Raw genomic sequence first — 56,951 nt, forward strand, 5'->3', positions numbered from 1 at the left:
TTGCAGGGCGAGGCGCTGATGAACGACGCCTCTGGCCTGGTCGCCCTGAAGTTTGCCGTGGCGGTTGCCATGGGCACCATGGTCTTTACCGTCGGCGGCGCGACCCTGGAATTCTTCAAGGTGGCGATTGGCGGCATCCTCGCGGGCTTCGTAGTGAGCTGGCTGTACGGACGCTCGCTGCGCTTCCTTAGCCGCTGGGGTGGTGATGAACCGGCGACGCAGATCGTCCTGCTGTTCCTGCTGCCGTTCGCCTCTTACCTGATTGCCGAACACATCGGCGTGTCGGGCATTCTGGCGGCGGTAGCCGCGGGGATGACCATCACCCGCTCCGGCGTTATGCGCCGCGCGCCGCTGGCGATGCGCCTGCGCGCGAACAGTACCTGGGCCATGCTCGAGTTTGTGTTTAACGGCATGGTGTTCCTGCTGTTGGGTCTGCAACTGCCGGGCATTATGGAATCCTCGCTGATTGCGGCCGAAGCGGATCCAAACGTTGAAGTCTGGATGCTGTTTACCGATATCGTGCTCATCTACCTTGCGCTGATGCTGGTGCGTTTCGGCTGGCTGTGGACGATGAAAAAATTCAGCGTTCGCTTCCTGACCAAAAAGCCGATGGAGTTTGGCTCGTGGACCACGCGCGAGCTGCTGATTGCCTCTTTCGCGGGCGTTCGCGGGGCGATCACCCTTGCTGGTGTCCTCTCCATTCCTCTGCTGCTGCCGACGGGCGACGTCTTCCCGGCGCGCTACGAGCTGGTGTTCCTGGCGGCGGGCGTGATCCTCTTCTCCCTGTTTGTCGGCGTGATTATGCTGCCGATTCTGCTGCAACATATTGACGCGGGGGACTCCTCGCAACAGCACAAAGAAGAGCGGATTGCCCGTGCGGCGACGGCGGAAGTGGCGATTGTCGCCATCGAGAAGATGGAGGAGCGTCTGGCCGCCGATGCCGAAGAGAACATTGATAACCAGCTGCTGAAGGAAGTCAGTTCACGCGTGATCGGTAATTTGCGTCGCCGTGCTGACGGACGTAACGACGTGGAAAGTTCGTTGCAGGAAGAGAACCTCGAACGCCGTTTCCGCCTGGCGGCGCTGCGCTCCGAGCGTGCCGAGCTGTATCACCTGCGCGCGACGCGGCAGATCAGCAACGAGACGCTGCAAAAGCTGCTGCACGATCTGGATCTGCTGGAAGCGTTGTTGATAGAGAATCAGTAGCGCTGTAATTGCCCGGTGGCGCTGCGCTTACCGGGCCTACGTGCTCGATCGGTTCCCTCTCCCTGTGGGAGAGGGTTAGGGTGAGGGTACCCAAAACCCCTCACAGCATTGCAACCACGCCTGCGCGCTGTGCGACAGATAGATCCCTTCACGCCAGATCATCCCCAGCTGCCAGTGCAGGTCGCTCTCCAGCGGGATCCAGCGCAGCGTATTTTTATCCAGCCGCTCGCAGATCGGCTGCGGCAGAATGGCAATCCCCACGCCCGCCTGTACCATCGCCGCCAGAAAATCCCACTGGCCGCTGCGCACCGCAATGCGCGGCTTCACGTTATGCTGGTTAAACAGCGCCATCAGCTGGCGGCTTAAGGCGAAATCTTCGTTGTAAATCAGCAGCGGGTGTTCGCCGAGCAGCTCGGGTTTTACTGACTCAATCTTCAGCCAGTCGCCGGAGCGCGGCACCAGCACGCACAGCGGGTGGCTAAAGAGCGGCAGCGTCGCCAGTCCGCTTTCCTCCTCCACGGGAAGGGCCGTCATGGCCACGTCCAGTTCACCGTTCATCACCGCCTGCTGCACGGTCAGGCCGCCAAATTCAGAAATTTTTAGCTCAACGCCGGGATAGCGCTGACGAAACAGGCTTATCGGGCCGGCCATCATCATGCCGACCATCGGCGGAATACCGAGCCGCAGCAGCCCTTTTGTCAGATGGTTGATGTCCCCAAGCTCGGCTTCCAGCTGGCGGAACTCCGCCAGAATTGCCAGCCCGCGCTCGAACACCACGCGACCGGTATCGGTCAGCAGCAGCTTGCGCCCGTCGCGGATCAGCAGGGTACAGTTCAGCTCATCTTCGAGGTTTTTCAGCATCTTGCTGATGGTTGGCTGGGTAACGAATAACTTCTCCGCTGCGCGGGTAAAACTTTGCTGACGAACCACCTCGACAAAATAGCGCAGCGTTCTTATGTCCATGATTATTCCTCGAAACTATACCTTCGATGATTTTAATTCATTTCAGTCGATACCGTACGCTCACTATACTGGCGCCTCGTCTCATTTCTGAGGAAAACCCCCATGGCCGTGGCGTTAAGCCGTGTTACGCCTGCCGTTGTTCAACGACTCCAGGTACCGGTTCAGGTACTGCTTTACGCGGGACTGTTTGTTTTCGCGGAATATCTTGTCGACTGGCTGCATCTGCCTTTACCCGCCAACCTGGTGGGGATGGTGCTGTTGCTGACGCTGATCCTCTGTCGCGCGTTGCCCCTTAGCTGGGTGCGGGCCGGCGCACGCTGGCTGCTGGCGGAGATGCTGCTGTTCTTTGTGCCGGCCGTGGTGGCGGTGGTGAACTATGCCCAGCTGCTGATGGTCGACGGCTGGCGCATCTTTGCGGTTATCGCCCTGAGCACGATGATGGTGCTGGGCGCCACTGCCTGGGTGGTGGATAAAGTGTATCGCTTTGAAATCAGCAGGCAGACGCATGACTAACTTTCAGATAAGCGTGCTGTGCCTGATTGCGACAGTCGTCATCTACTTTGCCAACAAGCGCCTGTATCGCCGCTTTCGCGCGCTGCCGCTGATGCCGCTGGTCTTTACGCCGATCCTGCTGGTGCTGATGCTGGTCTTCGGCCATATCTCCTGGCAGAACTACATTGGCGAATCCCACTGGCTGCTGTGGCTGCTCGGCCCGGCGACCATCGCCTTCGCCGTACCCGTTTATGACAACCTCGCCATTATCAGACGCCACTGGATGTCGCTCAGCGCGGGCGTCGTCACCGCGACGGTGGTGGCGGTGTGCAGCTCGGTCTGGCTGGCGCGGCTGTTTACCCTGTCGGATGAAATCCAGCGCAGCCTGGCGGTGCGTTCGGTGACCACGCCGTTTGCGCTGGCAGCCGCGAAACCGCTCGGCGGGCAGCCGGATCTGGTGGCGCTGTTTGTGGTAGTGACGGGCGTGTTCGGCATGGCAGTGGGAGATGTGCTGTTTCTGCGGCTTTCCATTCGCGAAGGGATGGCGAAAGGGGCGGGGTTTGGCGCGGCGTCGCACGGGGCGGGGACGGCACGTTCGTATGAGCTGGGACAGCAGGAGGGCGTGGTCGCGAGCCTGGTGATGATGCTTTCGGGCGTCACGATGGTGCTGATCGCACCGCTGGTGGCGTGGGTGATGTTTTAAGCTCCCCGGCCAGAGCGACCGGGGAGAAAAGGCTTAGTGCGCGCGGCCCTGCTCAACGCCCAGGCCGGTTTGCGAGCGGATAAACTGGGCGCGGAATTTCTCACGCTCCAGGTTACCCTCCGGTGAATTATCGGTGGCAGAGAAGATCCAGATCCCGATAAACGCCACGGCGATGGAGAACAGCGCCGGATATTCATACGGGAAGATAGCGCTTTCGTGACCGAGGATCTGCACCCAGATGGTCGGGCCGAGGATCATCAGAATCACCGCCGTCAGCAGGCCCAGCCAGCCGCCAATCATCGCCCCACGGGTGGTCAGTTTTGACCAGTACATGGAGAGCAGAATGATCGGGAAGTTACAGCTTGCCGCAATCGAGAAGGCCAGCCCGACCATAAAGGCGATGTTCTGCTTCTCGAACAAAATCCCCAGCAAGATGGCGACGACGCCCAGCACCAGCACGGTGATTTTGGAGACCTTCAGCTCATCGCGCTCGCTTGCGCCTTTGCGGAAGACGTTGGCGTAGAGGTCATGCGAAACCGCCGACGCGCCGGCCAGCGTCAGCCCTGCAACCACCGCGAGGATGGTGGCAAAGGCCACGGCAGAGATAAAGCCGAGGAACAGGTTGCCGCCCACCGCGTCGGCCAGATGCACCGCCGCCATGTTGTTACCGCCGATAAGCGCGCCCGCCGCGTCTTTAAACGCCGGGTTTGCCCCCACCAGCATGATTGCGCCGAAGCCGATGATAAAGGTCAGAATGTAGAAGTAGCCCATAAACCCGGTGGCGTAGAACACGCTTTTACGCGCTTCACGCGCATCTGACACCGTGAAGAAACGCATCAGGATATGCGGCAGGCCAGCGGTACCGAACATCAGGCCGAGACCGAGAGAGAGCGCGGATATCGGATCTTTCACCAGCCCGCCCGGGCTCATGATCGCTTCCCCTTTCGGGTGGACCGCCATCGCTTCGGTAAACAGATTATTGAAGCTGAACCCGACGTGCTTCATCACCATAAAGGCCATAAAGCTGGCGCCGAACAGCAGCAGTACCGCTTTGATGATCTGTACCCAGGTGGTGGCCAGCATGCCGCCGAACAGGACATACATCACCATCAGCACGCCGACCAGCACCACCGCGACGTGGTAGTTCAGGCCGAACAGCAGCTCGATCAGTTTGCCCGCGCCGACCATCTGGGCGATCAGATAGAGCGCCACTACCACCAGCGAACCGCAGGCGGAGAGGGTACGAATCGGCCCCTGCTTCAGGCGATAGGAGGCGACGTCAGCAAAGGTATAGCGCCCCAGGTTACGCAGGCGCTCGGCAATCAGGAACAGAATGATTGGCCAGCCGACGAGGAACCCGAGGGAGTAGATCAGGCCATCATACCCTGAGGTATACACCAGCGCGGAGATCCCAAGGAACGAGGCGGCGGACATAAAGTCCCCCGCGATCGCCAGCCCGTTCTGGAAGCCGGTAATATTGCCGCCCGCGGTGTAGTAATCGTTACGGGAGCGTACGCGTTTCGACGCCCAGTAAGTGATGTACAGCGTCAGCACCACGAAAATCAGGAACATGATAATCGCCTGCCAGTTGGTTGGCTGGCGCTGAACCTCGCCGGTAATGGCATCTGCTGCATGGGCAGCAAAGGGAAGTGTGGCGGCTAGCGCCGTCAGGACTCGCTTCATGATGCTTTTACCTCGCGCAGAACTTCTCTGTTAAGACGATCGAATTCACCGTTGGCGCGCCAGACGTACACACCCGTCAGCACAAACGAAATGATGATAACGCCAATCCCAATCGGAATACCGCGCGTGACGCTGGTACCCTCATGCAGCGGGGTGCCCAGCCAGTGCGGCGCAAAGGCGATCAGCAGAATAAAGCCGACGTAGATAATCAGCATGATGATGGAAAGGATGAAGGCAAACCGTTGCCGTTTTTCGACGAGCTCCCTGTAGTGCGCACTATTCTCTATCTGCTGACAAATATCGTTATTCATCACAGAGTCTCCAGAAGTAAGGTTGGTTTGTTTTTATCCCCTCTCCCCTGTGGGGAGAGGGTGAGGGGAGGAAGGTGCGGTCTGATGCCCTCACCCCGGCCCTCTCCCACGGGGAGAGGGAGAAAACACTAGGAAGGCATTGCGATGGCCTGCTTCTCTTCGAGCAGTTTGTCCACCACGCCAGGATCGGCCAGCGTTGAGGTATCACCGAGGTTACTGGTGTCGCCCGCCGCGATTTTGCGCAGGATACGGCGCATAATCTTGCCGGAACGGGTTTTCGGCAGCGAGTCGGTCCAGTGCAGCACGTCCGGCGTGGCAAGCGGGCCGATCTCTTTACGCACCCAGTTGCGCACCTCGGTATACAGCTCTGGCGACGGCTCTTCGCCGTGGTTCAGGGTGACGTAGGCGTAGATCGCCTGGCCTTTGATATTGTGAGGAATGCCGACAACCGCCGCTTCGGCAATTTTCGGATGCGACACCAGCGCAGACTCAATCTCCGCCGTGCCCAGACGGTGGCCGGAGACGTTCAGCACGTCGTCCACGCGTCCGGTGATCCAGTAATAACCGTCTTCATCCCGGCGCGCGCCGTCGCCGCTGAAGTACATGTTTTTGAAGGTCGAGAAGTAGGTCTGCTCGAAGCGCTCATGGTCGCCGAACAGGGTACGCGCCTGGCCAGGCCAGGAATCGACGATCACCAGGTTGCCCTCGGTGGCCCCTTCCTGCGGGTTGCCTTCGTTATCCACCAGCGCAGGCTGCACGCCGAAGAACGGACGGGTTGCGGAACCAGCCTTCAGCTGCGTGGCGCCCGGCATCGGGGTGATCATGAAGCCGCCGGTTTCGGTCTGCCACCAGGTATCCATCACCGGGCACTTCTCGTTGCCGATCTTCTTCCAGTACCACTCCCAGGCTTCGGGGTTGATTGGCTCACCCACGGAGCCGAGGATACGCAGGGAAGAGCGGTCGGTCCCTTCGATGGCTTTATCGCCTTCTGCCATCAGCGCGCGGATCGCCGTTGGCGCGGTATAGAGAATGTTGACCTGGTGTTTGTCGACCACCTGACACATACGCGCCGGGGTCGGCCAGTTTGGTACGCCCTCAAACATCAGCGTTGTTGCGCCACAGGCCAGCGGGCCGTACAGCAGGTAGCTGTGACCGGTGACCCAGCCCACGTCGGCGGTACACCAGTAGATGTCGCCCGGATGGTAGTCGAAAACGTATTTAAAGGTGGTGGCCGCGTAAACCAGATAGCCGCCGGTGGTATGCAGTACGCCTTTTGGCTTACCGGTGGAGCCGGAGGTATAAAGGATAAACAGCGGATCTTCCGCGTTCATCTCTTCAGGCTGATGCTGGTCGCTCGCGTTTTCAATCAGATCGCTCCACCACAGGTCGCGCCCCTCGTGCCAGTCGATTTTGCCGCCCGTGCGTTTGAAGACAATGACGTTACTGATGGATTTCACGTTCGGGTTTTTCAGCGCTTCATCAACGTTTTTCTTCAGCGGAATACCGCGCCCGGCGCGCACGCCCTCGTCAGCGGTGATCACCAGCTTCGAATTCGAGTCGATAATACGTCCGGCAACCGCCTCCGGCGAGAAGCCGCCGAAGATAACGGAGTGGATCGCGCCGATGCGCGCGCAGGCCAGCATAGCCACGGCGGCTTCCGGCACCATTGGCATATAGATCGCCACTACATCGCCTTTTTTAATGCCCTGGGCCAGCAGCACGTTGGCAAAGCGGCACACGTCGCGATGCAGTTCTTTATACGAGATGTGTTTACTCTGAGAGGCATCGTCGCCTTCCCAGATGATGGCCGTTTCGTTGCCGCGTTCGGCAAGATGGCGGTCCAGACAGTTTGCCGCCAGGTTCAGCGTGCCGTCTTCATACCATTTAATGGAGACGTTGCCCGGCGCGAAAGAGGTGTTCTTTACCTTCTGATAAGGTTTGATCCAGTCGAGGATGTGGCCCTGCTCACCCCAGAACGCGTCAGGGCTGGAAACGGACTGCTGGTATTTCTGCTGGTACTGCTCCGGGCTTATCAGGCAACGGTCCGCAATGTTTGCGGGAATGTCGTGTTTGTGTATTTGGCTCATGGCTTTTTTTCTCCTTGTAAGATGTTAATAATATGTCGCAAAAACGTTAATAGTAGGGGCTTTACAAGCTTTGTTTAGTATTTGGGCGACAGATCACGCAATGTCTGAAGAGTATGAAAATTGAGCGAATGAAACTTTGAAGGGAAATAATTCATCTGAAGAGTTATTCACTTTTTTGAAGTGAAAATATTTTGTATAACAAACGGTTATTTATGCGAATTGCTATAAATTACCGTCAATGACACTTTTTGCAGTGAAATGCCTTGTTCTTTAAGGCTTGCGCAGCATGCCGTGCAAATGATACTCATACGGCGCGTTAAAAAATCCCATAAACCAACGCAACACAATTCATACCCTTTCAGTATGTCTCCATATTCATGCAGTTTTGATGGTACGGAGATTTCATTGAGGAAGTCAGTTTCTATGAAAAATTTGAAAGTCAGCCTGGCCTGGCAGATCCTGCTGGCCCTTGTGCTGGGCATCTTGCTGGGCAGTTACCTCCATTATCATAGCGACAGCCGCGAGTGGCTGATTGCGAACCTTCTCTCACCTGCGGGCGATATCTTTATTCATCTGATCAAGATGATTGTTGTGCCAATTGTGATCTCGACGCTGGTGGTCGGTATCGCGGGTGTCGGTGATGCGAAACAGTTAGGCCGCATTGGCGTTAAAACTATTCTCTATTTCGAAGTGATCACCACGGTTGCCATCGTTCTTGGCATCACCCTGGCGAATGTGTTCCAGCCTGGTGCCGGGATCGATATGTCGCAGCTGGCGACGGTGGATATTTCGAAATACCAAAGCACAACCGCCGATGTGCAGAGCCATTCGCATGGGCTGATGGGGACTATTCTCTCGCTGGTGCCGACCAATATTATCGCGTCCATGGCGAAGGGCGAGATGCTGCCGATCATCTTCTTCTCGGTACTCTTTGGTCTGGGGCTTTCTTCCCTGCCCGCGACGCACCGTGAACCGCTGGTCACCGTGTTCCGATCTGTCTCCGAAACCATGTTCAAAGTCACCCACATGGTGATGCGCTATGCGCCGGTCGGGGTATTCGCGCTGATTGCGGTGACCGTAGCGAACTTCGGCTTTGCCTCCCTGTGGCCGCTGGCGAAGCTGGTGATTCTGGTGCACTTCGCGATTCTGTTCTTCGCGCTGGTAGTGCTGGGCATTGTGGCGCGCCTGTGCGGGCTCAGCATCTGGATCCTGATCCGCATCCTGAAGGATGAGCTGATTCTGGCCTACTCCACGGCAAGCTCCGAGAGCGTGCTGCCGCGCATCATTGAAAAGATGGAAGCCTACGGCGCGCCGGCGTCCATTACCAGCTTCGTGGTGCCAACGGGCTACTCCTTTAACCTGGATGGTTCGACGCTGTATCAGAGTATTGCGGCGATCTTTATTGCGCAGCTGTACGGGATTGACCTGTCGCTGTGGCAGGAAATCGTGCTGGTGCTGACGCTGATGGTGACTTCAAAAGGCATCGCAGGCGTGCCGGGCGTCTCCTTTGTGGTGCTGCTGGCGACGCTGGGCAGCGTCGGTATTCCGCTGGAAGGCCTGGCGTTTATTGCCGGTGTCGACCGTATCCTCGACATGGCGCGTACGGCGCTGAACGTGGTGGGGAATGCCCTGGCGGTGCTGGTAATCTCCAAGTGGGAACACAAGTTCGACCGCAAAAAAGCGCTGGCGTATGAACGCGAGGTGCTGGGTCGTTTTGATAAAACGGCTGACCAGTAACATTCTAAGCCCGGTGGCGCTGCGCTTACCGGGCCTACGGGTTTTGTAGGCCGGGTAAGGCGAAGCCGCCACCCGGCACGTTATTCCCCGCTTAACGCATCAAACTCTTCACACCCGGTATCAAACCCTTCGGTACAGCTCAGGTTTAACCAGTAAAGCGCTTTCTGTTTATTCGGTGTGATAAAGCCTTTCTCACCCTGCCTGAACAGCATTCCTGCCCAGTACTCCGCATAGCCCGTCCGGGACAGAGCCGAACTCCGCCTGAACCACGACGCGGCCTGCACGTCATCCTGAGGGACTTCAACGCCGTTGGCATAGATCAGCCCCAGCAGCTGTTGCGCGTCTACCGCCGAGTCGCTATCGATGTCTTCGGTCGCCGATTGCAGCAGTGCGATGGCCTGCGGGTAGTCGGTTTTGCCCGCCTGCGTGTTCACCAGCACCCGCGCCAGCATGATCGCGCCGCGTTTGCTGCCCGCAATGTTTGCCTGCTGGGCCAGGGCTTTAGCCTGCGCATAGTCACCCTGCGAAAAGTGGATTTGCGACAGCAGCGCCATGGCGTCGACATCACCGCCTTTTGCCGCTTTTTCCGCCCACAGCGCCGCCTGCGCGCTGTCGCCGGAACTGAACCAGGTATCGGCAAGATAATACTGCGCGCGCGCATCGCCCGCTTCAGCCTGCTTTTTATACTGGCTGCCTATCTCATCGGCATGGGCAAACGCGGTTAAAAATAACAACATCAGAAAAAGGGTTTTCATGGATTCTTATCATCTGGGTACACGCCGCGCAGTATAATCGCGGCGACAGAAGAAAAAAACGGGTGCGTTAAGACCTCAGCATCCCACAAGCCGGGCGGAACACGCGTTCCGCCCGAAGAGGTTAGCCTGCGTTACAGGCTAATTTCGCCGCCACCTCCTGATGTTCACTCTTTATTGAAAACTCGCAGAGCCTGCCGCGAGTAATAAAGGTAAAGATCACTATCGTCAGGCAAATAATAAAGACGATGCCTAACGCAGTTTTTAATGGCGTCATGCCTTTTACTCCTTGTGTAAAAAAGAATAAGAGGCTACTCTCAACCTGTTGGTAGTTGAGGGAGTAGCCTCGGGTAAATGAAAATTTCCCGGGGCTTCCTACTTTCTGTCCCTCAACAATGCTCAAGACAGAAAGTCTTAAGCACCCGCCGCACATCTTATCCCTCTGAATTAAAATGCAAAGATGTAATTCTTTTTCGCACGAATTACATTATTTCTGCGAGCCGCTTTCCAGAATAACAATTGATATTTTTAATGTGTTAAGCGGAAATAAAAAGGGAGTGAATATCTCACTCCCTTTATTCATCGATTAATTAACGGCATCAACCCATTGCGCTTTCACGCAGTCGGGCTTTCAGCTTGTTATATTCGTCGATCACATACTGTTCCGCAGCGTGTTGATCCGCTATTGGCTCCACGTTTACGGCGCAGTATTTATACTCCGGCGTTTTGGTTATCGGGCTTAAGTTCTCCGTCACCAGCTCGTTACAGGCGCCAATCCACCACTGGTAGGTCATATAGACTGCCCCTTTGTTCGGACGGTCGCTGACCTGCGCGCGGGTAATGATGCGGCCCTTACGCGAGTTCACCCACACCAGCGCTTCATCTTCAATACCGAGCCGTTCGGCATCGGCGGTGTTGATCTGCGCGTAGCCCGGTTCATCCGCCAGCGCCGCCAGCGCGGCGCAGTTGCCGGTCATGGAGCGGCAGGAGTAGTGGCCCACTTCACGCACGGTGGAGAGCACCATCGGATACTCGTCGGTGAGCTTATCGATCGGCGCGACCCAGTCGCAGGTGAAGAACTGCGCCAGCCCGTTCGGGGTGTCGAACTTCTCTTTAAAGAGGTACGACGTCCCCTGATCGGATTCTGACTCATCCCGGCACGGCCACTGGATGTAGCCCAGCTCACCCATTTTTTCATAGGTTGCCCCATAAAAGTCCGGACACAGATGCCGCAACTCGTCCCAGATCTCCTGGGTGTTGTTGTAGTGCATCGGGTAGCCCATGCGGGTGGCGATTTCGCTGATGATTTGCCAGTCTGTTTTCAGATCCCACTTCGGCTCGACGGCCTTGAAGAAGCGCTGGAAGCCGCGGTCTGCCGCCGTATAGACACCTTCATGCTCGCCCCAGGAGGTCGACGGCAGAATCACATCCGCCGCTGCCGCGGTTTTGGTCATAAAGATATCCTGAACAATCACCAGCTCCAGATCCTCAAAGCCTTTGCGCACCGCAGACAGTTCGGCGTCGGTCTGGAGCGGATCTTCACCCATGATGTAGGCCGCACGTACTTCACCGTGCGCCGCGCGGTGCGGCAGCTCGCTGATGCGGTATCCGGTGTGTGCCGGCAGACTTTCCACGCCCCAGGCCTTCGCAAACTTCTCGCGGTTTTCCGGGAACTTCACGTACTGGTAGCCCGGATAGGTGTCCGGCAGCGCGCCCATATCACACGCACCCTGCACGTTATTCTGACCACGCACCGGGTTCACGCCCACATGCGCTTTACCCAGATTGCCGGTCAGCATGGCGAGGCTGGTGAGCGAGCGCACGGTTTCCACGCCCTGGTAGAACTGGGTCACGCCCATGCCCCACAGAATGGCGGCGGTTTTCGCTCCGGCGTACATCCGCGCCGCCTGGCGGATCTCCTGCGCGCTGATGCCGGTTATCGCCTCTACTGACTCCGGCGTATAGCCTTCGACAATCTTGCGATACTCTTCAAACCCTTCCGTACGGCTCGCGACAAACGCCTGGTCGTAGAGGTTCTCCTCAATAATGACATGCCCCATCGCATTCAACAGCGCGATGTTCGAGCCGTTTTTCAGCGCGATGTGCATATCCGCAATGCGCGCGGTTTCAATTTTACGCGGATCGCAGACGATGATTTTCGCCCCGTTCTGTTTGGCGCGAATAACGTGATTCGCGACGATAGGGTGAGAATCCGCCGGGTTATAGCCGAAGATGAACACCAGATCGGTGTTATCTATCTCATTGATGGCATTACTCATTGCGCCGTTACCGACCGACTGGTGCAGACCTGCAACCGATGGGCCGTGTCAGACGCGAGCGCAGCAGTCGACGTTATTGGTACCAATAACGGCGCGCGCGAATTTTTGCATCACATAGTTGGTTTCATTCCCGGTTCCGCGTGAGGAGCCGGTGGTCTGAATCGCATCCGGGCCATACTTGGCCTTGATGGCGCTGAGGCGCGTGGCGACGTAATCCAGCGCTTCATTCCAGGAGACGGCTTCCAGCTTGCCGCCGCGCTCGCGGCGGATCATAGGGGTTTTCAGGCGCGGCGTGAGGATTTGGGTATCGTTAATAAAATCCCAGCCGTAGTACCCTTTCAGGCACAGCGTGCCCTGATTGGTTTTACCCTGCGCCGCTTCCGCCCGGACGATTTTGCCGTTATCGACCACCAGGTGGATCTTGCAACCTGAGGCACAATAAGGGCAAACCGTGACGACTTTTTTCATCACTTTGCTCCAGTTAAACAGTTCTTACCTGCCCAATATGCAGCTTCTATGCCATGTTTTTACTATGGGTATTTCCTGACTTTACGACTCTTTGCGGGGCAAAACCCTGACGAAAAACAGCCAATCGTCAAAATTGACGTGTCGAAAGGGCAGGGGATGTGACATGGATTGAATTTCCGTCACGTAAAAAACAATTCGGCTGGAGCCGGCGGCAGAATGGTTCAGACTTAACATAATTCCCTGACGGAAGCATGCGATGAAACCGGCGATTCTGGTGGTTGATGATGATGTCGCAGTCTGCGAACTGCTACAGGATGTGCTCAGCGAGCACGTCTTTACCGTGCTGACGTGTCACACCGGTCAGGACGCGGTGAACCGTGTCCAGCAGTATCCCGGCATTGCGCTGGTTCTGCTGGACATGATGCTGCCGGATATCAACGGATTACAGGTTTTGCTGCAACTGCAAAAGCAGCGACCATCGCTACCGGTGGTGATGCTGACGGGGCTGGGAAGTGAATCAGATGTGGTCGTCGGGCTGGAAATGGGCGCTGATGATTACATCGGAAAACCGTTCAATCCGCGCGTGGTGGTCGCCCGCGTTAAGGCGGTACTGCGTCGAACCGGCGCGCTGGACGCGGAGCCTGCCGCGCCGCGCGTTGAAGGTATTACCTTTAACGGCTGGACGCTGGACACCACCCGCTGCGAGCTGAGCGATCCGCAGCGTAATACCGTGCCGTTAACCCAGGGCGAATACGGCCTGCTGCTGGCATTAACGCAAAACGCCCGCCGGGTACTGAGTCGTGAACAGCTGCTGGAGCTGACCCACAGCGAAAGCGCCGAGGTCTTTGACCGCACTATCGACGTGTTGATCATGCGGCTACGGCGAAAAATTGAGGTCAATCCGCACCAGCCTTTGCTGATCAAAACCATTCGCGGTCTGGGCTATGTTTTTGCCACGGACGTTTCCCATCATGAGAAAGCCGCCTGAACGTTCTCCTGAATAAACGCCTGAAGCTCGGCCAGCGTTTTCGCGCCGTTAATCGCATTGGCCGCCAGCAGGCTGGCCCGCGCGCAGGCGTGCGCCAGATAAATACTCTCGGTAAGCGACAGCGATTCATGGCAACCGTATAAAAAGCCTGCGCAAAACGCGTCGCCCGCACCGACGCTGCCGATAATCTCCTCCTGCGTCAGCTTCCACGACGGAACCCATTGCCCTTTTTCACCCGGCGCTTCACCCCATGCCCCTTCCGGACAGTGGATCACCACCCGCTGCCGCACGCCTGCCGCCAGCAGCTGTGCGGCAGCGTCGGCGATATGGACCATGTTCAGCGCACCATGACCGTCGCGGATCTCAAGCCCGCTAAACTCACCGGCTTCCAGCTCGTTAATCACCAGATAATCAAGATGACGCAGGGCAGGGAGCACCAGCGGCTGATAGCGCCGATCGCCCTTGCGGGAGACCAGATCGAGCGAGGTTTCATACCCCTGATCGCGCATCTGTACCAGTAACCGCGCGCTGCGGGTGCCAAACTCCTCGTCCGGCATGTCCAGGCTGTCGAGCAGCAGCAGATAGCCGAGATGGAAGATCTTCAGCGATCCGTCGAGGCGATCGAAGGCGGGAAGATCCAGCAGGCGGTTGGCGCCCGGCGAGTGGAAAAAGGTGCGCTGTCCGCTGGGGTCGGTCATGACCTGCGACATCGACGTTGGGGCGAACGTCGTACGCTGCACGCGCTGGCGATTGACGTGATATTGGTCGAGCATCGCCAGAATATAGTCTCCGTCGCTGTCTTCCCCAATCAGCCCCACCGCCTGTAACGGCAGGCCGACGTGCATTTTCGCCAGCGTCAGCAGAACGTTGAGCGGCGCACCGCCGGTTGAGCGCTCACTGTGGGTGATTTCCGCCAGCCAGCCGCGCTCCGGCCACTGTACGATCTGGTGGACGTGATCCACCAGCATGTTGCCTGCGGCGATAATCCCTTTGCGTTCCATTATGCCTGCCCCGCGCTGCCGAAGATGCGCATCTGCTCCGCGACCGTATCGGTAATGGCCTCTTCAATGCCCAGCAGCAGTTCGGCAAACTCATCGTACAGCGGCTGGCGGTTCGCCATGCGCTGCTCAACGGCGGCGAGCGCGGCCTGCGACATGCCGGTATAGAAGTTGATTTTATGAATGCCCAGCTCGATAGCGCGGCGGAAGTCGGCATCGCTGATGCCAGAGCCGCCGTGTAAAACCAGCGGCAGCCCCGTCTGCTGGCGAATGGCGTCCAGACGCGTGAAATCAAGCTTCGGCTCGCCCTTGTATTTCCCGTGCGCGTTGCCAATGGCGACCGCCAGCGCGTCGATACCGGTTAAATCGACAAATTCGCGCGCCAGCTGCGGGTCGGTAAAGAACGCTTCATCGGCATGCCCATACAGCGCGCCGCCTTCATCTCCGCCGACTGCGCCCAGCTCCGCCTCCACCGAGACGCCCACCGCGTGGCACATCTTCACCACTTCCCGGGTCTGGCGGATATTTTCCTCATAGCTCAGCGTCGAGCCGTCGAACATCACCGAGCTGAACCCTAAGCGCAGGGCGCGTACGACGGCCTCAAAATGCAGCCCGTGGTCGAGGTTAAGCACCACGGGAATATCGTGACGGGCGGCTTCGAACTTCACCGCTTCGACAAGCGACTCCAGAGACACGTACTTAAAATGCACTTCGGCGATGTTGATGATAAACGGCGAGCGTTCCTGCTTCGCGGCGGCAAACAGCGCGCGCAGAAAATGGGAGTCGAGAACGTTGAACGCGCCCAGGGCGTAGCGGTGTTCTCTGGCGTGTGCCAGACCGTCGGCAAGAGAAATCAATGGCATCATTCACTCCTTATATCCGTAACAGGTTGTACTCGTTGCACAGCACCAGCACCGCCGGTTCGTCTTCTTCGATGGTGTTGTAGCGATCGATGGGCTGTAAAAAGTGGTTGTCGTGTTCATCGTCATTGACCGACGACACTTCGCCCACCAGCACGTCGCCAAAGCCGCGTTCACCCCAGAAGCTATGGTACAGGCCGGGCGTCAGGCAGATGCTTTCCCCAGGCGTGAGGCGCAGCTGGCTACCGGGCGCGTGCGTCTGCCGACAGCCGTCTATCGTGACGATCATGTCGGTGTTTTCGGTCACCTCATGCGCCCCCGCATTCCATAACTCAATAATCAGGTTCCCGCCGCCCCGGTTGATGATGTCTTCCCGCTTGCGCCAGTGGAAATGCATCGGCGTCACCTGGCCGTCGCGGACGTGCATGATTTTTTCGGCATAGCACTTTTCATAAGGCACGCCGTTGGGCGAGCCGTTGCGCAGGGTGAACAGCGTCAGCCCCTCTGCGGCAAAGTGGTTGCCGCCAAACGCCGTCACGTCCCAGCCGAGCCTGAGGTCGAACACCTCCTGCCAGGCGGCCTGGTCAAGCTGCTGCCATTTTGTTGGCGGAAAACTGGCAAACGGCGGGAGATGCACGTCGTGCATGGAGAAGAACTGCCGCGTGTGGCCGAGGATTTCATTGATGTCGGAGCGTTTCATGGGGACTCCTTGCGTTTTTTGCCGCCCCCTCACCCCGGCCCTCTCCCTCAAGGGAGAGGGGGAGTAAGTTCCCTCTCCCCGTGGGAGAGGGTTAGGGTGAGGGCATCAGGCCGCACCGGGGTTACTTAACCGTCCACCCCTTATACGTGCCGACGTTCTTTTTATCGATCATCGTCACCGGGATCAGCACAGGCTCTTTCGGCGCAGGTTTGCCCTGAAGAATGTCATAGCCGATCTCCACCGCCTTCGCCGCCATCACCTGCGGATCCTGCGCCGGTGTCGCCACAAACAGGGAGTTTTCGCGCTTCAGGGCTTCTTCACCGTCCGGGCTGCCATCCACGCCAACGATAAAGAATTCATTGCGTTGCGCCTGTTTCGCCGCCAGATCGGCGCCGATCGCCGTCGGATCGTTAATTGCGAATACGCCGTCGATCTTCGGATTGGCCGCCAGCAGGGAGGTCATGACCTCCAGTCCGCCTTCGCGGCTGCCTTTGGCGTTCTGATTATCCGAGAGCACTTTGATATCCGGATGGCGCCTGAACTCGGTCTGGCAGCCTTCCACGCGGTTTTGTACCGCAGAAACCGGCGGCCCGTTGATGATCACCACGTTGCCTTTACCTTTCAGGCGGTCGGTTATGTACTTACAGGCCATCTCCCCCGCCTGGGTGTTATCGGAGGTGATGGTCGCATCAGCCCCTTCCGCCGCCACGTCAACCGCCACGACCACGATCCCCGCCTCTTTCGCACGCTTCACCGCCGGGCCGATCCCTTTGGAATCCGCGGCGTTAAGGATGATCATGTCCACCTTCGCGGCGATGAAGTTATCGATCTGCGCCACCTGCTGGCCCAGATCGTACCCGCTGGAGACCAGCGTCACCTTGACGTTATCTCCCGCCAGCTTGCGCGCTTCCAGCTCGGCGCCTTTGGTGATCTGCACGAAGAACGGGTTAGCCAGGTCGCCCACCGTCACGCCGATGGACTTCAGATCTTTTGCCTGCGCAAACGGGGTTGCGGCCAGCAGCGCGCCAGCACAGAGCGCGGTCACTAAGGGCTTTAATCTCATGCTGTATTCCTCACGTAGGGTATTGTTGTTATGCACTTTGATGGTGTCGGGTACGGTATTTGTCGATCAGCACCGCTATGATGATCACCGCCCCTTTGATCACCAGCTGCCAGAAGTAGGAGACGCCCATCAGCGTCATGCCGTTGTTGAGGGTGGCGATGATCAATGCACCGACCAGCGTGCCGGTGATCGTGCCGATCCCGCCGACGAAGCTGGTCCCGCCGAGGATCACCGCCGCAATCGCATCCAGCTCGTACCCCGTGCCGAGGTTGCCGTTGGCGCTGTAGAGGCGCGAGGCGCTCATCACGCCGCCTAACCCCGAAAGCAGGCCGCTCATGCCGTAGACAAACAGCAGCACCAGCCAGACCTTGATGCCCGTTAAGCGCGCCGCCTGCATATTGCCGCCGACCGCGTAAATGTGAACGCCGAGGGTTGTGCGGCGCAGGATGAACCAGCAGATAGCAATGACCGCCAGGGCGATCACCACCAGCCATGGAATGGGGCCAAGGTAGTTATTGCCGATCCACTCGAAGTTAATGTTGGAGTTAATGACCGTCGTGCCGTCCGCCAGCAGATACGCCGCGCCGCGCAGTGCCGTATAGGTGCCGAGGGTGACGATAAACGGCGGCAGCCCGGCGAAGGCCACCAGCGCGCCGTTGAACAGCCCCAGCACCATACCGAGCATCAGCGCCGCCGGAATGGAGAGCATCGCAAATTCAGGGATAAGCGAGACCACCATCGCCGCTACCGCCGTAGTACCCAGAATCGAGCCCACGGAGAGGTCAATCCCGCCGGTCAGGATGATGAAGGTCATCCCCGCCGCCAGCACGATGTTGATCGACGCCTGCCGGGTAATATTCAGCAGGTTGCTCTCGGTGAAAAAGTTCGGGGCGATAAAGCCAAATACCGCCACAATCAGGATTAAAATCGGCAAAATGCCGATCGTTTGCATCAGATCGCTCATCAGCATTTTTTTGGCGGAGGCGGATTTCGCCACCTGCTGCGGATGGGTTGGAGTTGTCATAATTACACCGCCTGATGATGTGTGTCGTTCACGCCGGTTGCCAGCGTCATAATGTTTTCCTGAGAGATGTCGCGTCCGTGGAGTTCACCCGCGATGCTGCCTTCCCGCATCACGTACACCCGGTCGCTCATGCCCACCACTTCCGGCAGCTCGCTGGAGATCATCAGAATCGCCACCCCTTTGCGCGCCATCTGGTTCATGATGCGGTAGATCTCGCTTTTCGCGCCGACGTCCACGCCGCGCGTAGGTTCGTCCAGAATCAGAATGCGCGGGCCAATCGCCACCCAGCGGGAGATCAGCAGCTTTTGCTGGTTGCCGCCGGAGAGCCCGCCCGCGCGCACCTGAGAATGCGGCACGCGGATATTGAGCAGGGCGATGGCGTCATCGGAAATAGACTGCGCTTTTTTGCGGTTCAGCCAGCCGAAGGTGGCGTCGCGCTCCAGCGTCGCCATGGTGATGTTCTCCTGTGCCGCCAGCTCCAGAAACAGCCCCTGCTCCTTGCGGTTCTCGGTAAGAAAACCGATGCCGTTTTCAATGGCCGCGCGCGGGGAGTGGATCACCACCGGTTCGCCGTCGACCTCGATCATGCCGCCGGTGGCTTTGCGCACGCCGAAGATCAGCTGCGCCAGCTCGGAGCGACCGGCCCCGACCAGCCCCGCCAGCCCGACGATTTCACCGGAGCGAACCTGCAAACTGCACGGCAGCACTTTTTTGCCATCTGTCAGGTGGTGCACGTTCAGACGCGGGCTGCCGAGCGGAATATCGCGCTCTTTGTTAAACAGATCGCTGAGCGGGCGGCCCACCATCATGCGCACCAACTCAGAGGCATTCAGCTTGTCGCGCGTCAGGCTGCCGACGTACTGCCCGTCGCGCAGGACGCTGACGCGATCGGAAAGCTCATACACTTCCGCCATGCGGTGGCTGATGTAGATAATCGCCATCCCTTCATCGCGCAGGCGCAAAATCAGTTCGAACAGACGGTGGGTTTCGCGCGAGGAGAGGGCGGCGGTGGGTTCATCCATCACCAGAATACGGCTGTTGCGGTGCAGCGCGCGGGCGATCTCCACCTGCTGTTGCTCGGCGATGGTCAGCTTCATGACCAGGTCGGTGGCGCTGAACTGCGCGCCCAGACGGTCAATGACCGCCTGCGCCTGGGCTGCCATCTCTTTGCGCTGGACCAGCCCGCCGCGCGACAGCTCGCTGCCGAGAAAAATGTTTTCCGCCACGGTCAGGTTAGGAGCAAGCTGCATCTCCTGATAAATCAGGGTAATGCCTGCGGCCAGCGCATCCTTCGGACCTTTGATGTGAAACGGCTGACCGTCGATGAGGATGTCGCCGCTGCTGGCGGTATAAGCGCCTGCGAGGATCTTCATCAGCGTGCTTTTTCCGGCGCCGTTTTCCCCCATCAGCGCGTGGATCTCTCCGGGGAAAACCGTCAAATCCACACCCTTGAGCGCGTGGAAATTGCCAAACGTCTTGGCAATGTGGCGCATCTCTAAAACCGGGGTTCTGCTCATGGCGGATCTCCTGTGAATGTCGATATCTGCACTTCATCACAGGTGCGTAAATGCAAAATGTCAGAAGCTGTTCATATTTGTCATAGTTATGAATAGCTAATCGCCATCACATTTTCCTTTTCCCTCTCCCTGTGGGAGAGGGCCAGGGTGAGGGCACCAAACCGCAGAGGAGCCCAAACCCATGTCTTCACGCCCCCCGTTCTTCACCAGCGCCCGCGGTCGCCTGCTGATATTTAACCTGCTGGTGGTGGCGGTAACGCTGATGGTCAGCGGCGTGGCGGTGCTCGGCTTTCGTCACGCCAGTCAAATCCAGGAGCAGGTGCAGCAGCAAACGCTGGATGATATGACCGGCAGCATGAACCTCGCGCGTGATACCGCGAATGTGGCGACGGCGGCGGTGCGGCTGTCGCAGGTAGTCGGTGCGCTGGAATACAAAGGCGAAGCTGAACGGCTGAAACAGACGCAGATGGCGCTGCGCCACTCGCTGGAGCAGCTTGCCGATGCGCCGCTGGCGCAGCAGGAGCCGGCGCTGGTGGCGCGTATTATCCGCAGGAGCAATGAGTTACAGCAGAGCGTGACGGGAATGCTGGAGCGCGGGCAAAAACGGCATCTGGAGCGTAACGCGCTGCTCAGCGCGCTGTATCAAAGCCAAAGCTACCTGCGTCATTTGCAGGATATCAACCGCCGTTACGCGAGCAATGTGCCAGACGCCCGGCAGCTTGCAGAGATGGACAGGCTGATCGTTGCCGCCATTGATACCCCTTCACCGCGCGCCACGGTGCAGCAGCTGGATGCAGTAACCGCGATGTTACCCGCGAGCGCCCTGCAACCGGTGGTCAACCTGGTGCTCCCGGATTTTAATGATGAGCTGCGCAAGCTCGCGCCACTGTCGAAGCAGCTGGAAGAGAGCGATCTGTCCATCAGCTGGTACATGTTCCACATCAAGGCGCTGGTGGCGATATTAAACCGCGACATCAATCAGTACGTTGAACAGGTGGCGCAGGCCTCCCGGCTGCGTACCGCCCAAAGCCACCAGGAGCTGCGCTCCATCAGCGTGTTTATCAGCGTCTTCGCGGTGCTGGCGCTGATCATCACCGGCTGCGCCTGCTGGTATATTTACCGCAATCTGGGCTCCAACCTGACGGCTATCTCAAGGGCAATGTCGCGTCTCGCTCACGGCGAGCAGGATGTGTCGGTGCCCGCGCTACAGCGGCGTGATGAGCTGGGGGAACTGGCGCGCGCGTTTAACGTTTTTGCCCGCAATACCGCTTCGCTGGAGCACACCACGCGGCTGCTGAAGGAGAAGACCTCGCAGATGGAGGTTGATCGCATCGAACGTCAGGGGCTGGAGGAGGCGCTGCTGCACAGCCAGAAAATGAAGGCGGTCGGGCAACTGACGGGCGGGCTGGCGCATGATTTTAATAACCTGCTGGCGGTGATTATCGGCAGTCTGGAGCTGACCGATTCAGCGTCACCGGACGCGCCGCGCATCACTCGTGCGCTCAAAGCCGCGGAACGCGGGGCCATGCTCACCCAGCGTCTGCTGGCCTTCTCGCGCAAGCAATCCCTGCAACCCCATGCGGTAGAGATGAAGCCGCTGCTGGAGAACCTGAGCGAGCTGATGCGGCACTCGCTTCCCGCCACGCTGACGCTGGATATTGAAGCGCAAACCCCGGCCTGGCCCGCATGGATTGACGTCAGCCAGCTGGAAAACGCCATTATCAACCTGGTAATGAACGCCCGTGATGCAATGGAGGGGCAAAACGGTGTGATTAAAATCCGCACCTGGAACCAGCGTGTGACCCGCAGCGACGGGCGCAGACAGGATATGGTCGCGCTGGAGGTGATTGACCACGGCTGCGGGATGTCGCAGGAGGTGAAATCGCAGGTCTTTGAACCGTTCTTCACCACCAAACAGACCGGCAGCGGCAGCGGGTTAGGGCTGTCGATGGTATACGGCTTTGTGCGCCAGTCCGGGGGGCGCGTTGAGATCGAAAGCGCGCCGGGGCAGGGAACCACCGTGCGGCTCCAGCTGCCGCGCTCGACGCTGCCCGCGTTCTCTGATGATGCCGCGCTGGCGACCACGGCCCCGGCAGAGAGTGAGCTGCTTGTGCTGGTCCTGGAAGATGAGGCGGGCATGCGGCAGACCCTGTGCGAGCAACTGCACCAGCTTGGCTACCTGACGCTTGAAGCCGAAAACGGCGAGCAGGCGCTGAACATGCTGGACGCATCGCCGGATATCGGCATGTTTATCAGCGACCTGATGTTGCCGGGCGGCCTGAGCGGCGCGGAGGTGATCGGCCATGTACGCAGCCACTATCCGCAGTTGCCGGTGCTGCTGATCAGCGGACAGGATTTGCGCCCGGCGCATAACCCGCAGCTGCCGGACGTTCAGTTACTGCGAAAACCGTTCACCCGCGCACAGCTGGCGCAGGCGCTGCGCAAGGTGATGGCAGGAACCGGCAGCGAGCCAGGGTAGCGGCCCCCTGAGCGCCGTTAAAAGACGACGACGAGGCAGGGATAAATTTCACGGACTCATGCGGCAGCGGGCGGCGCAAATGCTGCTTTATCCCGACAATCAGCGCTTCGCGCGGAAAGCCAGGCATATCCATTACGCCGCCACCGAGGATCACCGCATCCGGATCGAACAGATTTACACTGGTGGCAATGGCGCGGGCTGCATGATTCAGGAGTTGTTGTACGAAGGGGTCATCGGGTACGGCTGAAAAGATATCTCCCATCGCATACTCGCGGGGCTGCTGTTCGTACCACTGTTTCAATGCGATACCGGAACAAACTGTTTCCAGACATCCCGGGTTGCCACAACCACAGTGCCGCGTCATATCCCCCTGTGGAATATGCCCGAGCTCGCCCGCTACGCCGTGCGCGCCCGTCCATGGAGCACCGTTTAGCCAGATGGCAAATCCCATGCCGGTGCCAAGATAGGCCGCCAGAACCTCTTGCTGCTGGAGATTGTGTTGCGCCACGTCAAACGAAAGCTGAAGGTTAACGTCGCGGGAAAATTCGACCGGGCAGCCTAGCGCATCTTCAAGTTTTCCCGCCAGATCGCGGAGCTCATTCGCCTGCAAAGGCAGATTTGGCGTCGAGATAATGGTGCGTTTGTCTTTGCCGACCAGTGCCGGAAAGCCCATGACCAGACCGCGACAGTGAACCTGTAAATGACGCAGCTGAGCCGTGATCATTTCCGTCACGCCGCACACCACACCAGAGCGGATAACCTCTGCGGTGCGCTGTTTTTCACAATGCAACACCGCACCGTCGGTCGTTTGCAGGCAAAAACGGATATGAGTGGCTCCCATATCCACTCCGGCGACGACATCAGGCTGTTTTTGCATGAGGAACAACCTCGTTTCGTGCCGACAGGATCTGCCCGGCCATAAGCTGCCATGCATCCCCGATATTCTCTGCATGGTTGAACAGACCAGACGTTCCTACGATAAAGACATCTGCGCCGGCGGCCATCAGTTTTTTATAGGTGGCCTGATTGCATGAGCCATCGATCTCAATCTCATAGCTCAGCCCTTCGCGTTCGCGCCAGGCTTTCAGCTCGGCAATTTTCTCCAGCATTTCCGGAATGAACGGCTGCCCGGCAAAGCCTGGATCGACGGTCATCACGGTGATTTTGTCCGCCTTATGAATATAGTATTTCATTGCCTCAACCGGGGTTTCCGGGTTGAGGATGAGTCCCACCTTCATACCGTGACGACGGATCTCTTCAATCAGGCGGAAAGCCTGACCGTTGATGGTCTCCGGGTGCAGTGTGATGAAGTCTGCTCCGGCCTGCGCCAGCTGGCTTATGTAGTCCTGCGGGCGAGTCACCATCAGGTGACAGTCCAGTGGTTTGGTGGCGAGCTTCTTCACCTGGCCGACAAAGAACGGAGACAGCGTCAGATTAGGCACAAAGTGGCCGTCCATGATGTCGATATGGAAGTAGTCCGCGTGCTGGTCAATAAATTCGATCTGTTCTTTGAATTTCAGCAGATCCATACACATCAGGGAGGGTGAAATTTTCATAGTGATTTCCTTACTTACTGATCAATCTGTCGAGGGCAACAGCGGCGATAATCAACCCGCCCATTACCACCAGCTGGTAGTAGGTTTGTACCTGTAAGATATTGAGTCCGTTATTGATGGTGCCGATGATGAGACCACCAATCACGACCGAGAAGATGCGGCCTTTACCGCCGAAGAAGCTGGTTCCGCCGATGATGGCGCTGGCGATGGCGTATGTTTCAAATCCCATCCCGGCCAGCGGCTCCGCTGCGCCCAGACGCGCGGTCGACACCACGCCCGCCAGCCCGGCGCATACGCCAGAAATAATGAACACCACCAGAATATGAAACTTCACGTCGATGCCGGAGTAGAACGCCGAGTTTTTGTTACCGCCCAGGGCGTAGATATTGCGCCCCAGCCGCATACGGGTGGTGAGGAACCAGAGGATCACCGCGACGATCAGCGAGAAGATGACCGGTACGGGTATCCCGAGGACGCTGGCAGCGAAGAAGTTTACAAAATCGAACGAGAAGCCATAGACGGAGTTAGCATCGGAAATCACCAGCGTGATGCCGCGAAAAATGGCGTTAGTACCGAGAGTGATAATGAACGGATGTAGCCCGGTCCAGTTGACCAGACAGCCATTGATCGCCCCCAGCGCGCCGCCGACCAGTACGCCGCCAATCAGTGCTGCAAAAAACGGGTCGACACCAGCCAGCATCAGTTTGGCAGTCACCATGCCGGAGAGTGCCAGAATGGCTCCGACGGACAGATCAATACCCGCGACAAGGATGGCAAAGAATTCGCCCATCCCGATCAGCACCGTTACCGAGCTCTGGACAAAAATCTGCGTGATGTTGTTGGTGGTGAGGAAGTACTCCGATGACAGCGTGCCAAAGATGGCGACTATAATCGCGAGGATAAAAAAGGTACCGTACTTGTCCCAGAACAGCGCGAAGTTAAATGGCTTTTTCTCCGCCATATCGCCTTTCACTCTTGTGGTAATGCCCATGCCATGATCTCCTCTTCGCTCATGTCGTCGCGATTGGTCAGGATTTGCGTCAGCCGCCCTTCGCAGAACACGGCGATGCGGTCGCAGACGGCGATAATTTCAGGTAATTCAGATGACACCATCAGGATGACCTTGCCTTCGTCAGCCAGCTGGCGCATCACCTTGTAGATTTCGGCCTTTGCGCCGACGTCGATGCCTCGCGTGGGTTCATCAAAAATGATGACGTCCGGGTTGCAACACAGCCATTTAGAAATCAGCACCTTTTGCTGATTGCCGCCGGAGAGTTCGGTGATGTTTTGCTCTACGCTATGGCACTTCAACGCCAGCAACTGGCGCTGTGCTTCGGCGGTCTTGCGTTCTTCATGCTCGCGAAAGAGCCCCATGGCCCCTTTATAGCCACCGTTTTTCAGGCTCTGGCTGACGGCCATGTTTTGGGCGATAGAGAAATTAGGGAAAAAGCCATTTTCGCGGCGGCTTTCGGTGATGTAGGCCATCCCTTTTTTCAACGCATCCAGAGGCGAACGCGGGGAGATGGTTTTGCCGTTGAGGCGAATTTCACCGCTCGCGCGTTTATCCACGCCGAAGAGACAGTCCATCAGTTCGGTACGTCCCGAGCCGACCAGACCCGCAAAACCCAGTATTTCGCCGCGGTTCACGCTGAACGAAATATCACGCACTTTTTTCTTGTCCCGGCTGGTGACGTTGTTCACCTCAAACACCGTGTCGCGTTCGATGTTGCCGGTGCTCTCTTTCATGGCGTTAAAGCGGTTTTGCAGTTCGCGGCCGACCATCAGGCGCACAATGTCGTCATTTGAAACGTCACTCACCAGGCCACTGCATACGCTGGAACCGTCTTTCATTACCGTGTAGCGGTCGCAGATGCGGCGGATTTCCGCGAGCTTATGCGAGATATAGACAATGGCGGTGCCTTCTTTACGCAGCTGATTCATGATCAAGAAAAGATAATCCACCTCTTTATTAGTTAATGAAGATGTGGGTTCATCCATAATGATCACTTTGGCATCGAGCATTAAGGTTTTCGCGATTTCCAGCATCTGTTTATGGCTGATGGATAAATTCGCTACTTTTTCATCTAAATCGACTTTTAATCCGACGCGTAAGAGCATCATCGCACCGCGAATGCGCATCTCTTTCCAGTCAATAATCCTGATGCCACAAACCGTTTTGGTCAGGTGACGGCCTATATATAGATTTTCCAGCACGGTTAATTCATCAATAACGCTGAGTTCCTGATATATAATGCCGATGCCCAGTCGTGCTGCCAGTTTATGATCCAATCTGTCGTAATTCTTTTCATTAATAATAATGGAGCCTTTGGTCGGTTCATGAATTCCCGACAATACTTTCATTAAGGTTGATTTACCGGCACCATTCTCCCCTAATAACGCGTGGATCTCATGAGGGTATATAGTTAAATCAACCGATTTTAATGCGTGAACCGGACCAAAGGATTTGCCGATCCCCGCCATCGAGATATATGGCGTGACCATGTTTATTTCCTTCTCTGTTCACCCTCTCCCTGTGGGAGAGGGCCGGAGTGAGGGCATCAAGCCGCACAGTTCTGCGTTATTTCGTCACCAGAATCGAATCCACCAACTTGAATTCAGGCGTTTTTTCCAGCGGGATGACTTTCCCGGTTTTCGCGGCATCCACCATTAATTTCAGGCCGGTCGCCCCGATGTCCGCCGGGTTTTGTGCGACGGTTGCCGTCATCTGACCGGCTTCGACCATCTTACGCGCCTCTGGAATACCATCGGTGCCGACCACCAGCACTTTGCCGATTTTACCGGCGTTTGCCACCGCCTGCGCCACGCCCATCGCCATGGTATCGTTCGCGCAGTAGAAGGCTTTCAGATTCGGGTTTCGTTGCAGCACGTTGGTTGCCACATCCAGAGCTTTAATGCGATCCCAGTCAGCGGGCTGGCTGGCAACCAGCTTAATTTGGTTTGCTTTTTTGAAGGCTTCTGTTGCGCCATTGCGGCGCGCCTCGCCCGATGCGTTACCGGCTTTACCCTCAATGATTGCGACTTCGCCCCCCTCCGCACCAAGTTTATTGATAATAAAATCGGCCCCTTTTGCGCCGACGGCCACGTTGTCCGTTGTGACAAACCCCTCTACATTGCCACCTGCTTTTTTCAGGTTATCCATATCGATTTTTTCATCGAGATTCACCAGATAGAGACCTTTCTGCCAGGCGCGCGCGACGGGCATGACCAGATTCACGGAGGAGAGTGGGGCAAAAGCGATACCCTTGTATTTTTTATTACTCAGATCTTCGAACAGCTGTAGCTGGGACTGAAAATCCCCTTCTGACGGCGAGGCAAAAATATCAACGCTTACTCCCAGGGTTTTGGCTTCATCTTCAATCCCTTTCTTCATATCCACCCAGAATGGATTGGAGAGCGTTTTTAATACCACCGCATATTCCGCAGCAGCAAACGCGCTGGTGGATAACATTAAGCCCATAGCGGCGCCGCTGAAATATTTCAGATATTTATTCATAGCAGTGTTCTCAATGTAGGATATGTTGTTGTTAATCCCGCCTGAGCAGGATTAACCTTTTAATTTACTTCAGTGCGCCAGGAGAGAAGAAATCCACAATAGCGCCGGTTTTTTGCATATTAAGTGTGGCCTGTTCGATATTTTGTTGTGCAACGGAAACAAATAACGCATCTAATAATGTAAGCTGTAATATACGCGCGGAGGCGTTGCGCCCTAATAACGGGGTCTCTGGTGCTGGCGAACAAATAATATAATCAGCAAGTTTAGCAATCGGCGAATGGTAGCTATGGGTAATACAGATAATTTTGGCGCCGTTCTTTTTTGCTAACTCAACTGCTGCTTTCACATCACTGGTGCGGCCGGAATGGGAGACCACCAGTACCACATCCCCTTCCTTCAGCAGCGATGCCGACATCATCATAATGTGCGCGTCCTGATACGACTGGCAGCGCACGCCGATGCGTAGAAACTTATGCTGGATGTCGGCGCAAATAGCGTTAGAACCCCCCACACCGTACAGATCGCGCTGGTTGGCCTGGGCGAAGAAACGTGCCGCGCGGTGAATTTCATCCACGTTCACTATCGACTGGCCTTCCATAATGGTGCGCAGCGTAATATTGAACACTTTGTTAACCACATCCTGTGGTGCTTCATCAAAAGCGAGTTCCGCAGGTAATACTTGTTCGGATTGCGAGAAGTAGTCGACCAGCGCCGCACGCAGGTTACGGAAACCGCTAAAGCCGAGCAGTTTGGCCACTTTCACGATCATCGCTTCCGACACCATCAGCGTTTCGGCAACGTCTTTAATCGCAGGCGCGCCGCTCAGGTTACCCGGCTGGAGCAGCCAGTCGACGATACGGCTTTCGTTGTCGGTCATGCCTTCCTGCTTCATGCGCAGGTACGGTGCAAGGCCAATGCCGTTAGGCAGCTCTTTTTTAAATTCTGACTGACTCATCGCTCTCTTTTGTCCTTAAAAATGAAGACGACACTATATCACCACACTCTGGCATGAAAATATGCTGGTAACTTCACAATGTTTAGAAATTCATAAAGTTTTATTGTCTGTGAAGTTTTGAGGGGCGGTTGATTTAGGATGCCCTTAAAAATCAATAATATAATTATGACACGTTAACGGATTTTAATGCATGCCGTGAGAAATATACCGTCATGAGAGAGTTGAAATGTCAAAGTCAGGGGTGTAGAACACGCGCAGAACTCGATGGTTTTGAGGTTTTATTGCACAACTGACCGGTCTTAAATCACAACTCCATCGAGTTCGTAAAGTTAACCCACGATGAGGTTTATTATGAAAAAGATTGCATTTGGCTGCGATCACGTAGGTTTTATGCTGAAAGAGGATATTCTGGCCCATCTGTGCGCGCGTGGCATCGACGTGGTGGATAAGGGCACCTGTTCCCCGGAGCGTACTGACTACCCGTATTATGCCAGCGCGGTTGCACAGGCTATTATCGATAAGGAGGTGGATGGCGGCATCCTGATCTGCGGAACGGGGGTAGGGATCTCCATTACGGCCAATAAGTTCCCGGGCATCCGCGCAGTGGTCTGTAGCGAACCTTATTCAGCTCAGCTTTCAAGGCAGCATAACAACACGAATGTGCTGGCATTTGGTTCGCGCGTGGTCGGACTGGAGCTGGCAAAAATGATCGTCGATGCCTGGCTAAATGCACCGTTTGAAGGGGGACGACATCAGGCGCGAGTCGATGCGATAGGGGCGATTGAACAGGCCAGGAATTGAGATTCCTCCGCTACCCCGGTTCCCTGCCATTCATTACCGTAAGGCCAGTTCACCTGCGAGTCTGGCCTTATGAAACGTTACTCTACCGCTCTGTTATTGGGTCTGCTGACTTTAACCAGCCAACTGGCGTATGCCGATGTGATTGATGATGCCATTGGCAATATTCAGCAGGCGATCAACGACGCCTATAACCCCGGCAGCAGCCGTAATGATGATGACGACGATCGTTACGATCGCAGCCGTCAAACCGACAGCCGCCAGTACGACGATCGTCGTCGACAGTTAGAAGATCGACGCCAGCGTTTAGACGAGCGTCAGCGCCAGCTGGATGACGATCGGCGTCGGTTAGAAGAGGATGAGCGCCGGTTAGAGGATGATTACGATCGGTGGTAACCCCGGTATTGCAACGCGTAGGCCGGGTAAGGCGCAGCCGCCACCCGGCAAAACCTAATCCAGCACCAGCACCATCCCGTCATACCCCGCTTCAATGCCGGACGGCAGCGGGTTATTCATCATCCACACGTCAAACTGATGGCTGATATGCGTCAGGATCACCTGCGGACAGCCAATCACCTCGTTCAGCGCAATCACCGTATTCAAATCACAATGGTTGCGCGGCGTCTCCGGGCGCGGTTCATGGCTACAGTCGATAATCATCGCCTGCGGCTGATTGTTTAGCAGAAACGTCACCGTTTTATCCGGTAGCCCGGCGGTATCAGAAAGCCACGCCACGCGGCTGTGGGCGGACTCCAGCAGATAGCCGAAGGTCAGTTTTGAATGGTTGAGCGGCAGCGGCGTGACCCGCAAGCCCTGAAGTTCAAACATCACAAACGGCTCCACCGTGTGGCTGAAATCGAGAAGGCCCGGATGCCTGAACAGGTCGTCACAGCCTGCGTCGTCCGGGGGGCCGTAAACCGGAATGGTCGCTCCCACGCCCCAGCGCAGAGGAAAAAGCCCCTGAACGTGATCCATATGATAATGGGTGAGCAAAAACTGCCTGAAACTCCCCGCGGGCCAGTCGTCCATCAGGTGGGGAATACCCGCGTCAAGCAAGGTGACCGCATCGTTGAATTTGACCGCCGCGCTACAGGGGCGACGGCGATAATTTTCCTGCAAACGTGCCCGTCGGCACGCCGCGCAGTCGCAGCCAAACACCGGCACCAGCTGCGCCCCTCCGGTTCCTGTCAGCGTGATCGTCAGACTCATAACGCACCTCTACAGCGGTTTGGTGAAGCGAAAATGGCTCTGCGTATACCCTTCACGAACATAAAAACGGTGCGCGTCCACGCGCTTCACGCTGGTGGACAGCTCGGTCAGCTCAGCGCCTGCCTGACGCGCGATCTCCTCTGCCCAGGCCAGCAGCTGGCTGCCCACTTTCAATCCGCGCGCCTGCGGCATCACCACCAGCTCCTGGATCTCGCCGATCCAGCGGGCGTGATGCAGGTGAAACTGCATATGCAGGCCGATCATACCGATGATCTGCCCGTCCAGCTCGGCCAGCTGGTAACGCATATTGTGATCCTGCAAGTTGGCCAGATACCCGGCGTGAAACGCCTGATGATCGAACTCGGCCTGCTTAAGTTCGCAGATCAGCGCGTAAACGATCGGCGCATCGTCGGCGGTGGCGGGGCGAAGCTGGCAGTCAGGCATGCTGTTTCTCCTTCTGGCGAATAAGCGATAGCAAGGTCTCGACTGACTGTAGCAAACTTCCGTCGTTATTGAGGAGATGGCAACCCGACGGGGTGTAGCGTGCCGCCCGTTCCAGCCGCTGGTCGATCTCGCGCGCGTTTTCGCGCCCCCGCTTTTGCAGCCGGCTACGCAGAACGTCCGGGGAAACCTGCAAACAGACCGGGAGCAGCGCCGCTTCGTACCGGGCGCGAGCCTGCGGGAGATGCGCCCGCGAGCCGTTAACCAGCACGTCGAACCCCGCGTGCAGCCAGAGGTCGATCTCAATGCCGACGCCATAGTAGTAACCGTTGGCATGCCAGCTCAGCGCCAGCAGGTTTTGTCCGGCGCGGATAAAAAACTCCTGCTCGCTCAGGGCGATATGGTTTTCGCTTCCGGCGTTGGCATCGCGCGTGATATAGCGGTGCGCGACCAGCAGCTGTGAGTGTTCCCGCTGCCGTAACGCCGACAGCAGGCTGTCCTTCCCGGAGCCGGACGGGCCCATTAACCAGATGAGTCTTCCCATCAGAACACCCTCTTTCCCTGACGCCAGACGTGGTCGATATGAATATGCTCGCCCTTACGGTGGGCGAGCACCAGATCGGCCCGTTTCCCCTCGGCAATTTCACCGCGATCGTGAAGATTAAGCGCGCTGGCCGGGTTTTTCGTCACCAGGCGAATCGCCTGCGGCAGCGTGAAGCTGTTGTTCTCGTCGTCCGCGACGCGGAAGGCCGCGTCCAGCAGGCTGGCGGGGTAATAGTCAGATGAGAGAATATCCAGCAGGCCGAGCGAGGCGAGCCTGCTTGCCGCCACGTTGCCGGAGTGTGATCCGCCGCGTACGATGTTCGGCGCGCCCATCAGGACGTTCATGCCGTGCTGGCGCGACGCCTCTGCCGCTTCAAACGTGGTGGGAAATTCAGCTATCACGCTGCCAAGCTGGTGGGATTCGCGCACGTGATCGTGCGTGGCGTCGTCATGGCTGGCCAGGGCAAGATTACGGTCCCGGCACATGGCGGCAATGGAGAGGCGATTCGGCTGCGACCACTGGGCCGCAAGCTGGAGCTGCTCTTCTTCGTAGCGCGCCATCTCCGCGTCGTTGAGCGAATATTTGCCCTGATAGTATTCGCGATACTTTTCAATGTTGGCGAACTGGCGCTGCCCCGGCGAGTGATCCATCAGGGAAACCAGCGAGACCGGCTCGCGGCCCACCAGCTTCTCAAACAGCGGCAGGGTGGTGTGGTGCGGCAGCTCGCAGCGCAGGTGCAGGCGGTGCTCGGCGCGGTTGAGGCCGCGCTTTTGCGTCTCCTCCACGGCGTTGATCATCTTCTCCAGATTCTCCAGGCGGTCGCCGCCGTCGCGCACGTCGCCGATCGCCACCGCGTCCAGCACGGTGGTGATGCCGCTGGCGACCATCAGCGCGTCGTGGCTGCTCATCGCTGAATGAGCAGGCCAGTCCACCTTTGGGCGCGGGGTGAAGAATTTATCGAGATTATCGGTATGCAGCTCAATCAGCCCCGGCAGCAGCCAGCCGCCTTCGCCGTCCATCGCTTCAGGAGTGCGGCTCCGGGTTTCGGCAAAGGCGCGGATGACACCGTCCCGCACCTCAACCGAGCCGTTCACGACCTCATTTTCCAGCACCAGCCTGACATTATTGATAATCATACGTTTGTCCCCATCGGGTGCAGTCTGTCCGCCACGCGTTGGCGTACGGCGTCGTCGTGGAAGATCCCGACGATCGCCGCGCCGCGCGCTTTGGCCTGTTCGATCAGTTCCATCACCGCTGCGCTGTTCTTACTGTCGAGCGAGGCGGTGGGTTCATCCAGGAGTAAAATCGGGTAATCGACGATAAAGCCGCGGGCGATGTTGACGCGCTGCTGCTCGCCGCCGGAAAAGGTCGACGGGGCGAGGTGCCACAGACGCTCCGGTACGTTGAGGCGCGTCAGCAGGCTGGCGGCTTTAGCGGTGCAGGTTTCGCGCGGCACGCCGAGATCCAGCAGGGGTTGCATGACCACGTCCAGGGCGGAGATCCGCGGGATCACCCGCAGGAACTGGCTGACCCAGCCGATCGTCGAGCGGCGCACTTCCAGCACTTTGCGCGCGGGAGCCTGAACAAGATCGACCCATTCATTGTTATGGCGAATATGAATATGGCCTTCGTCCGGCAGGTAGTTGGCATACAGGGAGCGCAGCAGGGTGGATTTTCCGCTGCCGGAATGGCCATGCAGCACCACGCATTCGCCGTTGCTGACCTCTAACGAGGCATTTTGCAGTACCGGCAGGCGGACGCCGTTTTGCTGGTGGAGCACAAAGGTTTTACTTACGTTTTGTACGTGGATCATGTTGGCCTCGCGATTCGTTTTGCCGGGTGGCGGCTTCGCCTTACCCGGCCTACAAGGTGCGGTGTTCGTAGGCCGGGTAAGCGCAGCGCCACCCGGCAACCGCGCCCTCAGTTCTGCAATACGGACGACACCAGCAGCTGGGTATACGGATGATGGGGATCGTCGAGCACGCGGTCGGTTAACCCACTTTCCACCACCTGACCCTGCTTCATCACCAGCAAGCGGTCCGCCAGCAGGCGCGCAACGCCTAAATCGTGGGTGACAATCACCACCGCCAGGTTTAGCTCCACCACCAGGCCGCGCAGCAGGTCGAGCAGGCGAGCCTGTACGGAGACGTCCAGCCCGCCGGTCGGTTCATCCATAAACACCAGCTTCGGATGGGTGACGAGATTGCGGGCAATCTGTAAACGCTGCTGCATGCCGCCGGAGAAGGTGGTCGGCAGGTCGTCGATGCGCGAGGCGGGAATTTCAACCTCTTCCAGCCAGTGCTGCGCCGTGGCGCGGATGTTGCCGTAGTGGCGCGCGCCGGTGGCCATCAGCCGTTCGCCGATGTTGCCCCCCGCCGAGACCTGGCGGCGCAGGCCATCCATCGGGTGCTGGTGCACCACGCCCCACTCGGTGCGCAGCAGGCGGCGGCGCTCGGCTTCGCTCATGCCATACAGCGACACGCCCTCATACAAAATGTCGCCATTCTGCGGCGTCAGGCGCGCGGAGATGGACTTCAGCAGGGTGGTTTTACCGGAGCCGGACTCGCCGACAATGCCCAGCACTTCGCCCGGCCACAGCTCAAACGACACGTCGTTAAAGCCTTTGCCCGGCGCATAAAGGTGAGTCAGGTTATTAACCGAAAGCAGCGGTTTCATTGGCTGTTCGCCTCGCTCTGTTGGCGGCAGTAATCGGTGTCGGAGCAGACAAACATCCGTTTGCCCGTGTCGTCCAGCACCACTTCATCCAGATAGCTATGCTTCGAACCGCAGATGGCGCACGGCTCGTCCCACTCCTGCACCGTAAACGGGTGATCGTCAAAATCCAGGCTCTCCACACGGGTGTACGGCGGTACGGCGTAGATGCGTTTTTCCCGTCCGGCACCAAAAAGTTGCAGGGCAGGCATCATGTCCATCTTCGGGTTGTCGAATTTCGGGATCGGCGACGGGTCCATCACGTAGCGGCCGTTCACCTTCACCGGGTAGGCGTAGGTGGTGGCGATATGCCCGAAGCGGGCGATATCCTCATACAGCTTCACCTGCATGACGCCGTACTCTTCCAGCGCGTGCATGGTGCGGGTTTCCGTTTCGCGCGGCTCGATAAAACGCAGCGGCTCCGGGATCGGCACCTGGAAAATCAAAATCTGATCTTCAGTCAGCGGGGTCTCCGGAATGCGGTGACGGGTCTGGATCAGCGTCGCGTCTTCGGTTTTTTCGGTAGTATTAACGCCCGTTACGCGCTTAAAGAAGTTGCGGATCGACACGGCGTTGGTGGTGTCGTCTGCCCCCTGGTCAATGACCTTAAGCACGTCCGCTTCGCCGATCACGCTGGCGGTGATCTGAATACCGCCGGTGCCCCAGCCGTAGGGCATTGGCATTTCGCGGCCGCCGAATGGCACCTGGTAGCCGGGGATCGCCACTGCCTTCAGGATGGCGCGGCGGATCATGCGTTTAGTTTGTTCGTCCAGATAGGCAAAGTTGTAGCCGCTTAAGTTAGACATTGGCGCGCTCCCGTTGCAGGCGTTTCAGCAGTTCCAGTTCGGCCTGGAAATCGACGTAGTGCGGCAGCTTGAGGTGCGAGACAAAGCCGGCGGCCTCAACGTTATCCGCGTGGGCCAGCACGAACTCTTCGTCCTGTGCCGGGCCTGCAATATGCTCGCCGTAGTCCGGCGCCTGGAGCGCACGGTCAACCAGCGCCATCGCCATCGCCTTGCGCTCGCTCAGGCCATACACCAGCCCGTAGCCGCGGGTAAAGTGCGGATCTTCATTCTCTGGCGCGACAAAACCGTTGACCATTTCGCACTCGGTCATCAGCAGTTCGCCGATGTTCACCGCAAAACCCAGCTCTTCCGGTACGATTTCAATGTCGATATAGCCGCTGCGGATCTCTGCCGCGAAGGGGTGGTTGCGCCCATAGCCGCGCTGCGTGGAGTAGGCCAGCGCCAGCAGATACCCTTCATCGCCGCGCATCAGCTGTTGCAGGCGGGACGAGCGCGAACAGGGATAGACCGGCGGCGTGCGGGTGATGTCATCCGGTGTGCTGCCGGTGTCCTCTTCCGCCTTCGCCAGCCCCTGGTTTGCCAGCAGGCTAAAGACGTGCGGGGAGGCGTCTTGTTCAGCGTCAGAGACGCTGAGCTGCGGTGTTTCACCGTTCGCCAGCAGAGTGAAGTCCAGCAGGCGATGGGTGTAGTCGTAGGTCGGACCAAGCAGCTGACCGCCAGGAATATCTTTGTACACCGCAGAAATACGGCGCTCTAATCGCATTTCCGCCGTATCCACCGGCTCGCTTACCGCCAGCTTCGCAAGCGTAGTGCGGTAAGCGCGCAGCAGGAAGATGGCTTCCACGTTATCGCCGCTGGCCTGTTTCAGCGCCAGCGCCGCCAGTTCGCGGTCCGCGATGCCGCCTTCGGTCATCACGCGGTCGACGGCTAGGTTTAACTGCTGTTCAATCTGGGCGACGCTCAACTCGGGAAGGGCGTCATCCCCCCGGCGTCTGTGCGCCTGCAAGGCATGGGCGGCGGCGATCGCCTTCTCGCCCCCTTTGACGGCAACGTACATCAGCACACCTCCACGTGAGTGGTTCTCGGGATCGCCAGCAGGCGCTCGCCGCAGGTCAGGATCAGGTCGATACCGAGTGGGAACGGATGCGGGCGCTCGGTCAGCTCATGAATGATGCACTCCGGCAGCTGGGGGGCGACCATCCGCTCGTCGGCGATCCCTGCACCCGTCAGGCGCAGCATGCGGCCACCGCTCAGGCTGGAGACCTGCAAAATCAGCGTGGCGCTGGTTTCCGGTGCGACGGCGCTGCCTTCGCTCAGGGCGTTAAGCTGTTCGTGGCTGATTTGCTCGTCGGCCACGGCGAAGACCGCCTGCTGGGGCTGCTCGACCAGCGGCGCGTTGGTGTGAAAGCGCAGGTTCTGGCTGGCGATATCGTTCAGCAATGCGCCTGACAGCCATACCGGGGTGTCGTTGTCCGCCAGCGTCAACAGCACGCTGGTCGAGGCGAGGTTCAGCGGCAGCCAGCCCTGGGAGAGCTGATGCAGCGAGACAATGACGCCCGGCTCGCTCATGGCTTTCAGCAGGCGACGGAAACTCTGTTGGGCATCCTGGACGGCGAGGGTAAAAGCAGGTTGAAGCGTCATGCGTTGTCTCCGCGAACGAGCGTAAAGAAGTCGACCCGGCTGGTATTCACTTCGGCCTGACGCGCGGCAAGGCGTGCGGCGCGGTCGGCTTCCAGCGGGGCAATAAGGGTTTCCATTAACGTCTGAAAATGCGGCTGTTCCTGTAAAAGCGCGTCGATCGCTGCGCAGCGTTCGGCGTGCGTTTTGTCGCGCCCAAGTACGTAGCCGTAGCCTAGCGTGCCGCTTTTCAGGCGGATCACCGCGCGGGTGAGGGTGGCATCGCCGGCGAAGAAGCGCTCGCCGGTGCCGCCCATGCGTGCCTGGATCTGCACCAGGCCGATCTCCGGCGCGCGGATCGTGTCGTAGTCCGGCGTCAGGCCGAGCGCGCTCATGCGGGCAGCCAGCGCATCAGGCTGGCTGTGGGCCAGCACGCGCATCCAGCGCTGACGAGTGGAGGTGTCGAAGTGCATTCAGTGCTCCATGGTAAATTCAATCATGTCGGCGCGGGTCAGGCTGACGGAGTATTCCGTTGCGTTGACGTCGCCGTCACGGTGGTTGAGGGTGCGCACGCAGAGCAGCGGGGCCATGTTGGGGATCTCCAGCACCTTGCTCTCTTTCGCCTGCGCGCGGCGGGCGCTGATGCGCGTCTGGGTGCGTTTGAGCGCGATACCCGTCGCGTCCTGAAGAAAATCATGCAGGGAACCGCTGGCGAAATGTTGCAGCACGGGCCAGAGGGTGAGGTCCGCGAAGTAGTGGTCGATCTGACAGACCGCCACGCCGTTCACCCGGCGCAACGTGCGCAGGTGAACGACGTTGTCGCCCTCCTGAATCCCCAGCGCGTCCGCCACGTGGCGGGAGGCCGGGCGCAGGACTGACAGCAGCTTTTCGCTGGTGGGGTGGCTGCCCTGATCGAGCAGGTTCTGGCTAAAACGCGCCTGGGCATTGAGCGGGTAGTCGAACGGGCGCATCAGCACCAGCACGCCGACGCCCTGACGGCGCTGGACCCAGCCGCGCTCCACCAGTTGATCGATGGCGCGACGCAGGGTGTGGCGATTCACTTCGTAGCGGTCGGCAAGCTGCTGCTCGGCGGGCAGGTAGTCTCCGCAGCGGTAGTGCGTGCGCAGCTCCACTTCGAGCTTTGCCGCAATCTCTTGCCAGCGGGTGGGGTAACTGGTCGGATGTCTGGATAAGTGCATACAAATCAAAGCCTCGCTTCTCAGATGAAGTGCTTACGCAAACGTTGAGAGAGGAAATCCAGCAGGCTGACGGTGACGATGATGAGCACCATCAGGGCGCAGGTTTGCTGGAACTGGAAACCACGAATGGCTTCCCACAGGGTGACGCCAATGCCGCCTGCGCCCACCATGCCGACCACGGTGGCGGAGCGAACGTTGGACTCGAAGCGGTACAGGGAGTAGGAGATGAGCAGCGGCATCACCTGCGGCAGGACGCCGTACAGGATCTCTTCGATTTTGTTCGCTCCGGTTGCGCGGATGCCTTCCACCGGGCCGGGCTCGATGGCTTCAACCGCTTCGGAGAGCAGCTTGGAGAGCACGCCGGTGGTGTGGATGAACAGCGCCATCACGCCCGCGAACGGACCCAGGCCGACGGCGACCACGAACAGCATCGCAAAGACCATTTCGTTGATGGCGCGACAGGCATCCATCAGGCGACGCATCGGCTGGTAGATCCACCACGGCACGATGTTTTCGGCGCTCATCAGGCCAAACGGAATGGAGAGGATCACGGCGAGCGCGGTGCCCCAGACGGCAATTTGCAGGGTGACCGCCATTTCGCTGAGGTAGTCCTGCCACTGGCTGAAGTCCGGCGGGAAGAAGTCGGCGGCGAAGGTCGCCATGTTGCCGGAATCTTTGAAGAGCAGCAGCGGATCCATCTCCGCGCCCTTCCAGGAGATAACGAGCACCGCCAGCAGAACGGCCCAGCTTATGAGCGAGAACCAGCTGCGCTTTGGCGGCGGGAGGGTGATGGTTTGCATGTTGGCTCCTTTGGGTTTAGTTCCCTCTCCCACAGGGAGAGGGAGAAAGGCGTTACTGCACCGCTTTATTCACGCTGGTCATGGCGCCGAGCGCGGCGGTCAGGCGGTCGAGATCGTCCAGCTGCGCCTGAATTTCCGACACTTTGCTGGTCTTCTCTTCTTCCTTCAGACCCTTGTTGTCCTTCACGCCCTGCATCTGCTTGAACAGCGCCAGCTGGCGAATCGGCACCAGCTGCAAATCGCTGGACGCGCGGAACGGTGCCCAGCCCAGACGCGCCAGAACCGCTTTCTCTTCCGGCGTTTTGCCGTAGTTCATGAAGAAGTCGTAGACCTTGTCCTTGGTGCTCTCGGAGAGGTTTTTGCGCCACACGATCGGGTCGCCCGGGATCAGCGGTGATTTCCAGATAACCTTGATTTCCTTAAGCTTGTCCGGCGCGGAGGTCTTCAGCTTGTCGAGGTTTTCGGTGTTGTTGGTGGCAACGTCAACCTGCTTATTCGCCACGGCCAGGGCGTTGGTTTCGTGGCTGGCGTTGACCGTGCGCTTAAAGTCGCTGGCGGAGACGTTGTTTTTCGCGAAGACGTAGTAGCCAGGGACGAGGAAGCCGGAAGTGGAGTTCGGGTCGCCGTTACCAAAGGTCAGCTCTTTGCGTTTGGCGAGCATGTCGTTGAGATTGTTGATCGGGCTGTCTTTGTTAACGATCAGCACGCTCCAGTAGCCCGGGGAGCCGTCTGCCGCAACGGTCTGGGCGAAGACCTGGCCGTTCGCGCGATCTACCGCTTCCATAGCAGAGAGGTTGCCATACCAGGCGATGTCGACTTTGTTGAAGCGCATTCCCTGAATGATGCCTGCGTAGTCTGGGGCGAAGAAGGCGTTTACTTTGATCCCCAGTTTGGTTTCCATATCTTTCAGGAACGGTTCCCACTGCGGCTTCAGGTTTTGCTGTGATTCCGTTGAAATGATGCCAAAGTTCAGCGCTTTTTCCTGTTCCTCAGCGTAAGCAGGGCTTAGCAGGGTGCTGATGCTGAACATGCTGGTGAAGGCCAGCGCGGCAACGGCTTTGTAGTTCATGTCCATTCCTCGTTATGGGGACGTTAAGCAGCCTGCGCGCGCTCTTCGACGCGGTTTACGCTGCGGTAGAGATGATCAAAACGTTCGTTATCAAACTGGTGGCTTGCGCCATCAAAGAACACATGGCCCTGACGCAGGGCGACGATGCGCTCGCAGTAGCGCAGGGCGTAATCCACCTGATGCAGCGTCACCACCACGGTGATGCCGTCGTTCTGGTTGATGTCGCGCAGGGTTTCCATCACGATGCGGGCCGATTCCGGATCCAGCGAGGCGATAGGTTCATCGGCCAGAATGATTTTGGCTTTCTGCATCAGGGCGCGGGCGATGGCGACGCGCTGCTGCTGTCCGCCGGAGAGCGTGGAGACGCGCTGGTGGGCGAAATGCGCCATGCCGACGCGGGTCAGCGCCTGTAAGGCTTCTTGCTTCTGGGATGGGGAGAACCAGCGCAGGCAGGTGCGCCAGAACGGGGTGCTGCCGAGCGCGCCAATCAGCACGTTCTCGAGCACGGTCAGGCGGTTCACCAGGTTGAACTGCTGAAAGATATAGCCCGTCTGAGCGCGGCTTTTGCGAATATCGCTCGCCAGACGCCCCGCATGTTGCACGGTGTTCCCCAACAGTTCGACGCGGCTTTCCGGCGTTTTGTCACAGGTAATCAGGCCGCTCAAGTGACGAAGAAGGGTTGATTTACCTGAACCAGACGGCCCCAACAGCGCCACCATTTCGCCCTGCTGGACGGTCAGATCAACGGCATGCAGCGCCTTGTTGTGATGGAAGGTTTTGCTCAGTTTCTCGACGCGAATGACAGTTTGCATGTGCCGGGCCTCACGATAAATGTGGCCTCATGCTGGCGCATCAATATGACATTCAGGTTAAGTGTTGGTTGCGGGAGTTTGAAGAGTTGAGGGGAGTTTGATGACAATCACCGCAGGCCCGGTCAGCGCAGCGTCTCCGGGCGCTGTTGCCGGATGCGCTGCGCTTATGTGGCCTACGATTTAACGACGTTAATCATCCACGGCACGCCGTATTTATCGGTGACTTTCCCGAATCCGTGCGCCCAGAAAGTCTCCTGCCAGGCCATTTCGACATTGCCACCATCAGAGAGGTTGTCGAACCAGCGTTTGCCTTCATCCACGTCCTGCGTGTCGAGCACCAGCGTAAATCCGGCGTACTGCGTGCTGCTACCGGGTGGCAGACCATCGCTCATCATGATATCGCTGCCGGCAATGCGGACATTAGAGTGGGCGATGGCGGTATCCGGGAAGTTCATGCCTGACGGACAGCCTTCTTCGCTGTTTTCGTCTTTGGGCATTTCGCCGAAGGTGATTTTGTAGAGGAGTTCTGCGCCGATGGCCTGCTGATAGAAGGCGGTCGCCTCCGCACAGTTGCCGGCGAAAGAGATGTAGGGACTTAACGGCATAATCTTTACCTCACGTAAGAAAAGCCCGTTAAGTGTAGTTCCCGAACGCCCGGTAAGCGAAGCGTCACCGGGCGGGACAATCAGTTCTTTTTCACGAACTCAGATTTCAGTTTCATCGGACCGAAGCCGTCAATTTTGCAGTCGATATTATGATCGCCTTCAACCAGACGGATATTTTTAACTTTAGTGCCGATCTTCAGCATGGAGGAACTGCCTTTTACCTTCAGATCTTTCACAACGGTAACGCTGTCGCCGTCTGCCAGCAGGTTGCCGTTCGCGTCTTTCACGATCAGCGCATCGCTGTCCTGTGCAGGCTCCGCATCGTTCCATTCATGGGCGCATTCCGGGCAAACGAACATGCCATTGTCTTCATAGGTGTATTCAGAATTGCATTTCGGGCAGTGTGGAAGTTGCATGTTGGTATCCTCAAAAGTGTTAACACGCTGGAAAACGCCAGCTAAATGACGGCTGTGTGCCGAAAAAGGCAGCGAGTATAACGCAAATCCCCACTTTTGTCGGTGATATTGTTTTATAAAAATAGCGCATAAATGCGCAAGCGATGACACGAACTGTCAGTAAATTAAGGGAAGCTTATGCCCTGAACGGCAGAGATCGTAATCATGCTAAATGTATCGAATATTTTATTACAGCAAATTGCTACGCTGTGCCATTTCGGATAAGGTGAAGGAACAAGCCGTTATTTATCTATCCTCTTCTAACGCCATACATCTTTTGGCGCCAGGGAATACCTCTCTTTTTTGGTGGGTAAATAACGATGATATATCCTGATGTTTCCTGAAAATGCGTTTTGTCTATTCACTTTTGGCTTTCTGGCCAGGGGATGTTTTACACGTATTACGAGGGCGGTTTATAAATTCTCATTATCTTCAGTTAGTTGTATTAAATGAACATGTTTTCCATACGTGATCATATAAGCCCGAAAAGTATAATTAAAACATCGTGGCTTAATAAAAGTAATAAATTTGCGTTAAGGGAAGGCTTTTATCATGCACACACAGACCATATTTGAATTAAGCCAGGAAGCTGAACGATTGTTACAGCTCGCTCTGAACAACCTTGATTCATTAAAATCTATGCCGATTGCAAAGCTGGATAGCACAGCCGCTGCGATGAGCGGCGTTAATAACAACGTTTTGCCGTTACATTTTAGCGCACGGGGTGTCGACGCTCAGCAGGCGATGCTGAATAACGAATTACGCAAAATAACCCGCCTCGAAATGGTGCTGGCGATTGTGGGTACCATGAAAGCGGGAAAATCGACCACCATTAATGCGATTGTGGGCACGGAAGTGCTGCCGAACCGCAATCGTCCGATGACGGCGCTTCCCACGCTGATCCGCCATACGCCGGGCCAGAAGGAGCCGGTGCTGCATTTTTTGCACGTTTCGCCCATCGATACCCTGATTACCCAGTTGCAGAAAAAACTGTGCGATAAAGATCGCGGCAAGCTGGCGCGGCGTCTGGAAATCGACAAGGACATGAATACGCTGCTGGAACGCATAGAAAGAGGTGAGGCGTTTGAAAAACATCACCTTGGCGCGGAGCCTATCTTTCATTGTCTGAAAAGCCTGAACGATCTGGTGCGGCTTTCTCAGGCGCTGGGCGTGGAGTTTCCGTTCTCTGAGTATGCCGCGATTGAACATATTCCGGTAATTGAGGTGGAGTTTGTGCATCTCGCCGGTCTGGATGCGCGCCTGGGGCAACTGACGCTGCTCGACACGCCGGGGCCGAACGAGGCCGGTCAGCCGCACCTGCAAAAAATGCTCAGCGAGCAGCTGGCGCGCGCCTCCGCCGTGCTGGCGGTGATGGACTATACACAGCTTAAATCTATTTCTGATGCGGAGGTTCGTCAGGCAATTTCGGCTGCCGGGAAATCCGTGCCGCTTTACGCCCTGGTCAACAAATTCGATCAGAAAGATCGTAACAGCGACGATGAAGAGCAGGTGCGGGCGATGATTTCCGGCACGCTGATGAAAGGGAATATTTCTCCGGGGCAAATTTATCCGGTCTCTTCCATGTGGGCCTATCTGGCAAACCGCGCCCGCTATGAGATGAACGTTCATGGGCGCCTTCCCGATCATCAGGATCAGCGTTGGGTACAGGATTTTGCCGAGGCCGCGCTGGGCCGCCGCTGGCGAACGGCCGACCTGGACGATATTGACCATATTCGCCATGCGGCGGATCTGCTGTGGGAGGATTCGCTGTTCGAACAGCCCATCCGCAAACTGATTTACGCGGCTTACGCCAACGCCTCGCTGTTCGCTTTGCGGTCGGCATCGCATAAGCTGCTGAACTATGCGCAAAATGCCAGAGAATACCTGGATGTTCGCCATCAGGGACTGACGGTCGCTTTTGATGAGCTGGAGCTGAATATTGCGCGCCTGGAAGAGGATATGACGATGCTGCGTCAGCGGCAGAGCGTGGTGAGCGATGAGGTCCAGCATGAAGTTGAAGAGGCGCTCAACGCAACGGATGCATTCCTGCTTCGCCAGAAAGGTGAACTTCACCAGGCGCTGGGCGACATTTTTAGCCGCCCGTCTATTCTTGATTTAGCAGGGCGCGAGTCATCCAGTTTGCGTGCAGACGACGCGAATGCGATCCAGCAGCTGGTGCTTGACGATGAAGGGCAGGCGCAGATTGTCCTGAGCAAGATCCGATCGTCATGCGAGCAGATTTTGCTGAATGCGCAGAGCAGAATTGGCCGGGAGCTGGCGTTACGCTTCGATCAGCTGGAGTCTACGCTCGCCCGATCGTTGAATGAGGCGATGCGACCCATCGAGATGCGAATTAAGGAGCAGCTCAGTCATGCCGGATTTCGGGCGCGGATTAGCTTCCCGGCGTTTCAGGCAAACCAGCTTAATTTCAATACGCGCGGCTTATTTAATGATGCCATTGTGCAGGACACCCCTCCCGCCAGTCAGCCAGCAGGGGCAGGCAGCGTACGTAATACCGTCTCGCGCTGGCTCAATAATCCCGGCTGGGGCTGGGAAGAGTATGTCGTGACGCGCACACGCTATGTCATCGACATCGTTCAGCTTCATGGCAAATTTACGCAACATATCGATCAGTTTTGCGATCAAATTCGTAAAGCTTTGGCCGCGCAGGTCGATGTCTCTGTTACGGCAGGTATGGCAACGTTCTTTGCAGAGTTTTCGTTGTGCCTGACCGGGTTACAGGAAAGCTTGCGTGATAGCCTTGCCGTGCGACAGCAGAATGAACATTCAACCCGGGCGCTTAGCCAGTTGTTGAAGCAAAGTATGACTACTGCGGCGTGGATTCAGGAAGATACCCGACTGTTACGCGATGATATTCAAACCTTATTCGCGACAGAGCAACCATGACAACACAGCTACTGGACGGTCCCGGGCGGACGCTGGAGTGTATTCATCCAAAATTTATGGTCGATTTGGTCCAGGGGGCGGACGCTGCACGTCACTCCCTCCTGGGGCCACAGCAACTGCAATTTCGTGAGCGTTTGACGCAGGAGATCATTACGCAGACCCGGCTGCGGCCGTGGGCAATGGCGGGAATGCTCAACGAAAATGCAGCGCTGCGGCTGGGTCTGGCGGAGAAACTGGCCGGTATGCTCGACCCCGGACACCTTGCGCTGACCCGTATGTCCGACAGGCTGGTAGCCCTGCGCCAGCAGGTGAATCCACGCCTCCCTCAACCGCCCGGATTGTTGCAACAGTACGAAGAGCTCTCCTCACATTTCAACCAGCGTGCCGCCTATAAAGAGAAAGCGCTCGCGCAGCGCGGCCTTACGGTTCAGGCGGGTGAGCACAGCGAGCAAATTTTTACCCGCTGGCGAGCCGGGCAGTATGACGGCTGGTCGCTGGCTGGCCGCTGCTTTATCGTGCTGGAAGAGTTGCGCTGGGGGGCGTTTGGCGATGCCTGTCGTCTGGCGAATAGCGATGTGGCGGCCATGCTGAAAGATAATCTGCGCAGCATGGCCGCAAACTATCTGGCACAGGGAATTAATGCTTCTCCCACCACCCGGCATTTTTACCATCAGTGGCTGACGACGTCCGCTTCTCCCGGTCTGATTGATTATAAAGATATGCTGGGCTGGCTGGGGGACTGGTGTCAGGCGGATAAACATCCGGTGAGCTGGTCAGTGACGCAGAGCTGGCAAACGGTCGCGCTGGGGATGCCGAGACTCTGTTCGGCAAAACGGCTGGTGGATGGCATGGTGGAAGAGATATTCGGTACGTGATTGCCCCCTCTTTTTAAGGAGGGGGCGAAAGGGTTAGTGGGGCATTTCTACCGCTTCAGGTTCTGTCCGGGACTCAGGCACATGCCCAAAGCGTCTGGCATACAGTGCCGTGATGACAGGGACCAGAATTGCCGTCACAATCACGCTGGCGGCAACCAGAGCCGTGGCGGAAGCGGCCACGGGTTCAAAGGCCGGGTTAATCTGGGCGATAATCACCGGGTTGGCTACCGCAGCGCCTGCGGCCGAAGAGGCGGCCACGCCCGCGGTTCCGTTGCCGCCCCCGATGACGCGGTCTGCGATAATCAGTGGAATACCCGTGATGACGATGACGGCAACACCCAGCACAATGCCCAGCAGGCCGGTTTCCAGAATCACGTTCAGGTTGATGGTATTGCCCAACGCGAAGCCGAAGAACGGGATCAGTACCGGGGTGGCTTTGCTGAAGAAATCACGCAGATCGTGATCGAGGTTGCCCAGCGCAAAACCAATCAGGAACGGCAGGATCGCCCCGACAAAATGGTGTGGTTCAAAAGAGGCAAGGCCGGCAGAACCCAGAATCAACATCGTCATCAGCGGACCCGACTCCAGGGACATCAGCACGAACGCGCCCGATTCTTCTTTGGTGCCATATTGATTCATCAGGCTGGCATAGAGACCGCCGTTGGTCATATCCATTGCTGAGACTATGGCCAGAACGGATAATCCGGCGAAGAAGCCGGTCTGAATTCCATTCTCCGGAATGAACATTGCACAGATCATGGCAACAACCCAGGCGACCGCAATTTTAGTAATGACCAGCGTACCTGATTTACGTAATACCGTACCTGTTGCACGCAAGTTAATAGATGCGCCGATGCAAAAGAACCAGACTGCCAGAATCGGTACCGTTCCGGTAATCATACCTTTTGTAAAACCGCCAAAATAAGCACCGGTATTCGGGGCTAGCGTATTTAATATCGCGCCAAGTACCAGCGGGACCAGCATCATCCCGCCCGGGATGCGTTCTATTGTTGCTTTAATCTTCATCATTAACCCTCACATCTCGTCCGCATGGCTGGCGGAAAGCTCAAAAAATAGATCAACAAATTCAAACGATTGCCTTTTTTGGGACCAATCGATTCGTTATTTATGCTGTAGAGCGAAATTCAGGTGTTCAGCATTCTTTCATTTGAAAGCCGCTGGGATATCGTGTTCGGATTTATCATGCGATCTTTGGAATTGTGATTCAATGAAAATAAAACGCTGTTTTAGTTATCTTCGTCACATATTGAATGTAAACAGGATTGCCCGCTGTTACTAATTGAATTTTGTGTAAATTCGCTGTGAAGAAATGTGCTTGCATTTTGTTTGGGGAGGAATAATAACGGGCGTTAAGATCTGTTTGATAAGGGGGTTTAGAATGACCTTATTTATCGTGAATTGACAAAAGCTGAAGGCAACTTACGAACAGGAAAAATATGTGTGAAGTTGATCACATATATAAACGCTGGTAGGGTAAAAAGGTCTTTAACTGCCCAGACAGGCGTCAACAGGTTCGGTTGTATTGAGGTAAAACGTCAATGTAAGTAAACCTGCTACGCTTGAATAAGGAGATTCGCATGGAGCGGATCTCTGGTTCACAGCTTGCAAAATGCGCTGTGAAACGGACAGGGCTGAGTCTACGAGGAAAGCTATGCTTAGAAGGAAAAAAGTAAAACCCATCACGCTGCGCGATGTCACCATTATTGATGACGCGAAACTGCGCAAAGCGATTACAGCGGCCTCGCTCGGTAATGCGATGGAGTGGTTCGATTTTGGTGTTTACGGCTTTGTGGCCTATGCACTTGGTAAAGTGTTCTTCCCTGGTGCCGATCCCAGCTTGCAGATGATTGCTGCGCTGGGTACGTTCTCCGTTCCCTTCCTGATTCGTCCTCTCGGTGGCCTTTTCTTCGGCATGCTGGGTGATAAATATGGTCGCCAGAAGATCCTGGCTATTACCATTGTCATCATGTCGATAAGTACATTCTGTATCGGCCTTATTCCGTCGTATGCAACTATTGGTATATGGGCGCCGATTCTGCTGTTGATCTGTAAGATGGCGCAGGGCTTCTCCGTTGGCGGCGAATATACCGGTGCATCGATTTTTGTCGCTGAATATTCTCCGGACCGTAAACGTGGCTTTATGGGCAGCTGGCTGGACTTTGGTTCGATTGCCGGTTTTGTCATGGGCGCGGGGGTTGTGGTTCTGATCTCAACCGTAGTGGGTGAAGAGAACTTCCTTGACTGGGGCTGGCGTATTCCGTTCTTCCTGGCGCTGCCGCTGGGCATCATTGGGCTTTATCTGCGTCACGCCCTGGAAGAGACGCCTGCGTTCCAGCAGCACGTTGAAAAGCTGGAGCAGGGTGACCGTGAAGGGTTACAGGATGGCCCGAAAGTGTCGTTCAAGGAGATTGCGACCAAACACTGGCGCAGCCTGCTGACCTGTATTGGTCTGGTGATTTCCACCAACGTGACCTATTACATGCTGTTGACCTACATGCCGAGCTACCTGTCGCATAACCTGCACTACTCGGAAGACCACGGTGTGCTGATTATTATCGCCATCATGGTGGGTATGCTGTTTGTGCAGCCGATTATGGGTCTGCTGAGCGACCGCTTTGGCCGTAAGCCATTCATTATTCTCGGCAGCGTCGCCCTGTTCGCACTGGCAATCCCGGCCTTTATTCTGATTAACAGCAATGTGCTGGGGCTGATTTTCGCCGGTCTGCTGATGCTGGCGGTGATCCTCAACTGCTTCATCGGGGTGATGGCTTCTACGCTGCCGGCAATGTTCCCGACGCATATTCGCTACAGTGCGCTGGCGGCAGCCTTTAATATCTCCGTTCTGATTGCGGGCCTGACGCCGACGCTTGCTGCTTCACTGGTGGAGAGCACGCAGAACCTGATGATGCCTGCTTACTATCTGATGGTCATTGCGGTGATCGGCCTGATTACCGGTATTACCATGAAGGAGACGGCGAATCGTCCGTTGAAAGGGGCAACGCCTGCGGCGTCTGATATTCAGGAAGCGAAAGAGATCCTGCGTGAGCACTACGATAATGTAGAGCAGAAGATTGAAGATATTGACGCAGAGATTGAGGCGCTCCAGACAAAACGCTCTCGCCTTGTCGATCAGCATCCGCGAATTAACGAGTGATAAAAAAACCCGCCGCTGGCGGGTTTTCTTTTATTAGCATCCTGCGGCAATATAGTCGCCGCCGGCGCTGACGGGGATCACCGTCAGGAACAGGATCGTCGCGAACAGTATCAGAACAATCCCTCCGGCAATTTTGACCATCGGCATTACCCAGTTCAGGGACGTGCCGCCGCCAAACCAGGTTACTGTGCGTTCACGCGCGTAACGTACTGCCAGCGACAGCCCCATAATCGACAGCGCCGTGCCCAGCGACATTGTCATCACAGCAGCAATCCCCCAGCTAATAATACCGAGCGCATTCGAGAACATCAGGATCATAATTGCCCCGCTGCACGGGCGTGCGCCAATGGCCAGCACCACGCCCAGACGGGTTTTCCAGTCGCTTTTAGTCAGATCCACCCCTACGCCGTGATGGCCGCAGCCACAGCGTTCATTATGCTGGTGAAGCGGCTTGATGGCGCTAATCGCCATTTTGCGCGGACGCAGGCTGCTGAGCGCCTGATAAATGATAAACGCACCGAAGACGGCAATCAGCACGGCGCTGATTTTCTCGACGTACCAACGGCTGGTGCTGATATCTCCTGACGCGAGGTTCAATCCAACCGCCAGGATAAAGACAAAGACGATCGCGCTGACGCCCTGCATCATGCTACCGATAAACGGTACGACGCGCGCCGCGAGCTGGCTCTCTTTATTGGTGGTGAGATACGTGGTGACGATAAATTTGCCGTGCCCAGGTCCAACGGCATGGAGTACACCATAAAGAAACGCACCGGTTAACAACCATAGCCCACCGCTGTACTGATGATTATTAAGTTGCAGCAGATACATCACCAGATATCGGTGCAGGGTGATCTGGGTGGCGAGGCACCACTGAATAAAAGCATTCCAGTGCGTATGCAGTGCAAAACCTGCCATAAGTAACACCAGCACGGCGAGCCCGGCGGTTGGGATACGCCAGTCACGTTGAAGTCGTTGTGTCGTCATGAGGTTGGCCCGCGAGAGAAATATTTGCCGCTAGTATAGTGTTCAAATCGCTGGATCACACCGGGATCGTCAATGGATTGTGGATAAGTCTGTGTGTAAAAAGGTATAAGGCGGGGTTTTGCTGTGGAATGCAGCAGTCAGTCATTTTTCTGTCATTTAGCGGTTGCGGCCTGCGGAGAACTCCCTATAATGCGCCTCCATCGACACGGCGGATGTGAATCACTTCACAGATAACCCGGTCGGTTGAAGAGAAAAAATCCTGAAATAACGGGTTGACTCTGAAAGAGGAAAGCGTATTATACGCCACCTCGCGACAGAGCGCTGAAGCGCGTCGCAACTGCTCTTTAACAATTTATCAGACAATCTGTGTGGGCACTCAAAGTGACATGGATTCTTAACGTCGCAAGACGAAAAATGAATACCAAGTCTCTGAGTGAACATACGTAATTCATTACGAAGTTTAATTCACGAGCATCAAACTTAAATTGAAGAGTTTGATCATGGCTCAGATTGAACGCTGGCGGCAGGCCTAACACATGCAAGTCGAACGGTAACAGGAAGCAGCTTGCTGCTTCGCTGACGAGTGGCGGACGGGTGAGTAATGTCTGGGAAACTGCCTGATGGAGGGGGATAACTACTGGAAACGGTAGCTAATACCGCATAACGTCGCAAGACCAAAGAGGGGGACCTTCGGGCCTCTTGCCATCGGATGTGCCCAGATGGGATTAGCTAGTAGGTGGGGTAACGGCTCACCTAGGCGACGATCCCTAGCTGGTCTGAGAGGATGACCAGCCACACTGGAACTGAGACACGGTCCAGACTCCTACGGGAGGCAGCAGTGGGGAATATTGCACAATGGGCGCAAGCCTGATGCAGCCATGCCGCGTGTATGAAGAAGGCCTTCGGGTTGTAAAGTACTTTCAGCGGGGAGGAAGGCGATAAGGTTAATAACCTTGTCGATTGACGTTACCCGCAGAAGAAGCACCGGCTAACTCCGTGCCAGCAGCCGCGGTAATACGGAGGGTGCAAGCGTTAATCGGAATTACTGGGCGTAAAGCGCACGCAGGCGGTCTGTCAAGTCGGATGTGAAATCCCCGGGCTCAACCTGGGAACTGCATTCGAAACTGGCAGGCTAGAGTCTTGTAGAGGGGGGTAGAATTCCAGGTGTAGCGGTGAAATGCGTAGAGATCTGGAGGAATACCGGTGGCGAAGGCGGCCCCCTGGACAAAGACTGACGCTCAGGTGCGAAAGCGTGGGGAGCAAACAGGATTAGATACCCTGGTAGTCCACGCCGTAAACGATGTCGACTTGGAGGTTGTGCCCTTGAGGCGTGGCTTCCGGAGCTAACGCGTTAAGTCGACCGCCTGGGGAGTACGGCCGCAAGGTTAAAACTCAAATGAATTGACGGGGGCCCGCACAAGCGGTGGAGCATGTGGTTTAATTCGATGCAACGCGAAGAACCTTACCTACTCTTGACATCCAGAGAACTTTCCAGAGATGGATTGGTGCCTTCGGGAACTCTGAGACAGGTGCTGCATGGCTGTCGTCAGCTCGTGTTGTGAAATGTTGGGTTAAGTCCCGCAACGAGCGCAACCCTTATCCTTTGTTGCCAGCGGTTAGGCCGGGAACTCAAAGGAGACTGCCAGTGATAAACTGGAGGAAGGTGGGGATGACGTCAAGTCATCATGGCCCTTACGAGTAGGGCTACACACGTGCTACAATGGCGCATACAAAGAGAAGCGACCTCGCGAGAGCAAGCGGACCTCATAAAGTGCGTCGTAGTCCGGATTGGAGTCTGCAACTCGACTCCATGAAGTCGGAATCGCTAGTAATCGTGGATCAGAATGCCACGGTGAATACGTTCCCGGGCCTTGTACACACCGCCCGTCACACCATGGGAGTGGGTTGCAAAAGAAGTAGGTAGCTTAACCTTCGGGAGGGCGCTTACCACTTTGTGATTCATGACTGGGGTGAAGTCGTAACAAGGTAACCGTAGGGGAACCTGCGGTTGGATCACCTCCTTACCTTAAAGAACCTGCCTTTGTAGTGTCCACACAGATTGTCTGATGAAAAGTAAATAGCAAGGCGTCTTGCGATTGAGACTGTACGTCCCCTTCGTCTAGAGGCCCAGGACACCGCCCTTTCACGGCGGTAACAGGGGTTCGAATCCCCTAGGGGACGCCACTTGCTGGTTCGTGAGTGAAAGTCACCTGCCTTAATATCTCAAAACTGACTTGCGAGTCATGTTTGAGATATTTGCTCTTTAAAAATCTGGATCAAGCTGAAAATTGAAACGACACACAGCTCATGTGTGTTCGAGTCTCTCAAATTTTCGCAATCAGAAGTGAAACATCTTCGGGTTGTGAGGTTAAGCGACTAAGCGTACACGGTGGATGCCCTGGCAGTCAGAGGCGATGAAGGACGTGCTAATCTGCGAAAAGCGCCGGCGAGGTGATATGAACCCTTGACCCGGCGATGTCCGAATGGGGAAACCCAGTGCAATCCGTTGCACTATCGTTAACTGAATACATAGGTTAACGAGGCGAACCGGGGGAACTGAAACATCTAAGTACCCCGAGGAAAAGAAATCAACCGAGATTCCCCCAGTAGCGGCGAGCGAACGGGGAGCAGCCCGGAGTCTGAATCAGCTTGTGTGTTAGTGGAACGGTCTGGAAAGTCCGACGGTACAGGGTGATAGTCCCGTACACGAAAGCACACATGCTGTGAACTCGAAGAGTAGGGCGGGACACGTGGTATCCTGTCTGAATATGGGGGGACCATCCTCCAAGGCTAAATACTCCTGACTGACCGATAGTGAACCAGTACCGTGAGGGAAAGGCGAAAAGAACCCCGGCGAGGGGAGTGAAAAAGAACCTGAAACCGTGTACGTACAAGCAGTGGGAGCCTCTTTATGGGGTGACTGCGTACCTTTTGTATAATGGGTCAGCGACTTATATTCTGTAGCAAGGTTAACCGTATAGGGGAGCCGAAGGGAAACCGAGTCTTAACTGGGCGTTAAGTTGCAGGGTATAGACCCGAAACCCGGTGATCTAGCCATGGGCAGGTTGAAGGTTGGGTAACACTAACTGGAGGACCGAACCGACTAATGTTGAAAAATTAGCGGATGACCTGTGGCTGGGGGTGAAAGGCCAATCAAACCGGGAGATAGCTGGTTCTCCCCGAAAGCTATTTAGGTAGCGCCTCGTGAACTCATCTTCGGGGGTAGAGCACTGTTTCGGCTAGGGGGCCATCCCGGCTTACCAACCCGATGCAAACTACGAATACCGAAGAATGTTATCACGGGAGACACACGGCGGGTGCTAACGTCCGTCGTGAAGAGGGAAACAACCCAGACCGCCAGCTAAGGTCCCAAAGTCATGGTTAAGTGGGAAACGATGTGGGAAGGCACAGACAGCCAGGATGTTGGCTTAGAAGCAGCCATCATTTAAAGAAAGCGTAATAGCTCACTGGTCGAGTCGGCCTGCGCGGAAGATGTAACGGGGCTAAACCATGCACCGAAGCTGCGGCAGCGACGCTTATGCGTTGTTGGGTAGGGGAGCGTTCTGTAAGCCGTTGAAGGTGTGCTGTGAGGCATGCTGGAGGTATCAGAAGTGCGAATGCTGACATAAGTAACGATAAAGCGGGTGAAAAGCCCGCTCGCCGGAAGACCAAGGGTTCCTGTCCAACGTTAATCGGGGCAGGGTGAGTCGACCCCTAAGGCGAGGCCGAAAGGCGTAGTCGATGGGAAACAGGTTAATATTCCTGTACTTGGTGTTACTGCGAAGGGGGGACGGAGAAGGCTATGTCAGCCGGGCGACGGTTGTCCCGGTTTAAGCATGTAGGCGGAGGTTCCAGGTAAATCCGGTTCCTTGTTAACGCTGAGGTGTGATGACGAGGCACTACGGTGCTGAAGTGATAAATGCCCTGCTTCCAGGAAAAGCCTCTAAGCATCAGGTAACACGAAATCGTACCCCAAACCGACACAGGTGGTCAGGTAGAGAATACCAAGGCGCTTGAGAGAACTCGGGTGAAGGAACTAGGCAAAATGGTGCCGTAACTTCGGGAGAAGGCACGCTGATATGTAGGTGAAGCCCCTGCGGGCGGAGCTGAAATCAGTCGAAGATACCAGCTGGCTGCAACTGTTTATTAAAAACACAGCACTGTGCAAACACGAAAGTGGACGTATACGGTGTGACGCCTGCCCGGTGCCGGAAGGTTAATTGATGGGGTTAGCGGCAACGCGAAGCTCTTGATCGAAGCCCCGGTAAACGGCGGCCGTAACTATAACGGTCCTAAGGTAGCGAAATTCCTTGTCGGGTAAGTTCCGACCTGCACGAATGGCGTAATGATGGCCAGGCTGTCTCCACCCGAGACTCAGTGAAATTGAACTCGCTGTGAAGATGCAGTGTACCCGCGGCAAGACGGAAAGACCCCGTGAACCTTTACTATAGCTTGACACTGAACACTGGTCCTTGATGTGTAGGATAGGTGGGAGGCTTTGAAGCGTGGACGCCAGTCTGCGTGGAGCCAACCTTGAAATACCACCCTTTAATGGCTGGTGTTCTAACGTGGACCCGTAATCCGGGTTGCGGACAGTGTCTGGTGGGTAGTTTGACTGGGGCGGTCTCCTCCCAAAGAGTAACGGAGGAGCACGAAGGTTGGCTAATCCTGGTCGGACATCAGGAGGTTAGTGCAATGGCATAAGCCAGCTTGACTGCGAGCGTGACGGCGCGAGCAGGTGCGAAAGCAGGTCATAGTGATCCGGTGGTTCTGAATGGAAGGGCCATCGCTCAACGGATAAAAGGTACTCCGGGGATAACAGGCTGATACCGCCCAAGAGTTCATATCGACGGCGGTGTTTGGCACCTCGATGTCGGCTCATCACATCCTGGGGCTGAAGTAGGTCCCAAGGGTATGGCTGTTCGCCATTTAAAGTGGTACGCGAGCTGGGTTTAGAACGTCGTGAGACAGTTCGGTCCCTATCTGCCGTGGGCGCTGGAGAATTGAGGGGGGCTGCTCCTAGTACGAGAGGACCGGAGTGGACGCATCACTGGTGTTCGGGTTGTCATGCCAATGGCACTGCCCGGTAGCTAAATGCGGAAGAGATAAGTGCTGAAAGCATCTAAGCACGAAACTTGCCCCGAGATGAGTTCTCCCTGAGACTTTAAGTCTCCTGAAGGAACGTTGAAGACGACGACGTTGATAGGTCGGGTGTGTAAGCGCAGCGATGCGTTGAGCTAACCGATACTAATGAACCGTGAGGCTTAACCTTACAACGCCGAAGGTGTTTTGGCGAAGAGACAGAAGATTTTCAGCCTGATACAGATTAACAGAATTTGCCTGGCGGCTTTAGCGCGGTGGTCCCACCTGACCCCATGCCGAACTCAGAAGTGAAACGCCGTAGCGCCGATGGTAGTGTGGGGTCTCCCCATGTGAGAGTAGGGAACTGCCAGGCATCAAACAAGTGAAGAGGCCATCCGGAAGGATGGCCTTTTTGCGTTTGTACGTCGAAAAACGGCAGGCCGGGCAAGGCGAAGCCGCCACCCAGCAACTCAGAGCGTACTATCCCTGACAAACATTCAAACGAAGCAATTGCCGCTGATGGAAACGCCCAAGGATCAGCACCGTCGTTAACGCACCAAGCAGCGCGCAAAACATATCAGACTGGGTATCCCATGGATCGCCCTGCGTCCCCAGAAAATCATCCGCACCCTGTCCCATCGCCAAAGCTGCCCACCACTCAATGAGTTCATAGGTGGCGCTAATGGCCAGAGCAACACAGCACACCAGAAATCCCGTCATCTTATGTCCACGAACATACCCACCGCGCAGCAGAATTTCTCGCGCTGCCAGTGCGGGAACCAGCCCCTGGAAGAAGTGACCGAGCTTGTCATACGGATTTCGGCTAAGCCCGAGCATCTCCTGAACCTCAAAACCAACCGGAACCTTTGCATAGGTGTACATACCACCAACCATCAGAATGATGGCGTGGAAGAAAATCAAGGTATAGAGAAGGGGAGTCAGGGGGTATCGCCGGTGCGTGGCAAGCAGAAGTGGGATGATGATAATGACGGGCGTCACCTCCATCAGCCAGGTGACACGATCGCTCGTGAACAGGCCGGTATAAAACAGGATCATCAGCAGGAGCAGTGACCCGACTTTTAAAGCAGATAAGGTCATATCATTTTCATTGTCAGGGAAAAAAATCACTATTACCTGACAGAAGGGAAAATTCAATGCGTAGCGGATACAGAAAAGCAAAAACCCAGCCATAGGCTGGGTTCTTTAAATAGTGGTGCCCGGACTCGGAATCGAACCAAGGACACGGGGATTTTCAATCCCCTGCTCTACCGACTGAGCTATCCGGGCAACGGAGCGCATTAAACCGCAATCGCGCGCGATCGTCAACATTATTTCGGGAAAAGCTGTTCAACTGCTTAAGTTTGCGGCAATCTGTCCGTTTGTGCCCTGGAATTGCACAAATCTTCCAGACGGTTCAGGCAAGATGTGACAATGCTGACGGTAAGAGGAGGGCAGTATGGCAAACGACTGGCTTGAGCTGCGTCAGCATGCAGAAACAGGTATTGAGACAATTAAGGCGCATTTCGAAGGACATGCCTTTGATCCCCACTGGCATGATAGCTATCTGGTCGGAATAACCCTTTCCGGCACCCAGCAGTTCCACTGTCGCCGTGAACGCCACCGTAGCCAGCCGGGCGATGCTTTTTTACTTGAGCCCGGGGAGATCCATGACGGTGATGCGCCGATAGAGGGGGGCTTTACTTATCTGACCTTTTATCTGGATGAACACTGGCTCACCCGTACGCTTCAAGGGCTGTACGACTCTACTCCCGGGAGCTACACCCTCCACTTTGCCCAAACGCTGACGCGAGAGCCTCAGTTGGTGCGCGCTATCGGTGATACATTTGCCTCGTTGCATAACGATGAGATGAAGATCGTCCAACAGAGCACAATGGATAACCTGCTCTCTCAGATCACTGCCCACTGCCACTGGCGTAAGAAACTCCCGTCTCAGCTACAAAGCTCCGCCGTGGCGCATCGTGCCCGCGACTATCTCTATGCGCATATCGGCGAGAACGTGGGGCTGTCAGACCTTGCCCGTGAGACGGGTACAGATCGCTTTACGCTCACCCGCTGTTTTAAGCGCGAATTTCACCTGGCACCGCACGCCTGGCTTATCCAGCTGCGCCTGGCAAAGGCCCGACAGATGCTGGCGTGTGGGGAACTGCCTGTTGATGTTGCGGCGGCAGTGGGTTTTGCCGATCAAAGCCATCTTGGTCGCTGGTTCCAGCGGGCATACCGTATTTCTCCGGCACACTACCGTCGGTTGTGCACAAACCTTCCAGACGTTTCCAGAAAATAACGGCACATTCGTGGCTCTAATAAAAAAGGAGTCACCTGTGAATTTATTACCCTTCCTGCTGTTTGCATTTGTCGCCTCGATTACACCGGGGCCAACCAATATTCTGGTACTGGCTAACAGTCAGCACTTTGGCGTAAAAAATACGTTTCCTGCGATCCTGGGCGGGTGTATTGCCGCCAGCGCTATTGTTCTGGTTTCAGGCGCAGGGGCAGGAGAAGTGT

At 56.6% G+C, this 56,951-nt stretch carries 51 protein-coding genes, 2 tRNA genes and 3 rRNA genes (2 of these 56 cut by a window edge); 17 read left to right on the forward strand and 39 right to left on the reverse strand.

Going from position 1 to position 56,951, the window contains the following annotated elements:
* Nucleotides 1–1,206, forward strand: the 3' portion of a protein-coding gene (locus RS584_RS01645) for a Na+/H+ antiporter (protein ID WP_003860270.1). 441 nt of this gene lie to the left of the window's left edge; only the last 1,206 of its 1,647 coding nucleotides appear in the window; its start codon lies beyond the left edge, outside the window; the stop codon is at nt 1,204–1,206.
* Between the two features lie 75 nt (nt 1,207–1,281).
* On the opposite strand, the gene RS584_RS01650 is transcribed toward RS584_RS01645, so the two are convergent.
* Nucleotides 1,282–2,169, reverse strand: a complete 888-nt coding sequence (locus RS584_RS01650) for a LysR family transcriptional regulator (RefSeq protein WP_315748831.1) — start codon at nt 2,167–2,169, stop codon at nt 1,282–1,284.
* A 102-nt stretch (nt 2,170–2,271) separates the two neighbouring features.
* Here RS584_RS01650 and RS584_RS01655 point away from each other — a divergent pair, with 102 nt between their 5' ends.
* Together RS584_RS01655 and RS584_RS01660 are read left to right on the forward strand one after the other, a co-directional pair.
* Nucleotides 2,272–2,682, forward strand: coding sequence for a CidA/LrgA family protein (locus RS584_RS01655; protein ID WP_015570194.1), 411 nt, complete (start codon nt 2,272–2,274; stop codon nt 2,680–2,682).
* Nucleotides 2,675–3,364, forward strand: coding sequence for an LrgB family protein (locus RS584_RS01660; protein WP_015570195.1), 690 nt, complete (start codon nt 2,675–2,677; stop codon nt 3,362–3,364). Before RS584_RS01655 ends, RS584_RS01660 begins: the two co-directional genes overlap by 8 nt.
* A gap of 33 nt (nt 3,365–3,397) precedes the next feature.
* On the opposite strand, the gene actP is transcribed toward RS584_RS01660, so the two are convergent.
* The 3 genes from actP to acs form a co-directional block, all read right to left on the reverse strand.
* Nucleotides 3,398–5,047: a cation/acetate symporter ActP gene (gene actP / locus RS584_RS01665; protein WP_059357313.1), complete on the reverse strand. Its 1,650-nt coding sequence runs from the start codon at nt 5,045–5,047 to the stop codon at nt 3,398–3,400.
* Nucleotides 5,044–5,358: a DUF485 domain-containing protein gene (locus RS584_RS01670; RefSeq protein ID WP_017382635.1), complete on the reverse strand. Its 315-nt coding sequence runs from the start codon at nt 5,356–5,358 to the stop codon at nt 5,044–5,046. The genes actP and RS584_RS01670 overlap by 4 nt, the downstream gene beginning before the upstream one ends.
* Nucleotides 5,359–5,486: 128 nt before the next feature.
* Entirely contained in the window at nt 5,487–7,445 is a 1,959-nt protein-coding gene (acs, locus tag RS584_RS01675) for an acetate--CoA ligase (RefSeq protein WP_315748833.1), read from the reverse strand.
* A gap of 423 nt (nt 7,446–7,868) precedes the next feature.
* Here acs and gltP point away from each other — a divergent pair, with 423 nt between their 5' ends.
* Nucleotides 7,869–9,182 carry a glutamate/aspartate:proton symporter GltP gene (gene gltP, locus RS584_RS01680; RefSeq protein WP_015570199.1) on the forward strand — a complete coding sequence of 438 codons (1,314 nt, stop codon included), beginning with the start codon at nt 7,869–7,871 and terminating at the stop codon, nt 9,180–9,182.
* A gap of 80 nt (nt 9,183–9,262) precedes the next feature.
* Here gltP and RS584_RS01685 read toward each other — a convergent pair whose 3' ends face one another.
* From RS584_RS01685 to fdhF, 3 genes are all read right to left on the reverse strand, one after another.
* Nucleotides 9,263–9,937 carry a tetratricopeptide repeat protein gene (locus tag RS584_RS01685; protein ID WP_063158428.1) on the reverse strand — a complete coding sequence of 225 codons (675 nt, stop codon included), beginning with the start codon at nt 9,935–9,937 and terminating at the stop codon, nt 9,263–9,265.
* Nucleotides 9,938–10,058: 121 nt separating this feature from the next.
* Nucleotides 10,059–10,211, reverse strand: a complete 153-nt coding sequence (locus RS584_RS01690; RefSeq protein WP_042719158.1) for a Hok/Gef family protein — start codon at nt 10,209–10,211, stop codon at nt 10,059–10,061.
* A gap of 322 nt (nt 10,212–10,533) precedes the next feature.
* Nucleotides 10,534–12,681: a formate dehydrogenase subunit alpha gene (fdhF, locus tag RS584_RS01695; RefSeq protein ID WP_315748835.1), complete on the reverse strand. Its 2,148-nt coding sequence runs from the start codon at nt 12,679–12,681 to the stop codon at nt 10,534–10,536.
* Nucleotides 12,682–12,937: 256 nt separating this feature from the next.
* Here fdhF and RS584_RS01700 point away from each other — a divergent pair, with 256 nt between their 5' ends.
* On the forward strand, nt 12,938–13,669 hold the full coding sequence (locus RS584_RS01700; RefSeq protein WP_193042103.1) for a response regulator: 732 nt from the start codon (nt 12,938–12,940) through the stop codon (nt 13,667–13,669).
* On the opposite strand, the gene RS584_RS01705 is transcribed toward RS584_RS01700, so the two are convergent.
* The 6 genes from RS584_RS01705 to RS584_RS01730 all read right to left on the reverse strand — a co-directional run bounded on the left by RS584_RS01705 (nt 13,651) and on the right by RS584_RS01730 (nt 19,831).
* Entirely contained in the window at nt 13,651–14,670 is a 1,020-nt protein-coding gene (locus RS584_RS01705; protein WP_315748836.1) for a carbohydrate kinase family protein, read from the reverse strand. The two genes, RS584_RS01700 and RS584_RS01705, sit on opposite strands and share 19 nt — an antisense overlap.
* On the reverse strand, nt 14,670–15,530 hold the full coding sequence (locus RS584_RS01710) for a ketose 1,6-bisphosphate aldolase (RefSeq protein ID WP_017382639.1): 861 nt from the start codon (nt 15,528–15,530) through the stop codon (nt 14,670–14,672). Before RS584_RS01710 ends, RS584_RS01705 begins: the two co-directional genes overlap by 1 nt.
* Before the next feature lie 10 nt (nt 15,531–15,540).
* The gene (locus RS584_RS01715) at nt 15,541–16,227 is read right to left on the reverse strand and encodes a D-lyxose/D-mannose family sugar isomerase (RefSeq protein WP_315748837.1); all 687 of its coding nucleotides are present in this window, start codon (nt 16,225–16,227) and stop codon (nt 15,541–15,543) included.
* A 121-nt stretch (nt 16,228–16,348) separates the two neighbouring features.
* Complete coding sequence (locus tag RS584_RS01720; RefSeq protein ID WP_315748838.1) at nt 16,349–17,290, reverse strand: ABC transporter substrate-binding protein; 942 nt, start codon at nt 17,288–17,290, stop codon at nt 16,349–16,351.
* 28 nt (nt 17,291–17,318) lie between these two features.
* Nucleotides 17,319–18,314 carry an ABC transporter permease subunit gene (locus RS584_RS01725; protein WP_315748839.1) on the reverse strand — a complete coding sequence of 332 codons (996 nt, stop codon included), beginning with the start codon at nt 18,312–18,314 and terminating at the stop codon, nt 17,319–17,321.
* 2 nt (nt 18,315–18,316) lie between these two features.
* Nucleotides 18,317–19,831, reverse strand: coding sequence for a sugar ABC transporter ATP-binding protein (locus RS584_RS01730; protein ID WP_023302933.1), 1,515 nt, complete (start codon nt 19,829–19,831; stop codon nt 18,317–18,319).
* Between the two features lie 181 nt (nt 19,832–20,012).
* On the opposite strand from RS584_RS01730, the gene RS584_RS01735 reads away from it, so the two are divergent.
* Nucleotides 20,013–22,310, forward strand: a complete 2,298-nt coding sequence (locus RS584_RS01735) for a hybrid sensor histidine kinase/response regulator (protein WP_103269684.1) — start codon at nt 20,013–20,015, stop codon at nt 22,308–22,310.
* On the opposite strand, the gene alsK is transcribed toward RS584_RS01735, so the two are convergent.
* The 6 genes from alsK to alsR all read right to left on the reverse strand — a co-directional run bounded on the left by alsK (nt 22,243) and on the right by alsR (nt 28,335).
* Nucleotides 22,243–23,187 carry an allose kinase gene (gene alsK / locus RS584_RS01740; RefSeq protein ID WP_063135432.1) on the reverse strand — a complete coding sequence of 315 codons (945 nt, stop codon included), beginning with the start codon at nt 23,185–23,187 and terminating at the stop codon, nt 22,243–22,245. The genes RS584_RS01735 and alsK overlap by 68 nt on opposite strands.
* Nucleotides 23,171–23,866 carry a D-allulose 6-phosphate 3-epimerase gene (alsE, locus tag RS584_RS01745; RefSeq protein WP_015570210.1) on the reverse strand — a complete coding sequence of 232 codons (696 nt, stop codon included), beginning with the start codon at nt 23,864–23,866 and terminating at the stop codon, nt 23,171–23,173. Before alsE ends, alsK begins: the two co-directional genes overlap by 17 nt.
* Nucleotides 23,867–23,876: 10 nt before the next feature.
* Nucleotides 23,877–24,857, reverse strand: a complete 981-nt coding sequence (gene alsC / locus RS584_RS01750) for a D-allose ABC transporter permease (RefSeq protein WP_017382644.1) — start codon at nt 24,855–24,857, stop codon at nt 23,877–23,879.
* Nucleotides 24,836–26,368 (reverse strand): D-allose ABC transporter ATP-binding protein AlsA, encoded by a 1,533-nt coding sequence (gene alsA, locus RS584_RS01755; protein ID WP_315748840.1) that lies wholly within the window; start codon nt 26,366–26,368, stop codon nt 24,836–24,838. The genes alsC and alsA overlap by 22 nt, the downstream gene beginning before the upstream one ends.
* Before the next feature lie 76 nt (nt 26,369–26,444).
* A complete protein-coding gene (gene alsB, locus RS584_RS01760; RefSeq protein WP_015570212.1) occupies nt 26,445–27,380 on the reverse strand; it encodes a D-allose transporter substrate-binding protein in 936 nt (311 codons plus the stop codon).
* Between the two features lie 64 nt (nt 27,381–27,444).
* Nucleotides 27,445–28,335, reverse strand: coding sequence for a D-allose utilization transcriptional regulator AlsR (gene alsR, locus RS584_RS01765; protein WP_015570213.1), 891 nt, complete (start codon nt 28,333–28,335; stop codon nt 27,445–27,447).
* A gap of 351 nt (nt 28,336–28,686) precedes the next feature.
* On the opposite strand from alsR, the gene rpiB reads away from it, so the two are divergent.
* Complete coding sequence (rpiB, locus tag RS584_RS01770) at nt 28,687–29,136, forward strand: bifunctional allose-6-phosphate isomerase/ribose-5-phosphate isomerase RpiB (protein WP_015570214.1); 450 nt, start codon at nt 28,687–28,689, stop codon at nt 29,134–29,136.
* 69 nt (nt 29,137–29,205) lie between these two features.
* Nucleotides 29,206–29,529 carry a DDRRRQL repeat protein YjdP gene (yjdP, locus tag RS584_RS01775; protein ID WP_047062204.1) on the forward strand — a complete coding sequence of 108 codons (324 nt, stop codon included), beginning with the start codon at nt 29,206–29,208 and terminating at the stop codon, nt 29,527–29,529.
* A 54-nt stretch (nt 29,530–29,583) separates the two neighbouring features.
* Here yjdP and phnP read toward each other — a convergent pair whose 3' ends face one another.
* The 16 genes from phnP to RS584_RS01855 form a co-directional block, all read right to left on the reverse strand.
* Entirely contained in the window at nt 29,584–30,342 is a 759-nt protein-coding gene (phnP, locus tag RS584_RS01780; protein WP_315748842.1) for a phosphonate metabolism protein PhnP, read from the reverse strand.
* A gap of 9 nt (nt 30,343–30,351) precedes the next feature.
* Nucleotides 30,352–30,786: an aminoalkylphosphonate N-acetyltransferase gene (gene phnO / locus RS584_RS01785; RefSeq protein WP_006810443.1), complete on the reverse strand. Its 435-nt coding sequence runs from the start codon at nt 30,784–30,786 to the stop codon at nt 30,352–30,354.
* Nucleotides 30,779–31,330, reverse strand: a complete 552-nt coding sequence (phnN, locus tag RS584_RS01790) for a ribose 1,5-bisphosphokinase (protein ID WP_315749902.1) — start codon at nt 31,328–31,330, stop codon at nt 30,779–30,781. The genes phnO and phnN overlap by 8 nt, the downstream gene beginning before the upstream one ends.
* Nucleotides 31,327–32,463, reverse strand: a complete 1,137-nt coding sequence (phnM, locus tag RS584_RS01795; RefSeq protein ID WP_315748843.1) for an alpha-D-ribose 1-methylphosphonate 5-triphosphate diphosphatase — start codon at nt 32,461–32,463, stop codon at nt 31,327–31,329. The genes phnN and phnM overlap by 4 nt, the downstream gene beginning before the upstream one ends.
* Nucleotides 32,460–33,140 (reverse strand): phosphonate C-P lyase system protein PhnL, encoded by a 681-nt coding sequence (phnL, locus tag RS584_RS01800; protein WP_315748844.1) that lies wholly within the window; start codon nt 33,138–33,140, stop codon nt 32,460–32,462. The genes phnM and phnL overlap by 4 nt, the downstream gene beginning before the upstream one ends.
* 107 nt (nt 33,141–33,247) lie before the next feature.
* On the reverse strand, nt 33,248–34,003 hold the full coding sequence (gene phnK / locus RS584_RS01805; protein ID WP_315748845.1) for a phosphonate C-P lyase system protein PhnK: 756 nt from the start codon (nt 34,001–34,003) through the stop codon (nt 33,248–33,250).
* The gene (phnJ, locus tag RS584_RS01810) at nt 34,000–34,845 is read right to left on the reverse strand and encodes an alpha-D-ribose 1-methylphosphonate 5-phosphate C-P-lyase PhnJ (RefSeq protein ID WP_315748846.1); all 846 of its coding nucleotides are present in this window, start codon (nt 34,843–34,845) and stop codon (nt 34,000–34,002) included. Before phnJ ends, phnK begins: the two co-directional genes overlap by 4 nt.
* Complete coding sequence (locus RS584_RS01815) at nt 34,838–35,902, reverse strand: carbon-phosphorus lyase complex subunit PhnI (RefSeq protein ID WP_315748847.1); 1,065 nt, start codon at nt 35,900–35,902, stop codon at nt 34,838–34,840. The genes phnJ and RS584_RS01815 overlap by 8 nt, the downstream gene beginning before the upstream one ends.
* Nucleotides 35,902–36,486, reverse strand: coding sequence for a phosphonate C-P lyase system protein PhnH (phnH, locus tag RS584_RS01820; RefSeq protein ID WP_003860219.1), 585 nt, complete (start codon nt 36,484–36,486; stop codon nt 35,902–35,904). The genes RS584_RS01815 and phnH overlap by 1 nt, the downstream gene beginning before the upstream one ends.
* Complete coding sequence (gene phnG, locus RS584_RS01825) at nt 36,483–36,935, reverse strand: phosphonate C-P lyase system protein PhnG (RefSeq protein ID WP_017694700.1); 453 nt, start codon at nt 36,933–36,935, stop codon at nt 36,483–36,485. The genes phnH and phnG overlap by 4 nt, the downstream gene beginning before the upstream one ends.
* Nucleotides 36,936–37,661, reverse strand: coding sequence for a phosphonate metabolism transcriptional regulator PhnF (phnF, locus tag RS584_RS01830; RefSeq protein ID WP_006810434.1), 726 nt, complete (start codon nt 37,659–37,661; stop codon nt 36,936–36,938).
* Between the two features lie 20 nt (nt 37,662–37,681).
* Nucleotides 37,682–38,461 carry a phosphonate ABC transporter, permease protein PhnE gene (gene phnE, locus RS584_RS01835; RefSeq protein WP_193042097.1) on the reverse strand — a complete coding sequence of 260 codons (780 nt, stop codon included), beginning with the start codon at nt 38,459–38,461 and terminating at the stop codon, nt 37,682–37,684.
* 52 nt (nt 38,462–38,513) lie between these two features.
* A complete protein-coding gene (gene phnD / locus RS584_RS01840; protein ID WP_032652248.1) occupies nt 38,514–39,530 on the reverse strand; it encodes a phosphonate ABC transporter substrate-binding protein in 1,017 nt (338 codons plus the stop codon).
* Between the two features lie 23 nt (nt 39,531–39,553).
* The gene (gene phnC / locus RS584_RS01845) at nt 39,554–40,342 is read right to left on the reverse strand and encodes a phosphonate ABC transporter ATP-binding protein (protein WP_003860210.1); all 789 of its coding nucleotides are present in this window, start codon (nt 40,340–40,342) and stop codon (nt 39,554–39,556) included.
* A gap of 173 nt (nt 40,343–40,515) precedes the next feature.
* Entirely contained in the window at nt 40,516–40,947 is a 432-nt protein-coding gene (yjdN, locus tag RS584_RS01850; RefSeq protein WP_017694695.1) for a VOC family metalloprotein YjdN, read from the reverse strand.
* An 80-nt stretch (nt 40,948–41,027) separates the two neighbouring features.
* Nucleotides 41,028–41,363: a zinc ribbon domain-containing protein YjdM gene (locus RS584_RS01855; protein WP_003860206.1), complete on the reverse strand. Its 336-nt coding sequence runs from the start codon at nt 41,361–41,363 to the stop codon at nt 41,028–41,030.
* Nucleotides 41,364–41,954: 591 nt separating this feature from the next.
* Here RS584_RS01855 and crfC point away from each other — a divergent pair.
* Both crfC and RS584_RS01865 read left to right on the forward strand, forming a co-directional pair.
* Entirely contained in the window at nt 41,955–44,309 is a 2,355-nt protein-coding gene (gene crfC, locus RS584_RS01860) for a clamp-binding protein CrfC (protein ID WP_315748848.1), read from the forward strand.
* The gene (locus tag RS584_RS01865; RefSeq protein ID WP_315748849.1) at nt 44,306–45,184 is read left to right on the forward strand and encodes a diguanylate cyclase regulator RdcB family protein; all 879 of its coding nucleotides are present in this window, start codon (nt 44,306–44,308) and stop codon (nt 45,182–45,184) included. The genes crfC and RS584_RS01865 overlap by 4 nt, the downstream gene beginning before the upstream one ends.
* Before the next feature lie 33 nt (nt 45,185–45,217).
* On the opposite strand, the gene kdgT is transcribed toward RS584_RS01865, so the two are convergent.
* Entirely contained in the window at nt 45,218–46,210 is a 993-nt protein-coding gene (gene kdgT / locus RS584_RS01870; protein WP_193042119.1) for a 2-keto-3-deoxygluconate transporter, read from the reverse strand.
* Nucleotides 46,211–46,856: 646 nt separating this feature from the next.
* On the opposite strand from kdgT, the gene proP reads away from it, so the two are divergent.
* A complete protein-coding gene (gene proP / locus RS584_RS01875) occupies nt 46,857–48,359 on the forward strand; it encodes a glycine betaine/L-proline transporter ProP (protein WP_015570231.1) in 1,503 nt (500 codons plus the stop codon).
* Nucleotides 48,360–48,392: 33 nt separating this feature from the next.
* Here proP and RS584_RS01880 read toward each other — a convergent pair whose 3' ends face one another.
* Nucleotides 48,393–49,346 (reverse strand): nickel/cobalt transporter, encoded by a 954-nt coding sequence (locus RS584_RS01880; protein ID WP_047726056.1) that lies wholly within the window; start codon nt 49,344–49,346, stop codon nt 48,393–48,395.
* A 482-nt stretch (nt 49,347–49,828) separates the two neighbouring features.
* Between RS584_RS01880 and RS584_RS01885 the strand changes: the two genes are divergently transcribed.
* From RS584_RS01885 to rrf, 4 genes are all read left to right on the forward strand, one after another.
* Nucleotides 49,829–51,370, forward strand: a 16S ribosomal RNA gene (locus RS584_RS01885).
* Nucleotides 51,371–51,454: 84 nt separating this feature from the next.
* Nucleotides 51,455–51,530, forward strand: a tRNA-Glu gene (locus tag RS584_RS01890).
* A gap of 182 nt (nt 51,531–51,712) precedes the next feature.
* Nucleotides 51,713–54,618 (forward strand): 23S ribosomal RNA (locus RS584_RS01895).
* A gap of 67 nt (nt 54,619–54,685) precedes the next feature.
* Nucleotides 54,686–54,801, forward strand: a 5S ribosomal RNA gene (rrf, locus tag RS584_RS01900).
* Together the 16S, 23S and 5S rRNA genes with 1 tRNA gene alongside form the textbook arrangement of a ribosomal RNA operon.
* 107 nt (nt 54,802–54,908) lie before the next feature.
* Here rrf and RS584_RS01905 read toward each other — a convergent pair.
* Entirely contained in the window at nt 54,909–55,526 is a 618-nt protein-coding gene (locus tag RS584_RS01905; protein WP_315748850.1) for a DUF2238 domain-containing protein, read from the reverse strand.
* Nucleotides 55,527–55,639: 113 nt separating this feature from the next.
* A tRNA-Phe gene (locus RS584_RS01910) sits at nt 55,640–55,715 on the reverse strand.
* A 169-nt stretch (nt 55,716–55,884) separates the two neighbouring features.
* Here RS584_RS01910 and RS584_RS01915 point away from each other — a divergent pair.
* The gene (locus RS584_RS01915; RefSeq protein ID WP_045141826.1) at nt 55,885–56,730 is read left to right on the forward strand and encodes an AraC family transcriptional regulator; all 846 of its coding nucleotides are present in this window, start codon (nt 55,885–55,887) and stop codon (nt 56,728–56,730) included.
* 37 nt (nt 56,731–56,767) lie between these two features.
* Nucleotides 56,768–56,951 carry the 5' portion of a LysE family translocator gene (locus RS584_RS01920; RefSeq protein WP_193042242.1) on the forward strand. 407 nt of this gene lie beyond the right edge of the window, so 184 of the gene's 591 nt are visible here — the first part of the coding sequence; it begins with the start codon at nt 56,768–56,770; the stop codon falls past the right edge of the window.

It is taken from the genome of Enterobacter sp. DTU_2021_1002640_1_SI_PRY_ASU_LCPMC_013, from assembly GCF_032389435.1.
Taxonomy (GTDB): domain Bacteria; phylum Pseudomonadota; class Gammaproteobacteria; order Enterobacterales; family Enterobacteriaceae; genus Enterobacter; species Enterobacter hormaechei_C.

What these genes read in the sequence shown, in the direction of transcription:
- RS584_RS01650 (WP_315748831.1), bottom strand. Translation starts at nt 2,169, where the DNA reads ATGGACATAAGAACGCTGCGCTATTTTGTCGAGGTGGTTCGTCAGCAA.
- RS584_RS01655 (WP_015570194.1), top strand. Translation starts at nt 2,272, where the DNA reads ATGGCCGTGGCGTTAAGCCGTGTTACGCCTGCCGTTGTTCAACGACTC.
- RS584_RS01660 (WP_015570195.1), top strand. Translation starts at nt 2,675, where the DNA reads ATGACTAACTTTCAGATAAGCGTGCTGTGCCTGATTGCGACAGTCGTC.
- actP (WP_059357313.1), bottom strand. Translation starts at nt 5,047, where the DNA reads ATGAAGCGAGTCCTGACGGCGCTAGCCGCCACACTTCCCTTTGCTGCC.
- RS584_RS01670 (WP_017382635.1), bottom strand. Translation starts at nt 5,358, where the DNA reads ATGAATAACGATATTTGTCAGCAGATAGAGAATAGTGCGCACTACAGG.
- acs (WP_315748833.1), bottom strand. Translation starts at nt 7,445, where the DNA reads ATGAGCCAAATACACAAACACGACATTCCCGCAAACATTGCGGACCGT.
- gltP (WP_015570199.1), top strand. Translation starts at nt 7,869, where the DNA reads ATGAAAAATTTGAAAGTCAGCCTGGCCTGGCAGATCCTGCTGGCCCTT.
- RS584_RS01685 (WP_063158428.1), bottom strand. Translation starts at nt 9,937, where the DNA reads ATGAAAACCCTTTTTCTGATGTTGTTATTTTTAACCGCGTTTGCCCAT.
- RS584_RS01690 (WP_042719158.1), bottom strand. Translation starts at nt 10,211, where the DNA reads ATGACGCCATTAAAAACTGCGTTAGGCATCGTCTTTATTATTTGCCTG.
- RS584_RS01700 (WP_193042103.1), top strand. Translation starts at nt 12,938, where the DNA reads ATGAAACCGGCGATTCTGGTGGTTGATGATGATGTCGCAGTCTGCGAA.
- RS584_RS01705 (WP_315748836.1), bottom strand. Translation starts at nt 14,670, where the DNA reads ATGGAACGCAAAGGGATTATCGCCGCAGGCAACATGCTGGTGGATCAC.
- RS584_RS01710 (WP_017382639.1), bottom strand. Translation starts at nt 15,530, where the DNA reads ATGCCATTGATTTCTCTTGCCGACGGTCTGGCACACGCCAGAGAACAC.
- RS584_RS01715 (WP_315748837.1), bottom strand. Translation starts at nt 16,227, where the DNA reads ATGAAACGCTCCGACATCAATGAAATCCTCGGCCACACGCGGCAGTTC.
- RS584_RS01720 (WP_315748838.1), bottom strand. Translation starts at nt 17,290, where the DNA reads ATGAGATTAAAGCCCTTAGTGACCGCGCTCTGTGCTGGCGCGCTGCTG.
- RS584_RS01725 (WP_315748839.1), bottom strand. Translation starts at nt 18,314, where the DNA reads ATGACAACTCCAACCCATCCGCAGCAGGTGGCGAAATCCGCCTCCGCC.
- RS584_RS01730 (WP_023302933.1), bottom strand. Translation starts at nt 19,831, where the DNA reads ATGAGCAGAACCCCGGTTTTAGAGATGCGCCACATTGCCAAGACGTTT.
- RS584_RS01735 (WP_103269684.1), top strand. Translation starts at nt 20,013, where the DNA reads ATGTCTTCACGCCCCCCGTTCTTCACCAGCGCCCGCGGTCGCCTGCTG.
- alsK (WP_063135432.1), bottom strand. Translation starts at nt 23,187, where the DNA reads ATGCAAAAACAGCCTGATGTCGTCGCCGGAGTGGATATGGGAGCCACT.
- alsE (WP_015570210.1), bottom strand. Translation starts at nt 23,866, where the DNA reads ATGAAAATTTCACCCTCCCTGATGTGTATGGATCTGCTGAAATTCAAA.
- alsC (WP_017382644.1), bottom strand. Translation starts at nt 24,857, where the DNA reads ATGGGCATTACCACAAGAGTGAAAGGCGATATGGCGGAGAAAAAGCCA.
- alsA (WP_315748840.1), bottom strand. Translation starts at nt 26,368, where the DNA reads ATGGTCACGCCATATATCTCGATGGCGGGGATCGGCAAATCCTTTGGT.
- alsB (WP_015570212.1), bottom strand. Translation starts at nt 27,380, where the DNA reads ATGAATAAATATCTGAAATATTTCAGCGGCGCCGCTATGGGCTTAATG.
- alsR (WP_015570213.1), bottom strand. Translation starts at nt 28,335, where the DNA reads ATGAGTCAGTCAGAATTTAAAAAAGAGCTGCCTAACGGCATTGGCCTT.
- rpiB (WP_015570214.1), top strand. Translation starts at nt 28,687, where the DNA reads ATGAAAAAGATTGCATTTGGCTGCGATCACGTAGGTTTTATGCTGAAA.
- yjdP (WP_047062204.1), top strand. Translation starts at nt 29,206, where the DNA reads ATGAAACGTTACTCTACCGCTCTGTTATTGGGTCTGCTGACTTTAACC.
- phnP (WP_315748842.1), bottom strand. Translation starts at nt 30,342, where the DNA reads ATGAGTCTGACGATCACGCTGACAGGAACCGGAGGGGCGCAGCTGGTG.
- phnO (WP_006810443.1), bottom strand. Translation starts at nt 30,786, where the DNA reads ATGCCTGACTGCCAGCTTCGCCCCGCCACCGCCGACGATGCGCCGATC.
- phnM (WP_315748843.1), bottom strand. Translation starts at nt 32,463, where the DNA reads ATGATTATCAATAATGTCAGGCTGGTGCTGGAAAATGAGGTCGTGAAC.
- phnL (WP_315748844.1), bottom strand. Translation starts at nt 33,140, where the DNA reads ATGATCCACGTACAAAACGTAAGTAAAACCTTTGTGCTCCACCAGCAA.
- phnK (WP_315748845.1), bottom strand. Translation starts at nt 34,003, where the DNA reads ATGAAACCGCTGCTTTCGGTTAATAACCTGACTCACCTTTATGCGCCG.
- phnJ (WP_315748846.1), bottom strand. Translation starts at nt 34,845, where the DNA reads ATGTCTAACTTAAGCGGCTACAACTTTGCCTATCTGGACGAACAAACT.
- RS584_RS01815 (WP_315748847.1), bottom strand. Translation starts at nt 35,902, where the DNA reads ATGTACGTTGCCGTCAAAGGGGGCGAGAAGGCGATCGCCGCCGCCCAT.
- phnH (WP_003860219.1), bottom strand. Translation starts at nt 36,486, where the DNA reads ATGACGCTTCAACCTGCTTTTACCCTCGCCGTCCAGGATGCCCAACAG.
- phnG (WP_017694700.1), bottom strand. Translation starts at nt 36,935, where the DNA reads ATGCACTTCGACACCTCCACTCGTCAGCGCTGGATGCGCGTGCTGGCC.
- phnF (WP_006810434.1), bottom strand. Translation starts at nt 37,661, where the DNA reads ATGCACTTATCCAGACATCCGACCAGTTACCCCACCCGCTGGCAAGAG.
- phnE (WP_193042097.1), bottom strand. Translation starts at nt 38,461, where the DNA reads ATGCAAACCATCACCCTCCCGCCGCCAAAGCGCAGCTGGTTCTCGCTC.
- phnD (WP_032652248.1), bottom strand. Translation starts at nt 39,530, where the DNA reads ATGAACTACAAAGCCGTTGCCGCGCTGGCCTTCACCAGCATGTTCAGC.
- phnC (WP_003860210.1), bottom strand. Translation starts at nt 40,342, where the DNA reads ATGCAAACTGTCATTCGCGTCGAGAAACTGAGCAAAACCTTCCATCAC.
- yjdN (WP_017694695.1), bottom strand. Translation starts at nt 40,947, where the DNA reads ATGCCGTTAAGTCCCTACATCTCTTTCGCCGGCAACTGTGCGGAGGCG.
- RS584_RS01855 (WP_003860206.1), bottom strand. Translation starts at nt 41,363, where the DNA reads ATGCAACTTCCACACTGCCCGAAATGCAATTCTGAATACACCTATGAA.
- crfC (WP_315748848.1), top strand. Translation starts at nt 41,955, where the DNA reads ATGCACACACAGACCATATTTGAATTAAGCCAGGAAGCTGAACGATTG.
- RS584_RS01865 (WP_315748849.1), top strand. Translation starts at nt 44,306, where the DNA reads ATGACAACACAGCTACTGGACGGTCCCGGGCGGACGCTGGAGTGTATT.
- kdgT (WP_193042119.1), bottom strand. Translation starts at nt 46,210, where the DNA reads ATGAAGATTAAAGCAACAATAGAACGCATCCCGGGCGGGATGATGCTG.
- proP (WP_015570231.1), top strand. Translation starts at nt 46,857, where the DNA reads ATGCTTAGAAGGAAAAAAGTAAAACCCATCACGCTGCGCGATGTCACC.
- RS584_RS01880 (WP_047726056.1), bottom strand. Translation starts at nt 49,346, where the DNA reads ATGACGACACAACGACTTCAACGTGACTGGCGTATCCCAACCGCCGGG.
- RS584_RS01905 (WP_315748850.1), bottom strand. Translation starts at nt 55,526, where the DNA reads ATGACCTTATCTGCTTTAAAAGTCGGGTCACTGCTCCTGCTGATGATC.
- RS584_RS01915 (WP_045141826.1), top strand. Translation starts at nt 55,885, where the DNA reads ATGGCAAACGACTGGCTTGAGCTGCGTCAGCATGCAGAAACAGGTATT.